This window comes from Streptomyces sp. NPDC014991 (genome assembly GCF_043080665.1).
Lineage (GTDB): Bacteria > Actinomycetota > Actinomycetes > Streptomycetales > Streptomycetaceae > Streptomyces.
Map to the genome: position 1 here is coordinate 1 of NZ_JBIBVY010000033.1, position 57,671 is coordinate 57,671.

A 57,671-nucleotide genomic window follows, 5' to 3' on the forward strand; every position below is an offset into this window, starting at 1 on the left:
TGACGGCCACCACCCGCTCCGGCCCGGCACCCCGCCGGATCAGGGCGTGCGCCAGCCGGTTCGCCCACGCGTCCAGCTCCGCGTACGACAGGGTGACGCCCTCCGCCACCACGGCCACGGCCTGCGGCGTACGGGCCGCCTGCGCCTCGAACAACTCCGGCAGCGTCACCGCGGGCAGGGGCCGCGCCGTGTCGTTCCACCCCCTCAGGACCAGCTCCCGCTCGGCCTCGTCCAGCACGGGGAGGTCTCCGAGCGTGCGTGACGGGTCGGCCGCCACGGCCTCCAGCAGCCGTACGAAGCGGGCGGCGATCCGGTGGGCCGTCTCCTCGTCGAACAGGTCGCTCGCGTAGTCGAGGCAGCCGCCGATCCCGGCCGCCTCGCCGTGCGGGCCGGTCCGCTCGGTCACCGTGAAGGAGAGGTCGAACTTCACGGCAGTGGTCTGCACAGGCAGCGTGTTCACCGCCAGTTCCGGCAGGTCCAGCGGCGCCTCGCCGGTGTTCTGCAGCGCCAGCATCACCTGGAACAGTGGGTGGCGGGCCAGCGACCTGGCCGGTGCGAGCCTGTCCACCAGGTGCTCGAAGGGAACGTCCTGGTGGGCGTAGGCGGCCAGGGAGGTCTCACGGGCGCGGGCCACCAGGTCGGTGAAGGCCGGGTCGCCGGCGGTGGTGGTCCGCAGCACGAGGGTGTTGACGAAGAAGCCGACGGCGTCGTCGAGCGCGTCGTCGGTGCGTCCCGCGACGGGCGTGCCGATGGGGATGTCGTCACCCGCTCCGAGCCGGCTGAGCAGGGCGGCCAGCGCGGCGTGCACGACCATGAACAGGCTCGCGTCGCAGTCGCGGGCGAGTCGTGCGAGTCCCGCGTACGCGGCGGCGTCCAGACTGAACGGCACTCGGCCGCCCCGGTGGCCGGCCACGGCCGGGCGGGGTCGGTCGGCGGGGAGCGCGAGCTCCTCGGGGAGGTCCGTCAACGCCTCGGCCCAGTGGGCCGTCTGCCGGGAGATCAGGCTCTCCGGGTCGGCGGGGTCGCCGAGGAGCCGGCGCTGCCAGAGGGTGTAGTCGGCGTACTGGACCGGCAGCGGTGTCCAGGCCGGGGCCGCACCCGAGCGGCGGGACGTGTAGGCGGCGGCGATGTCCCGGGCGAGCGGCAGGTTGGACCAGCCGTCGCCGGCGATGTGGTGCAGGACGAGCACCAGGACGTGATCCTCGGGGCCGAGGGCGAGCAGTTCCGCGTGCAGCGGTGGCTCGGTGGTGAGGTCGAACGGGTGGCCGGCCGCGGCGGTGACCGCCCCGGCGAGCCCGGCCTCGTCCACCGTGCGGCAGGGCAGAACGGGCGCGGCCCGCTCCGCGGCGAGCACGACCTGCTCGGGGGTGCCGCCGGTCTCCGGGTAGACGGTGCGCAGGATCTCGTGCCGGGTGACGACGTCGGCGAGGGCGGCGGTCAGCGCGGCGCGGTCGAGGCGGCCGTGCAGACGTAGCGCGAGCGGCATGGCGTACGCGGCGCCGGCGCCTTCCAGCCGGTGCAGGAACCAAAGCCGCTGCTGCGCGAACGACAGCGGGAGCGTCCCGGGCCGCGCGGCCGGGCGCAGGGCGGGCCGGGGCTCTCCCCCGGCGTCGAGCCGGGCGGCCAGGCCGGCCACCGTGGACGCCTCGAACACGTCGCGTACCGCGAGTTCCACGCCGAGCACGGCGCGGATCCGGGACACCAGCCGGGTCGCCAGCAGGGAGTGCCCGCCGAGCGCGAAGAACCCCTCGTCGATGGTGGGCCGGGCGCAGCCGAGCACCTCGGCGTACAGCCCGCACAGGATCTCCTCGCGGGCCGTGCGCGGTGCCCGGCCGCCTGCGTGCGCGAGGGGGCCGGGGGCGGGCAGGGCGCGGCGGGCCACCTTGCCGCTCGGGGTGAGCGGCAGCGTGTCCAACGGCACGACCGTTGAGGGGACCATGAACTCGGGCAGTGTCCGGGCGGCGTGGGCGCGCAGTCCTGCCGGGTCCGGTACGGCTCCCCGCGCCGCGACCGTGTAGGCGACCAGCCTGCGGTCGCCGGGGCGGTCCTCGCGCACCACGGCGACGGCGTGGGCCACGTCCGGGTGGCGTGAGAGCACCGCCTCGACCTCGCCGAGTTCGATGCGGAACCCGCGGAGCTTGACCTGGTCGTCGGCCCGGCCGGCGAACTCCAGTTCGCCGTCGGCGGTCCACCGGGCCAGGTCACCGGTCCGGTACATCCGGGCGCCCGGCGCGTCGCCGAAGGGGTTGGCCACGAACCGCTCGGCTGTCAGGCCGGGCCGGTCGAGGTAGCCCCGGGCGAGTTGCGCGCCCGCCAGGTACAGCTCTCCCCGTACACCGGGTGGCACCGGGCACAGCCCGGCGTCGAGCACGTACGCCGCCATGCCGGGGATCGGGCGGCCGATCCGGGGCCGCTCGCTGCCGGAGACGGTGGTGCCGACCGCGTCGACCGTGCTCTCGCTCGGCGCGTAGTAGTTGTGCACCTCGGTGGCGGGCAGTTCCCGCAGCCGCTGCCACAGCGCCGGGCCGGTGGCCTCGGAGCCGAGCACGATCGTGGCGGGCTGGTGCCCCTCGCCGCCGAGCAGGCCGAGCCCGATCAGTTCCTGGGTGAGGGTCGGGCTGATGGCCAGGTAGCCGATCTTGTGGGTCCGCACGTACGCGCCCAGGGCGGCCGCGTCGCGGCGGGTGTCCTCGTCCACGACGTGCAGTTCGTGGCCCGCGAGGAGGGCGAGCAGCTGCCCGACGCAGAGGTCGAACGAGAGTGACGCGGTGTGCGCCGCCCTAAGCCGGCCGCCGGCCGACCGTGCCGCCGGGGCGAGGACGCGCTCCCGGTGGTTGGCGAACAGGTTCGCGATGCCGCCGTGTCGTATGAGCACGCCCTTGGGCACGCCGGTCGACCCCGAGGTGTACACGATGAAGGCGGTGTGGTCGGCGCGCACGGCGGGCGCCGGGAACGGCCCGGCGACCGCGTCCGGCCCGTTGGGCGGCTCCCCGGCGCCGAGGAGGACGGGGTCCGCCGCGTGGCCTTCCAGCAGGTCCGCCAGTGCGGGCTCGGTGACGAGCACGCGCACCGCTGAGTCGGCGAGCATGAAGGCCAGTCGCTCCCGCGGGTAGCCGGGGTCCAGGGGCACGCACGCCCCGCCGGCCTTCCAGATCCCCAGCAGCGCCGGGACCATCTCCGGTGACCGGGTCACGCACAGTCCGACCCGCGTGTCGGGGCCCACACCGTGTTCCGCCAGCCGCCGGGCCAGCCGGTCGGCCCGTGCGCGCAGCTGGGCGAACGTCAGCGTCGTGCCGCCGGCGACGACCGCGGGCGCGTCGGGGGTCAGCGCCGCCTGCCGCTCGAACAGCTCGGTGACGGTGAGGCCGGGCGCGTCCTGCGGGTTGCCGGCCCACGCGCCCAGGATGCGTTCCCGTTCCTGGGGGCGGAGAATCTCCAGCTCACCGATGCGCCGGCCGGGGTCGGCGGCCGCGTCGCCGAGCAGCCGTACGAAGCGGGCCACCAGTTGCTCGGCGGTGTCACGGTCGTACAGGTCGGCGCTGTACTCCAGGACGCCGCCGAGGCCCGCGGGCTCGCCGGCGGGGCCGCGGGCCTCGGTGAGCCCGAAGGACAGGTCGAACTTGGCCGCGCCGGCCTCGGCCATGTCCGGGCTCACCCGCAGCCCGGGCAGTTCCAGCCGGGGCTGGGCGTTGTTGTGCAGGGTCAGCATGGTCTGGAACAGCGGGTGCCGGGCGGCCGAGCGGGCGGGGTTCACCACCTCCACCAGGTACTCGAAGGGCACGTCCTGGTGGGCGTAGGCGGCCAGCGCGGTCTCCCTGACCCGGCCCAGCAGCTCGTCGAAGCCCGGGTCGCCGGAGGTGTCCAGACGCAGCACGAGGGTGTTGAGGAAGAACCCGACGAGGTCGTCGAGCGCGTCGTCGGTGCGGCCGGCGATCGCGCTGCCGAGCGGGATGTCGGTGCCCGCGCCGAGGCGGGTGAACAGGGCCGCGAGGCCGGCCTGCAGCACCATGAACAGGCTCGCGCCCGAAGCGCGGGCCAGTTCCTCCAGGCGGGTGTGCAGCTCGGCGTCGACCGAGACGGGAACGACCCCGCCGGTGTAGCCGGCCACCGCGGGGCGGGGCCGGTCGGTGGGCAGGTCCAGCTCCTCGGGCAGCCCGTCGAGGGCGCGGGTCCAGTAGGCGATCTGCCGGGCGGCCAGGCTGCCGGGGTCGTCCTCTCGGCCCAGCAGCTCCTGCTGCCACAGGGTGTAGTCGGCGTACTGGACCGGCAGCGGCTCCCAGCGCGGCGCCCGCCCGGTCAGGCGGGCCGCGTAGGCCTCGGACAGGTCCCGGGCCAGCGGGCCGTTCGACCAGCCGTCGCCGGCGATGTGGTGGATGACCACGGCCAGCACGTGGACGTCCGGGCCGAGCGCGAACAGCTCGGCGCGCAGCGGCATTTCGTGGGTGAGCTGGAACCGGTGGGCCGCCGCGGCGGCCACGGCCCCGGCGAGCCGGGCCTCGCCCGCCTCACCGGTGCCACCGGCCTCGGCGAGTCGCCGTACCGGCAGGTCGACGGCAGCGGCCGGCCCGGCGTCCAGGACGACCTGGCGCGGCAGCCCGCCGGAGTCCGGGAAGACCGTGCGCAGACTCTCGTGCCGGGCCACGACGTCGCCGAGCGCGGCGGCGAGCGCGGTGTGGTCGAGCCGGCCCTCCAGCCGTACGACGAAGGGCAGGTTGTAGTTCGGGCTCGCCCCCTCCAGCTTGTGCAGGAACCACAGCCGGCGCTGCGCGAACGACAGCGGGACCGTCTCCGGGCGGCGGGAGAAGGGGCGGATCGGGGGGCGTCTGCGGTCGTGCGCGCCCTCCAGGCGTGCCGCGAGCCCCGCCACCGTGGGCGTCTCGAACACGGCCCGGATGGGCAGTTCGGCGCCGAGGACGGTGCGTACGCGGCTGACGAGGCGGGTGGCGAGCAGGGAGTGGCCGCCCAGGGCGAAGAACTCGTCGTCGATGCCGACCCGGGGGACGCCGAGCACCTCGGCGAACAGGCCGCAGAGGATCTCCTCCTCCGGGCTGCGCGGCGGCCGGCCCGCGCTCGCCCGCGCCAGTGCGGGTGCGGGCAGGGCCCGCCGGTCCACCTTGCCGTTGCGGGTCAGCGGCAGCGCGCCGAGGGTGGTGAACAGCGCCGGAACCATGGACTCGGGCAGTCGCCGCGCCAGGTGCGCGCGTAGTTCCGCCGGGTCCGCCGGTTGCGTGCCGGCCGGGACGACGTACGCCGCGAGCCGCTGGTCCCCCGGTCGGTCCTCCCGCACCACGACCGCCGCCCGCGCCACCGAGGGGTGATCGGCCAGCGCGGCCTCGACCTCGCCGAGCTCGACCCGGTGACCGCGGATCTTGACCTGTTCGTCGGCGCGGCCCGCGAAGGCGAGCACCCCGTCCGCCGTCCATCGGGCGAGGTCCCCGGTCCGGTACATCCGGGCGCCCGGCTCGTCGCCGAAGGGGTTCGCGACGAAGCGCCCGGCGGTCAGGCCCGGCCGGCCGAGATAGCCGCGCGCCACCTGCTCACCGGCGATGTACAGCTCCCCGGTCACCCCCGGCGGCACCGGCCGCAGCCACGCGTCGAGCACGTACGCCCGCACGCCCGTCATGGGCCGGCCGATCGGGACGGTGGCGGCGCCCGCCGGCTCGCCGGGCGCGAGGTGGAGGTCCAGGCACCCGACGGTGACCTCGGTCGGGCCGTAGTGGTTGACCACGGTCACGTCGGGATGGCGTGCGCGCCACTCCTCCAGCGGCCCGGCGGGCAGCGCCTCGCCACCGAGCATGAGCTGCCGCACCGGGGCGAACCCGACGGGCAGCGCGGCCAGGATCCCCAGGTGACTCGGGGTCGCCTTCATGAACGTCACCGGGGTGCGGGCCAGCAGCGCCGTCAGCCAGGGGTCGTCGTCCAGGCCGGCCACCACCGCGCACCCGCCCGAGGTGAGGGCACCGTACAGGCCCGTGACGGACAGGTCGAAGGCCAGCGGCGTGGGAACCAGGACCGTCCCGTCCAGGCCGGTGTAGACGCGCCGGGCGCGGGCCACGTATCCCGCGAGACCGCGGTGCGCGACCACCACGCCCTTCGGCCGGCCCGTGGAACCCGAGGTGTAGATCACGTACGCGGGGTGGTCCGGCAGCAGCGGGGCGGCCCGGTCGGTGTCGGTGGGGCTGGTCGCGGGCTGCCGTTCCAGCTCCCGGACGGTGTCCGGGTGGTCGAGCAGCAGGCGTGCGGTGCCGGTGCCCCCGGGGAGTCCCTCGGCCGACCGGCCGTCCGTCACCAGCAGGGCGGGCGCGGCGTCGTCGAGCAGCCCGGAGACGCGCGCGCCGGGCTGCGCGAGGTCGACCGGCAGATAGGCGGCACCGGCCTTGAGCACCGCGAGCAGCGTGACGACCAGCTCGGCGGAGCCGGGCAGCGCGACGGCGACCACCCGCTCCGGGCCGATCCCCCGGGAGATGAGCAGGTGAGCCAGGCGGTTGGCCCGGGCGTCGGTCTCCGCGTAGGACAGCTCGGCGTCGGGCGCGGCGACCGCGCGGGCTCCCGGGGCGGCGGCGGCCTGCCGCTCGAACAGTTGCGGCAGCAGCCCGGCGGGCTGCGTGTCCTTCCCGCCGGTGCCGCTCCACTCCGTCAGGAGGCGGCGGCGTTCGGCTCGGCCGAGGACGTCCAGGGCGTGGAGAGGCGCGTCGGGGTCCTCCGCCGCCGCCTCCAGCAGCCGTACGAAGCGGGCCGTGAGGGCTTGGACGGTGGCCCGGTCGAACAGGTCGGCACTGTATGCGACGTATCCTTCGACACCGCCGGGACCGCCGTCGGCGTCGGAGGACTCGGTCAGGTTGAACGCCAGGTCGAACTTGGCGGTGCCCGCCTCCACCCGCTCGGCCTCGGCGCGCAGGCCGGGCAGTCCGGTCGGCGCCGCCAGCCGGCCGGTGAGCGTCAGCAGCACCTGGAACAGCGGGTGCCGGCTCAGCGACCTGGCGGGGTTGAGCACCTCCACGAGGTGCTCGAAGGGCACGTCCTGGTGGGCGTAGGCCGCCAGGTCCGTCTCCCGTACGCGGGCCAGCAGCTCGCCGAAGCCCGGGTCACCGGAGGTGTCGGTGCGCAGGACCAGGGTGTTGACGAAGAAGCCGACCATGTCGTCGAGGGCGTCGTCGGTGCGCCCCGCGACAGGGGACCCGATCGGGATGTCGGTGCCCGCGCCGTGCCGGGTCAACAGCGCGGCCAGTCCGGCCTGGAGCACCATGAACAGGGTCACTCCGCGGAGCTCGGCCAGTGCCACGAGCCTTCCGTGCAGGCCGGCGTCGAGGCGGACCGCCACGCTGCCGCCGCGGTGGCTCGCCACGGCGGGACGCGGGCGGTCGGCGGGCAGGTCCAGCTCGTCGGGGATCCCGGACAGGGTGCGGGCCCAGTACGCCACCTGGCGCGATACGAGGCTGTCGTCGTCGCTCTCCTCCCCCAGCAGGTCCCGCTGCCACAGCGTGTAGTCGGCATAGGTGACCGGCAGGGGGGTCCAGGGCGGCTCCTCGCCGCGGAGGCGGGCCGCGTAGGCGGTGGACAGGTCGCGGCCCAGGGGCGTCATGGACCAGGCGTCACCCGCGATGTGATGCACCACCAGCGACAGCACGTGCCGGTCGGGGCCGAGCCTGAACAGCTCCGCGCGCAGCGGCGGCTCGGCGGTCAGGTCGAAGGCCGTGGCCGCGCCCGCCGCCAGGGCCTCCGCAAGCCCGGCTTCGTCGACGTGGCGCACCGGCAGGGCGGCGACGGCGGCCGCGGGGCCGAGCACGACCTGGTGCGGTGTGCCGTCAGCCTCGGGGAAGACGGTACGCAGGCTCTCGTGACGCGTCACGACGTCGGTGAGCGCCGCTCGGAGGGCCGCCTGGTCGAGTACGCCCTCCAGTCGCAGGACGAACGGCATGTTGTAGTCGGCCCCGGCCCCGGGCCCCTCCAGCCGGTTGAGGAACCACAGCCGGCGCTGGGCGAACGACAGCGGCAGCATCTCCGGCCGCTGCCTGGGGCGCACCGCCGGCCGGGCCGCTCCGTCCGCCTGCCGCAGCGCCTCGGCGAGACCGGCCACCGTCGGCGCGTCGAACAGGGCGCGGATCGGCAGTTCGGCGCCCGACGCGGCCCGTATCCGGCTCAGCAGCCGGGTCGCCAGCAGGGAGTCCCCGCCGAGGTCGAAGAAGCGCTCGTCGATGCCCACCCGGTCCACGCCGAGGACACCGGCGAACAGTTCGCACAGCATTCGCTCGGTCGCGTCGCGCCCCGGACGCCGCTGCGGACTCCGGGTGACCGCCGGGGCCGGCAGGGCCGCCCGGTCGAGCTTGCCGTTGGCCGTCAGGGGCAGCCGGTCCAGGACGACGACGGCCGCCGGCACCATGTGGCCGGGCAGGTGCCGGCCGGCGAACTCCCGCAGCGCGGCCGCCTCGGGCCGGGCTCCGCCCGCGGGGACGGCGTAGGCCACCAGCCGCCGGTCGCCGGGCCGGTCCTCGCGCACCAGCACGACGGCCTGCTCGACCGCCTCGTGCCGGGCCAGTACGGCCTCGATCTCCCCGGGCTCGATGCGGAACCCGCGCAGCTTGACCTGGTCGTCCGCCCGCCCGGCGTGGTCGAGCCTGCCGTCCCGGCCCCGCCGGACGCGGTCCCCGGTGCGGTACATCCGCTGCCCGGGGCAGCCGAAGGGGTCGGCCACGAAGCGACCGGCGCTCAGGCCCGGATGCCCGAGGTAGCCGCGGGCGAGTCCCGGTCCCGCCACGTACAGCTCGCCGGTGACACCGGGCGGCACCGGCTGCAGGGCGTTGTCGAGCACGTAGGTGCGCAGGTCGGGGATCGGCTCGCCGATCACGCTCCGGGGCGGCTCGGCGGCCGCGTCCCGCTCGTCCAGCCGGGCGTAGGTGACGTGCACGGTGGTCTCGGTGATGCCGTACATGTTCACGAGCCGGGGCGCGTCGGCCGGATGCCGCCGGTACCACTCGCGTAATCTGCCGGGGTCCAGCGCCTCTCCGCCGAGGACGACCGTGCGCAGCGCCAGTCGCGCGGAGAGCCGCGGGTCGTCCTGGTCGGCCCGCATCAGCTGGTAGAACGCCGACGGCGTCTGGTTGAGCACCGTCACGCGGTGGCGTACGAGCAGGTCGAGGAAGCGGGCGGGGGAACGGCTCACGTCCTGCTCCACGACGACCAGCCGGCCGCCGTGCAGGAGCGCTCCCCACAGTTCCCACACGGAGAAGTCGAAGGCGTAGGAGTGGAACAGCGTCCACACGTCGTCCGTGCCGAAGCCGAACCACGCGTCGGTCTCCCGGAACAGCCGCACCACGTTCCGGTGCGGGACCGAAACGCCCTTGGGGGTGCCGGTCGATCCCGAGGTGTAGATGACGTACGCCGGGTGCGCGGGGTCCAGCCGCCCGGCCCGTCCGGCGTCGGTGAGGTCGCCGTCGGGCTCGGCGGCCAGGGCACGGGCGGTGGCGTCGTCGTCCAGCCGCACGGTGTCCGCGTCACAGGGCGTCCCGGAGTCCGGTGAGCCCGTGGTGACCAGGCACACGGGGTCGGCGTCGCCGAGCATGAGCGCGATCCGCTCCGGCGGGTAGCCGGGGTCGACCGGCAGGTACGCGGCGCCCGTCTTCACCACCGCGAGCAGGGCCACCACGAGGCCGGCGGAGCGCGGCAGCGCCACGGCCACCAGCCTCTCCGGTCCCGCTCCCCGCCCGATCAGCAGCCGCGCCAGCCTGTTGGCCCGCTCGTTCAGCTGTGCGTAGGTGAGTTCACCCTCCCCGTCGGCGACGGCGACGGCGTCGGGGGTGCGGGCGGCCTGCTCCTCGAACAGTGCCGGCAGCGTCAGGGCGGGCGCGGCGGCGCGGGAGGCGTCCGCCGCCGGCGGCGGCGGCAGTGCCCGGGCGCGCTCGCCGGGGAGCAGGAGGTCGATGCGGCCGACGGGCTGTTCCGGGTCGGCCGCGGCGAGGCCCTCCAGTACGCGCAGGAAACGCCGTTGGTGCGCGGCGTTCTCCTCCGCCTCGTACAGAGCGGGGTTGGCGTCGAAGTCGACGTGCAGCGAACCGTCGCCGAAGCGGTCGTCGACGCGGACGGAGAGGTCGGCGACGGGCCCGATGGACAGGTTGCGGGTCGTGGCCCGAGCCGTCCCGAAGGCCAGGGCGTAGGGGAAGGACATGATATTGACCGTCGGGCCGAAGAGGCGACGCTCGCCGCCGACCGTCCGCAGCTCACGGCCCAAGTCCTCGTACCGGTACCGCTGGTGCTTCAGCAGCTGCCGGGTCTCGGCGGACACCTGGCGCATCAGGTCCCGGCCGCTCATGTCCGGCCGGACCTCCAGCCAGAGCGGCAGCTCGTTGGACATCGGCCCGCGGACGTTCCGGCCGCCGCCGGTGCGCGCGGCCACCGGGATGCCGAGGGCCACTTCACCGGCGCCGGTCATCCGGCCGAGGTACAGCGCCGTGGCGGCGATCAGGGGGACCGGCAGACCTACCCCCAGCCGACGCGCCAGCGCGCGCAGGCCGTCGGTGGTCGCGTCCGGTATGCGCGCGCTCTGCCGCAGGAAGCTCCGCGAGACGCCGGCCGTCCGGCCCGCGAGGGTGACCGCCTCGGGACGGCCCGCCAGCCGGTCCAGCCAGTGGGCCCGATCGCCCACGAAGCGCTCCGACTCCCGGTACGCGGCGTCGTGGGCCAGGAGCAGGTCCAGCGAGCCGCCGTCGTCCTTCCGCTCCGGCACCCCGGTCACGAGGGCCGTGTAGATCTCGGCCACCCGGTGCGCGAACAGCGCGCACATGTGTCCGTCGGTGACGAGGTGATGGCCGCGCAGGTACAAGAAGCTGCGGTCGGCCCCGGCCCGTAACAACGCCAGGGTGAATGTCCGGCCTGATTCCAGGCTCACCGGCCGGGCCATCTCGGTCCGCATCCAGTCCTCGGCCGCCGCACGCGGATCCGGCTCCGCGCCGACGTCGAGAACGCGGAACGCCCAGTCGTCGGCGGACCGGTACGTCTGGTGTGGTCCCCGGCCGTCGTCGTCGGTGAACCGGACGTTGAGGGTGTCGGTCTCCGCCACCACCCGCCGCACCGCTGTCTCCAGCGTCGGCACGTCGAGGGAACCGTCGATCTCCAGGTACTCGGCGGTGTTGTAGCTCGGGCTGTCCGGGTCGAGCTGCTGCGCGAACCAGATGCCACGCTGCGCCGACGACAGAGGCCAGCTGCGGTGCGGAGTACCGGGCACTACCCATCCCCTCTTTCTTCCTCCTGCTCGCCGGACGGCGTGCTGGAGGAGGCCACACCACTGCGTCCGGCCCGTGAAAAAGCGCGAGGTCCCGCACAGCCGGCCCAGGCCGTGTCATGCGGGGGATTCGTGCCGGAAGGCGCCCGCCTGACGGTGGCGGAACAGGCCGTGAATCCGCGCCTTCGTGGATTCCGTACGCTCGGAGTCGTCCGCCATGAGGCGCCGGTACGGAATCCCGGAAGAATCCGTAGGGCCGATATGACGGACCGCCCCCGGAGCAGCGGCAGCGTGATGTCTGGCCAAGTGATTGGTCGGAGCGTCGAAAAGCATCTGACCCGAAGGACGATACATAGTTTCAACTAGCAAACAACATGTGCCGGACGTCACGTTTACGACGATCGACCTCTGAATCGTGCCTCGCCTTCGCTGGTCAGAGTGACGCGAGTGAGACTCGACCTTCCCGTTACTGAGGGTAGGCGTGAGGCGAACGTGACGAGATCCGGTCCCCCGCTCCGCGTGATCAAGCCATTGCTCTATTCACGCCCGGCGCAGGCCCTTCGAGCAGGCGGCCGACGACGAGGTTCACCCTGCCGACGGGGCTCGGTGGCTCATGCGAGGACACGGTTGAACGCCATCGAAGTGACGATGGTGACGACTCGGATACCGTCACCCGGAACGGTCATGCCCCGGCCCTGACGACCACTCCATTACCGCTCCCCTACGCTCGGAAAGCGTCCGCATTCTTTCCGGAACATGTCCACTCCGAGACCGGGACGGAATCTGAGGGACTCCCGGCCGCGGAGCGATCTCAGGGAACGTTTTGCGCCAGCGTCACACTTCCATGGCGAGCCTTAAGGGCTTCCGACTTCACGGAGATACCCCCCGGCCCGGAAATGCCGTTGTCCGAGGCGGCCTTGCCCAGCGGTTCCGTGGCCTGCCATGCCAGGGGCTCGCGTCCGAACATCTTGGTCGGCAGCGCGTCGGGGGTGCCGGCTCCACCCCGGGCCGGATGGCCACCCCCTATGGCGTCGGAACGTGCCTCATCCGGCCGTAGGAGCGCCTGCGGTGCCGAACCACTTGGCCAGCGCGACCTCGAGCGTCCGCTGATCCTCGCCGACCCACGCGACGTGCCCGTCCGGCCGAAGCAGTACCGCCGGCACGTCCAGCTCTTCGCTGATGTCGGCGACGTGGTCGACCCGGTCGGCCCAGCCGTCCACCGAAAGCCGCCCCGACTGGTCAAGCAGCAGCCCGCTGCCGGTGCGCATCAGCTCGAACAGGCGCCCGTGCTTCAACCGGACGTCGCGCAGCCGCCGCCCGAGCAGGGCATGGCCCTCACCGAAGTCGTACCGGACGCTGACTGCCGTGATCTTCTCGATCAGGAACCGGTGGACGTCGTCGAAGTCCATCAGCTGCGCCAACAACCGCCGAACCGCCTGCGGCCCGGGCTCGTTGGTCGTCAGCTGCATCTGCGCACGAGTGTTGTCCAGCACGTCGGCGGCCACCGGGTGCCGCTCGGACGCGTAGCTGTCCAGCAGACCGTCCGGCGCCCAGCCGTTGATGGCCGCCGCCAGCTTCCAACCCAGGTTGAACGAGTCCTGGATTCCGAGATTCAGCCCCTGCCCACCCATCGGCGGGTGGACGTGCGCGGCGTCCCCGGCCAGAAACACCCGTCCGACCCGGTAGCGCTCGGCCTGGCGGGTCGCGTCGCCGAAGCGCGACAGCCAACGAGGTGAGTGCACACCGAAGTCGGTGCCGGCGTACTTGTGCAGCTGTTGCTTGAACTCCTCGAGCGTCGGCGGCACCGAACGGTCTTCGACCACGCCCTCAGCCGGCACGACCACCCGGAACACCCCCGGCTTGCCCGACGGCCCGATACCGAACCGCTTCTCGGTCTTGCGGACCTCGGTCATCACTTCGATGAGGTCGTCACCTCCATCTCGCCCAGCAGCGTGTCGATTCTCGACGGCTCGCCGGGGAACCCGACCCCGAGCAGTTTCCGAACCGTGCTTCGCCCACCGTCGCAGCCGACAACAAACCGCGCCCGCAACGGCGTTGCGGTGCTGTCGCCAAGATGGACGGTCACGCCGTCGTCGTCCTGCTCCAGCCCGGCCACTGCACAGCCGCGCCGGATCTCGGCTCCCGCTTCGGCCGCGTGCTCGGCGAGCAACCGGTCGGTGAGCGTCTGCGGAATGCCGAGCACGTATCCGTGGGCGGTGTCCAGCCCGGTGGGAGCGGGCTTCTCGATGCCAGCGAAGAACCCCCGGACGCCACCGGGCACGATCGGGTACTGCTTGCCGTTCTCGAGGAACCGCTCCAACAGCCCCCGCTGATCCATCACCTCGATACTGCGCACGTGCAGCCCGAGCGACCGCACGAACGACGGCAGCTCGGCCTCCTTCTCCAGCACGAGCACGCCGACGCCCTGCAGACGCAGTTCGCTCGCCAGCATCATGCCGGTCGGCCCGCCGCCGACAATGATCACATCGAACATTCATTCCCCCATGGTGTGGCGATTCTCGCGCTCGGCCGACGATTGTGCGCCACGACCGGGGTCTTGCCGCAAGCCCGGGTGTGCGGTATATCTTTACAGTGGCAAGGAGTCCCCTCCTTGCCTTTGCTGTTTTTCGGCCAGCGCGCGCAGCCGAGCCCACAGTTCGACGGCCGGCTCGCCGAGCACGACGGCAACGAGCGCCAGTCCGAACAGCACGCAGTCGTGCTCCGGCGAGCGCCTACCGCTGGAGAGCGGTGCGAAAGGCTTCGCGGCCGACATGGCCAGCCGGCCTCGACTTGACCGCCCGTCCGGTGCAGCGCCGGACGCGAGAAGCGGGACCGGACCTACACGGACCTGCGCGCCGTGCGACAGGGCTGTGCTGCCGACTGCCATGCTGTCCCGAGCCGCGGCCACCGGGCACCCGCCGCTGCGGCGGCGCACCCGCATGCGTCCTGCCCGTAGCCGTGATGCGTAGACGGGTGTGGTGAGGACTCCGCGCTGTGAGCCGCAACCCTTGGCGTGGTCAATGCGCTCGGACGGATACGCCATGGTTGTCGGTCCGACGGAGCACCGCGGCCTGCCGGACCGGTGCGGGCCACACCTGGATGAGGTACCACTCGGTGATGCCGTCCGGAGCGAGGTCGACGGCTGCGTCCCGGCCGCGCGCGTGGATTCGCAGACGGTAGGTGTCAGGGCCGTCGAAGGACAGCGCGGGCAACTCCTCGTCCAGGTCGGCCATCAGGCCGCGCACCATCAGTCCTCCCGATACCGAGTGCAGAGAGACTTCGACGATCTCCTCCCAGGCGGCATCCACGGGCCGGGGAGCGTCGGCGTGGAAGGTGACGGTGACGTCGACATCTCCGGTGTGGATGCCGGTGAGCACGGTCGCGATGCCGTCTTGTACCTCGACCAGGCCGTTGTGCTCGCGGGGCACGTCGGGGCCGACGGGCCCGGTCTCGTCGCTGATCCGGAACTGGTGGTGGTGCACGGGTACGAGCTGGTGGTAGCGCGCGGCCTGCTCGTTCATGTCATCTCCGGGCTGCTCGGCGAGGGCAGAGAGACAGCGCGGTCCTGCCTCGCGACGGCGGGTTGCCCGTCATCCCGGCAGCACGCGACGGCGCGCGAGCGAGGGGACCCGGAACATCCGCACCCTCACCGCCTCGTCCTGTCCTGCATGGAACGGGCGGGCAGGTCCGACGCGGGTGCCCAGCGCATCACCTTTGCCAGGTCGCGGTATATGCGGTCGGCTTCGCCGCGCACCTGGGCGGGGATGTCGCCGCGCTCGGTGACGAGGCGGTTGAAGATGGGGGTTTCCTGGAACACGCTGAGGTCTGCTTTCTACCGGTGGACCGGCCACGGGTCGGCGCCGCCGGATGAGGTGAGGGGGATGAAGGTGAGGCCGGGCAGGTACGGCTGGAGGTGGTCGCGAAACCACTGCGCGTACGCTCGGTGTTCAGCTCGTCGGAGTCGATGCCGAGCAGCCGGGTCGTCGGCCGGCTCGTTCCACGGCCGTCCCTCGGGGCCGCGGCAGTTGTTCCTTGCGGTCCAGGTCGTCGGACTCGCGCAGCTTGCCGTCCGCGGGCCTCTTGACCATGTCGAAGGCGAGCGGGGGCGGGGTACCGAGGTACTCGTGCAGTCGCGTCCAGGAACGGGCCATACCCGGCACCCTATGGCGTGGCGCTGACACTACGCACCCGCCCCTTCGCGCACGTGAGTTTCGCCTGGCGGAGCATCCGGTCAGCACTGGTCGAGGTCGGTCAGTGTGGCGGTTGAGGCGAAATGGCGGGACAAACCGGTGGAAATCCGCGCGCCGTCCAGCGGGCTCCTGAGCCCGGCTGCCATGCTCATGGGCTGTGGCGCAGCTCGGTTCTCGTGACGGCCGGCGGCGTGATGACTCGACACGACAGCAACTTCAAGGAAGGTGGCTTCCCATGGCGAAGCGAGGACGTACGTCTCAGCGGCAGCGCACGGCAGGCGAGGCTGCCCGGCGGGCCGCCGCGGCTGTTCGACTCGCCCAACTCCCGCCGCCGCAACGTGTGGCCTCGAGCGCGGTGGTGCAAGTCCCGGTGCACGCCCGGCAGGCCGGGTGGAATGGCACTCACGGCGTCTCTCAGGTGTCGGTGTGCGCGTCCGATTGCCACGACTGCGCCGAAGCCCGGGAGCGTTTCGCCGCCATCCGTGCCGAGTCGGTCGTGCAGCGGAACCGCTTCGACGAGCCCGCCCGTTATCCCTACGCTGCCGGCAAGCACACGCTTCACCGCGTCGGCTGCCGTGAAGTCGAGCAGTCGGTTGGCCAGGTGAAGGGCGACGACTCCACGTGGATGCACGGCGCCTTGACCCGCTTCGCACACGAGGGCACCACCGACTCCGGATGGGCGACGCACATGCGGGTGATGGACAGCCGGCAAGCGGCGGCCTGGGTCACGGAGCGCATCGGTCCACGGGGCGGTGTCCGTTACCGCCTGTGCCGTATCTGCGCGCCTGCACTGCCCACGGCTGAGTGACGGCGGACAGCGTCTGCCGGTCTGGCACCGAGCCTCCGCCAACATCGCCCTCCGTCGGCGGCGATCGCCCCCGGTCCGGTGGGGCGCCGTGCTGCGGGCAGTGAGGAACGCGCCATCGCCCGGTCCAGGGGCCGTCCACCTGGACGAGGAGACGGGAACACATGCTGAGTTCGTGCCTGCTCCAGCATCTTCCCTCGTGCCCTCCGTGCTGGGCCGACCGGGCCGGGCCGCCGCACCGGCCCCGCTGACGGACGCGCTGTGTCTGTCGGAGTGCCTTGGTCCCGGTGCCCGACCCGCGAGTCTCCGCGGACGTCGTTACCTGCTGTCCGCGCTGGTGACCGCGGCCGCGGCGAGTGCCTGGCCGGCGCCCGCTCGCGCACCGCGACACCGCAGCACAACAGTGACGCGCCGGTGCGGGTCTGCCAGGCCCTCGGCTTCCCGTCGCCCAGCTGACCGGCACCGTGTCCGTCCCGCATCCCCATACCCCGCGAGTCTCCAGGGCTCGCAACGCCATGTCGGCCCGCCCTGGGCGGGCCGACTGCTCCAGCGGGACGAACACGCCCGGCTCTGCCGCATCGGACCGCGGGCCCGTCCCGGCCTGTGCGACCGGGCCGGGACACTGCTGCGCACGCGTCAGAGGATGCGCCAGGCGACGGCGTACGGCTGGCTGAACCGGGTGATCCGGTGGGCCCTGACCACGACCTCGGCCTCCCCGGCGGGGATGTCCCGCCACAGCACCTGCTCGACGTTGTTGACACGGTCGAAGCCGGGGTCCGTGCCCATGTTGCCGTGACGCTCCTGGCCTTCCGCCCGGACGATCAGGTTGAGGTCGTTCTGCAGGGCCGCGCCAGGGGGATCCGTATAGACGAGGGTGACCTTGAGGGTGCGGACCGCCCCCTCCGGGATCGCGATGGCGAACGCCCGCTCTTCTCCCTGGTCCAGTTCCTTGGCGTCGGTGAAGCCCGCCCGGCCGGCGTCGGTCGGCAGGACGACGGCACGCTCGAGGTTGACGATGCCGAAACCTGAGCTGTTGTTCGGGGAGGCACCCGCCTCGGTGGGACTGTACTGGCCGGAGAGTTCGTCTGCACCGTTGATCAGCATGGCCTTGACGAGCGCGGCGCTGGGCTTCGGTGTGCCGTTCTTCACCAGCGTCTCGCGCAGCACCGCCACACAGCCGGCGACCAGCGGAGTGGCCATGCTGGTGCCACTGTCGAACATGTATGCGGGGTCAGCGGAGACACCGAAGTGGTGCGGGTCGGGAGCCACGCGCGAGCGGGTGGACAGGATCGACGTGCCGGGGGCGACGATGTCCGGCTTGATCCGGCCCTCCTGGGTCGGGCCGCGACTGCTGAAGGCCGCCAGCCCGGCCGGATTGTCCGCCATCCGGTCGCCGCGGATCGGCGAGGCGGGGAACGAAAGCGGCCTCAGTTCGTCATAGGTGCGGGAGATCTCGGGGCGGTTGCTCTCACTGGCACCGACGGTGATGACGTTCTTGGCTCCGGTCTCCCCGCTGACGGACCTGAGGTTGACGCGGCCGTCACCGTCGCGGTCCGTGCCCTCGTTGCCCGCGGCGAAGCAGATGACGAAGTCCTTGTTGTCCCAGACCATCTGATCGACTTCGGCCGCGCTCCGGTTGTAGGGGAGCCCGGGAGTGGTCGGGCCCCACGAGTTGGTGTGGATCCGCGCCCCGTCCTCCAGGAAGGGCGGCGTGAACAGGTCAAGCAGGTTGTCCGGGAAGCCGGTGAGAAGACCGTCCGCGTCCAACAGGGACTGGAGGACCAGTCTCGCCTCGGGAGCCGTGCCGGTGATGGCGCCGCCCATCGCCGCCGACGTCCCGTCGCCGAGGACCGAGCCCGCCACGTGGGTGCCGTGCCCGTCGGGGTCGTCCGTCCGCGCGGGGCTCCTACGTCCCAGAGCGATCAGTCGCTTGACCCGGCCGTCGAAGGCGGGATGCACGTTGGTGATCGATCCCTTGTCGAAGCCGGTATCGGCGACGCACACGATCTGGCCCTCGCCGCGGAACTTCGTGCCGTTGAGTGACACGTGGGCATGCATCAGCTTCCCCGCGACGGTGTTGTACAGCACCCTCTCTGGGACCTCCTCGATGGTCCGCACCTCGTCGAGTGCGGCCAGTGCGACCAGGTCCTCCTCACGGACCTTCATGCGCAGCTTGCCCTGGTCGGGCCGTAGCTCGCCGGGGCTGACCCCGGCCGCCGCGGCGATCCGGTCCTGTACCCCGTCCGTCCTCGCGTCGACGTCCTCGTGGAGGACGACGTCGACGATACGGCTCCGGGGCCCCGCCGTCTCCAGGGGGTCGGCGAGCACGGCCACGCCCGGGCGGAGCCGGTTCGACCGGAGCGACTGAGCGATCTTGAAGCCCCTGAGATACACATCCGCCCAGGCCACGAAGGACAGTGCGCGCACGGCGGCCAGATCAGTGGGCCGGTAGCCGCACAGGTAGGTGTCGTCCGGAACGTACTCCTGGATCACCACACCGAGTGCCGCGAGCTGCTCCTTCTCCTCGGGCGTGGGCGGGTGCGTGGTCTGGACGAGCAGGTAGTTGGACTCGGAGGCGTCCTCGGACGTCAGCGAGTGGGTGGCCATCTCATCGGCCTGGGCCAGCGGGTCCACCGTGACGCCGTTGATGGTGATACGGGACATGCCGAACTCCCGGAGGGTGCGTGGGGGGGGCGAAGGGGCGCACTGGGCAACCGCGGTTCTCTCCGCCAGGGCCCGGGCCGGCGCCCGTTCGACCGGAACCCGTCCGGGACGGTGGCACGCCTGGCTGCGCGGTCTCTTCCGTTCAGCCAACACGCTAGGCGGGCAGGTCCCCGCCGGCACGTGGAGCCCCGAGGGAGGCCTCCATCCGGGCCTGATGTTGCTCCGAAGGGGGCGTTCCCGCCGGCAGGTGGCGCTCGGGCGCGCGCACCGGGAGCAGCGCCGAGTCGGGGCCTTCACCCGAATGCCCCTCGGAGCAGGCCGGCAGCATGCGACCGGGCAGAGGCTTCGGCACCGTCACGAAAGCCTGACGGCGGTCCTCGGTGCACGGAGCCGACGGCGCCTGACCCCGTGGCTGATCGCCGTCTGCCTCCGCCCGCTCGTGGCGGCTGGATCACCGAGACGGCTTCCGTGCCGGAGTGGGGGCATGTGCTGCTGCTCGCAGCGGTCGCGGGGATGCTGCTACGCGGTGCGAGCACGACCCTGCCGCTGGCCCTACGCCGGCAGTTGACCGGGGAGCGGGCGGGTCCACCCGTGCTGCCGGCGCTGGGGTCGGCTGCCCTCGTCACCATGACGGCCGTACGGTCCTGCGCCGGGAGCGGGCGGAGCCGAACGGCCTCCCGGGGCCGGGCGGCGGAACCGCCCACCGGCACCGGCCGCGCTTCCCGGCTTTTGAGCGTCACGGCCGGCACCACCCGGGACGCGGAACCTCAGGGCAAGGTCTTGCAGGCGTCTCAGCACACTCGACCGGGTCGGCTCAGTGGGGTCCGGGCTGTCAGATTCCAGCTCTCCTGGTCGTCTCACGGGTGGGTCGGTGCGGATTTCCCGGGGCCGTGGACCCGCCGACCGGCCCTGCGGCGGCGACCGAGGACGACCTCGTCGCCCACCGCGACGACCGCTCCCCGCAGCAGGATGTGCCGGTCCCGGCGGGCACGTGGCAGCGGCGCCCGGCGGCTCGTCACCCCTCCGGCGCCCGCAGTCGCCGCACCCGCGCGGGGGCCGGGCCGGTCGACTCGCGCGGGACGTAGGTGGTGCGCAGGGTGTGGCGGCGGGGCCGGGCCGTGGAGCCGTTGATACGGCGGACCAGGATGTCCGCCGCGAGCCCGCCCAGTTCCTGGACCGGCTGGCTGACCACGCTCAGTCGTGGCCGGACGAGCGTGGCCCACTCGGCGTCGTCGAAGCCCGTGACGGAGACGTCGTCGGGGATGCGGGCGTCGAGGTCGAGCAGGGCGTCGAGGGTTCCGAGCGTGGCCACGTTGTCGGTGGTGAACAGCGCGGTGGGCCGGTCGGGTGAGCTCATCAGTTCCAGTACGGCGGAGCGCGCCCAGGTCCGGTCGTACCCGGTGTGCCGGATCAGTTCCGCCTCGCGCGGGATGCCGGCGGCGCGCAGGGCCTGCCGGTAGCCGGTGAGTCGCTCGGTCGTGGTCCAGATGTCCGCGCCCGGTGCCAGCCGCGTGGAGTTCTCCTCGGGGGACGCCGAGGTGACCACCGCGATGCGGGTGTGGCCCGCCCCGGTGAACCTGGCCACGGCTGCCTTGGCGGCGCCGCGGTTGTCCACCACGACCGTGTCCAGGGCGGCGCCGCTCACCACACGGTCCAGGAGGACCACGGGGATGCCCGAGGCGACGGCCTTGTCCAGGTGTTCGTGGTCGGCCGCGGCGGGCGCCACGACCAAGCCGTCCACGCGCCGCTCGATGAACAGCTGTACCGCGGCCTTCTCCGTCTCGCCGTTCTCGTCGCTGTTGGCGAGGACGACCTGGAGGCCGGCCTTGGCGGCGACGTCGGTGACGCCGCGCACCGCACGGGCGAAGTAGGCGTTCTCCACGTCGGCGACGACCACGCCCAGCGTGTGGGTGCGTCCGCTGATCATGCTGCGGGCCACCGCGTTGGTGCTGTAGCCCAGTTCGGCGGCGGCGGCCAGCACCCGCTCGCGGGTGGCCGCGCTCGACGACCCGTACCCGCCCAGGACCCGGGCGGCGGTGGCCTGTCCCACGCCGGCGTGCCGGGCGACGTCGGGGATGGTGACGCGACGCGGCGGCCGTGGGGTGTTCGGCATGGGCGGTCTCTTCACGGGTGACGGCTCGGCGGACGCCGAGGGACGGGTCGATGAAATCCGGCGCCATTCAACCATTGACGGGCGGCGCATGCGGGTGGGTAAGGTACGAGCCCGTTGGTAACGTTATCAAAGTCTGCCACCGGCACCCCGCCCGCCCGCCTTCCCGGGCCGATCAGGGCATGCCCCTGCCCACCGTCGGTCCGGTCCCACGCCCCTGAACACCGGAGGTATCACGGATGGCAACCGACACCCTCTCGCCGCCACCGACCGCGAGTCCGGCCATCGCCCTCGTCGACGTGGTCAAGGACTTCGGCGGTGCCGAAGCCGGTGCCCGGGACGCGGCGGCCGTCCGCGGCGTCGACCTCTCCATCGGCGAGGGCGAGTTCTTCTCACTCCTCGGGCCCTCCGGCTGCGGCAAGACCACCACCCTGCGGATGATCGCGGGCTTCGAGGAACCGACCGGCGGCCAGATCCTGCTGCACGGCCGCGACATGGTCGGCGTGCCGGCCAACAAGCGCGACATCAACATGGTCTTCCAGTCCTACGCCCTCTTCCCGCACCTCAGCGTCGCCGACAACGTGGCGTTCGGGCTGCGCCGCAAGCGCGTACCCAAGGAAGAGATCCGTGACCGGGTCGAGAAGATCCTGGGCACCGTCGAACTCACCGACAAGGCCGACCGCCGCCCCCGCCAGCTCTCCGGCGGCCAGCAGCAGCGCGTCGCGCTGGCCCGCGCCCTGGTCAACCGCCCTCGCGCGCTTCTCCTCGACGAACCCCTCGGCGCCCTCGACCTGAAACTGCGGCAGTCCATGCAGCTGGAGCTCAAGCGGATCCAGCGCGAGGTCGGCATCACTTTCGTCTACGTCACCCACGACCAGGCCGAGGCCCTGACCATGTCCGACCGGATCGCGGTGATGAACCACGGCCGGGTCGAGCAGGTCGCCCCGCCCCAGGAGGTCTACGAACGACCCGCCACCGCGTTCGTCGCCGGCTTCATCGGCACCTCCAACCTGATCGGCGGGCGTCTGACCTCCGTGGAAGCGGGGACCGGGGTGCTCGATCTCGGCGACGGCCAGCGCGTCACGGTCCCGTTGCGCGGGTCCCACACCGCCGGAGCGGTCGTCGAACTCACCGTGCGGCCCGAGAAGATCACGCTGACCAGCGGTTCCGCCGACACCGCCAGCCGTATCCGCGGCACGGTCCGAGAGGTGGTCTACCTCGGTACCTCCACCAGCTACACGGTGGTCACCGGCGCGGGAGCGGAGATGACGGTCTTCCAGCCCAACGACGGCACCGCCTCCGTCACCCCGGCCCGTGGCGACGCCGTCTGGCTGTCCTGGGCCACCGACCACTCCTACCTGCTCACCACCGCGCCCGCACCCGCGGCGACCGCCGCGGGTGCGGCCTCCCCCACCTTGCGCTGACGACAGGCAGGCCACCATGCCCGAGCACTCCACCCCCTTCGCGCCCCGGCCCCGCGGACTGACCGGGCGCGGCCTCTCCCGGCGCGGTCTGCTGCGCGCCGCGCTCGGCGCCGCCGCGCTGGCCCCGCTCGCCGCGTGCAGCGTCCCCGGCGCCCGTAAGCACGTCCCCACCGGCAAGGCCGAGATCGCGGCGGCCGTCAGCGACTTCTGGACCGGGAAGAAGAAGTCCGGGCAGCTGGACTTCGTCAACTACACGCAGTACATCGACGTCGACCCCGTCGACCAGAGCAGGCACCCCACCCTGGACGCCTTCACGCGCCGGAGCGGCATCGAGGTCACCTACAACGAGCTGATCGACGACAGCGCCTCCTGGTTCGGCAAGATCCAGCCCGAGTTCGCCTCCGGTCAGGGCATCGGCTACGACCTGATGGTCGTCGGCGGCGACAGCTACCTCACCAAGTACATCGAACTGGGCTACCTCGCCCCGCTCGACCACAGCCGGCTGCCCCACTTCGCGAAGTACGGCGGAGCCGCGTTCAAGAACTCCTCCTTCGACCGCGGCAACGTCTACACCGTCCCCTGGCAGTCCGGCATGACCGGTATCGGCTACGACCCGGCCCAGGTCGGCCGGAAGATCACCAGCTGGCAGGACCTGCTCGACCCCAGGCTGCGCGGCAAGGTCGGCATGTGGAACGACGCGGTGCAGATGGGCAACATCGCGCTGCTGGCCGTCGGCGTGGACCCGGAGACCTCCACCCACGCCGACTGGCGCAAGGCGGCGGCCTGGCTGCGCAAACAGCGTGACGCCGGCATGGTCCGCTCCTACTCCACCGCGACCTACCAGTCCTCTCTCCAGCGCGGCGACCTGGCGGCCTCGCTCGTGTACTCGGGCGACGTCTTCCAGGCCAACCGGAGCGGCTCGGAGCTGGAGTTCGTCATCCCCGAGGAGGGCGGTCTGCTGTGGACCGACAACCTCTGCATCCCGTCGACGGCCGCCCACCCCGTCGACGCACTGACCTACATGGACTACGCCTACCGGCCCGAGGTCGCCGCCGAGATCAGCGAGACCGTGCAGTTCGTCTGCCCCGTCCCCGCCGCACAGCGGGTCGTCGCCCGCGACGCGGCCGCCGCCACCGGCAAGCGGCACACCGTGCTCGACGCCCTGAGCACCAGCCCCCTGGTCTTCCCGACCGAGGCCGACAAAGCGAAGCTGCGCCACCTGCGGGTGCTCGACCAAGAGGAGGAGAAGCAGTGGAACGCGCTGTTCGAACCGATCTACCAGGCCTGACCAGGCGGTGCCGACGTCGTCCGGGAGCCGCGCTGGCCCCCTACCTGATGATCCTGCCGGGCTGGCTCTGGCTGGCCGCCTTCTTCGTCACCCCCGTCATCGTGATGGTGTCACTGTCGCTGCAGACAGGCGACTTCATCGACGGATTCCGCCAGACCCTCCACTTCCAAACGTACGCCGACGTGGTGCGCACCTACCATGTGCAGCTGGTCCGGTCCCTGGCATACGGCGCTGCGGCCACCGTCGCCTGTGCTCTCGTCGGTTATCCGGTGGCCTACTGGATCGCTTTCCGGGCCGGCCGGCACAAGTCGGTGTTCCTCTTCCTGCTCCTGCTGCCGTTCTTCGTCTCCTTCGTCATCCGCACCCAGTCCTGGAACGTGGTCCTCGCCGACCACGGTGTCCTGCTCGGACCGCTGAAGGACATGGGCCTGCTCTCCGACGGCTTCCACCTGCTGGCCACGCCCTACGCGGTGATCGGCGGGCTGACCTACAACTTCCTGCCGTTCATGGTGCTGCCCGTCTACGTCGCCCTGGAACGGGTGGACCCGAAGGTGATCGAGGCCTCCACCGACCTGTACGCCTCCAAGGCCGGGACCTTCCTGCGCGTGGTGCTGCCGCTGTCGCTGCCCGGCGTCTTCGCCGGGGTGCTGCTCACCTTCGTGCCCGCCTCCGCCGACTACGTCAACGCCGGCATCCTCGGCGGCCCCTCCACGACGATGATCGGCAACATCATCCAGACCGAGTACTTCACCAACCTCGACTATCCCGGCGCCGCCGCCCTGTCCTTCGTCCTCATGGGCGCGCTGCTGCTGGCCGTCTTCACCTACGCCCGGACCCTGGGCACCGACGACGTGCTCGAGGCGGCCGCGCGATGACCGTACGAACCCTCGCTCCCGCGACCGACGCGCTCGCCACGCCGCGTCCGCGCCCCGCCCGGCGCGTGCGCCGCCGCCCCGCCCTGACCCTGTACACCGTGCTGGTACTGGCCTGGCTGCTGCTGCCGATCGCCGTCATGGTCCTGTTCGGTTTCAACGACACCCAGGGCAAGGTGAACTTCACCTGGCAGGGCTTCACCCTGGGCTGGTACCGGCACCTGTTCGCCATCCCCAACCTGACCGCCGCCCTGGTCAACAGCCTCACCGTCGCCCTGGTCGTCGCCGTGGTCGCCACCCTCCTCGGCACCCCGATCGGGCTGGCGCTCGGCCGCTACCGCTTCCGTGGCCGGAGCTCCGTCGACCTGCTGATGTTCGCCGCCATCGCGGCGCCCGAGATCGCCCTCGGCGCCGCTCTGCTGTCACTGTTCATCGTCATGGGCGTGCCCCGCGGCTACTGGACGGTCGTGATCGCGCACGTGGCGTTCTGCGTTCCCTACGTCGCCATCACCGTACGGGCACGCATGGCGGGACACGACCCGACCCTCGAGGAGGCCGCCCGCGACCTGGGAGCGGGCCCCTGGACGGCGTTCCGCCTCGTCACCCTGCCCATGCTGCTGCCCGGCGTGGCCTCCGGCGCCCTGCTGTGCTTCGCCCTGTCCATCGACGACTACGTCATCACCAGCTTCAACGCCGGCCGTACGGTCACCTTCCCGCTGTGGGTCTACAGCGCCAGCCGTACCGGCGTACCTCCGCAGGTCAACGTCATGGGAACGCTGATCTTCGTCGGCGGGCTGGTCATCGCCGGGGCGAACGTCCTGTTCTCCCGGCGCCGCGCCGCCTGACCCGCTCCACTCCCCCGAGCCCCATTCCCCCGCGCTCCCTTGCACACCGGCTCACCGGCATCCGCCGGCCGGTGCGGAACAACCCTCGAAGGAAAGATCACCGTGCTCAAGTTCGACGAAACCGAGTTCGTCTCCCAGACGGAGAGCCTCGTGGCGCTGCGCCCCCAGATCGAGAAGGCCGTCGACCGTCTGATCGACGACGGCTACGACAACGTCCTCCTGGTGGGCGCGGGCGGGACGTACGCGCAGATGTGGCCGTACGAACACCTCGCCCGGCGTTCCTCGCTGCTGCCGGTGCGCGCCGCCGTCGCCGCCGAACTGGTCGTCTCCGGCGACGCCCGTCTGGGCGAACGCACCATCGCCGTCTTCACCTCCGTCTCGGGCACCACCGAGGACAGCCTCAAGGCCATCGACCACTGCAAGTCCCGCGGCGCCCACACGATCGGGTTCACCGGCCTGCCCGACTCCCCCGTCGCCCGGAACGTCGACACCGCGCTGATCTCCGAGCCCAAGGCCTGGCCGTTCGATGTCCAGTTGCTGCTGTTCATGGGCCGACTGCTGTCCCTGCGGGGCGAGTTCGAGGGTTACGAGCGCCTCGCCGACGAACTCGCCTGCCTGCCCCGCGTCCTGGTGGACGTCGCCCGGCAGGCCGAGCCGGTGGCGGCGGCCTTCGCGGAGGCCCACAAGGACGACGACTACCACTTCCTCATCGGCGGCGGAAACCTGTGGGGATTCACCTACCTGTACTCCATGTGCATCCTCGAGGAGATGCAGTGGCTGCGCACCACCCGGGTGCACAGCGCGGAGTTCTTCCACGGCTCCCTGGAGCTCTTGGAGGAGGACACCAGCGTGATCGTCTTTCAGGGCGAGGACGAGACGCGGGCGCTGACCGACCGGGCCGAGGCCTTCGCCAAGCGCGTCTCCAAGGACGTCACCGTCTTCGACACCCGTGACTATCCCCTGGAGGGCATCAGCCCGCAGTTCCGCGGACTGCTCGCGCCGCTGGTGCTCGACACCGTGATGGACCGGGTCAGCAAGCACCTGGAGCGGGTGCGCGACCACTCGCTCGACCAGCGGCGCTACTACCGCGTCATGGACTACTGACCCGCCGGACCGGTTCCCCTCGTCCGTCCACCCCGTGCCCCGGTGCCCCGGCACCGGGGCGCCCACGACGGGCGCCGCGTCCCCGTGACGTGGCGCCGCCTCGGGAGACCTGATGAACGTCCTGAACGGCCCGACCGTTCTCGGATTCGGCGACAACACCATCGACCGCTTCGTGGACCGCGGCACCGACTACCCCGGCGGCAACTGCGTCAACGTCGCCGTCTACGCCCGCCGGCTCGGTCTGGACGCCGCCTACCTGGGGGTGTTCGGCGACGACGACCTCGGCGCCTTCCTGCGTACGGCCGTGGCGGCACAGGGCGTCACCGTGGAACGCGGCATCGTGCGCCACGGCGGGACCTCGGTCTCCACCCTGCACGTGCGGGACGGCGACCGGGTGTTCCTCGGCTACGACCCCGGCGGCGACGCCGTCCGCGAACCGATCCCGCTGGACCCCGCCCTGCTGGCCTACGCGGCGTCGTTCTCGCTCGTGCACTCCAGCGTCTACTCCGGCACCGAGGCCAGCCTCCCTCGGCTCGCCGCGGCCGGCCCGCTGATCAGCTTCGACCTCTCCGACGAGGAGGAGTTCCGCACGCCCGCCTACCTCGACCGCGTCTGTCCCCACGTGGACCTGGCGCTGCTGTCGTGCTCGCACCTGGACGAGGCCGCCACGCGTGCGCTGCTCGCCGAGGCGGTGCGGCGGGGGGCGGGCGCGGCGCTGGCCACCCGTGGCCTCGACGGGGCGATCGCGTACGACGGCCGGGTCACGGTCACCGCACCGGCCCGTGCCGCGGATCCGGCGTCCATGTCCGACACGATGGGCTGCGGGGACGCCTTCCTCGCGGGGTTCGTCGTGTCACTCCTCCGCGACGGATGGTCACGGCAGGACCCGCCGTCCGGCGAAGCGCTGGAACGCGCCCTGCGTCAGGGTTCGCAGGCGGCGTACCACCAGTGCTTCGTGGAGGCCGCCTTCGGCTGCGGCCGTCCGACGCCGGCGGAGGCCGGCGCGTGGGGAAGAAGCGAGCACATGCCCCGTTGACAGGCCGGCACCGGCGCAGGAACCGTCCCGGCTTCCGCCGGGGCGCCGGGGCCGGCAACCGGACGGCCACCCACACCACCCGCAGTCGGCCCCTGGCAGACGGGTGCTGCATCCGCGCCCAGGTCCTGCACCGACGACCGCGAGCGCTGCCGCGCCGCGCGGATCCTCGCGACGGGCGTCGCGGACCTGTGTCCAGCAGGAACTGAACCGAAGCGGCAGACGTCTCCCGCACCATGACCTCTGACGAGCAGCAGGAGCACGCGGACTCCACAGGCCTCATCTCGCCGTCCGCTGTGCCTGTGGAGCCGCCGAAGGTCAACGACTACAACGGCTTCGCCGAGGCGTACACGGCCGAAAGCGAAACCAACCTCATCAATGCTTACTACGAGCGGCCGGCGATGCCGGCCCTCGCCGGAGACGTGGCCGGCCGGCGGATCCTCGACGCCGGCTGCGGCTCCGGAGCCCTGTTCGCGGCGCTGCGCGACCGTGGCGCCATCGTGAGCGGCTTCGACGGGAGTGCCGGGATGCTGGAGCCGGCCCGGCGGCGGCTCGGCGACAGTGCGGACCTGCAGGTGGCTGACCTGGGCAGCCCGCTTCCCATACGTCCCGCAGGCGCCACCGGGCCGCTTCCGGTCGCCAGGCCGGCCGGAGGCGTCATTCATGCCCGCCGGGATCAGGCACCTGGTGACGTCCCAGCGTGACGTTCGCTGTCGTACGCACCGCCTGGGCATCCGCGAACTGTCCGCCGACCACTTCGCCGTCGCTGCGCTGGGGCGTGTACGTCAGCCCCGGCTCCGGAGCAGGAGAGGAGAAAGGTGACTGGGATGTCCTCCGTTGTGGCTGACCGGGAAACGGCCCGGGGCGTGCGCTCGGTCGAATCGAGACGGTTGCCCGGGCAGGTGGTCGGCTCGACGCCGTGAGTCCGCGCCGGACGCAACCGCCCGTATGCGGTCAGGTCGCGTCAGGCAGCCAGGGTCTGGGTCGCCCTGGCGGCCGCGCTGCGGTTCGCCCGGAGCTGTTCCAGGAGCGTGTCGGCCGCGGCGAGGGCTTCGTTCACCGTCTGCGTGCCGGTCATCACACACAGCGTGTAAGAGGTGTCCGCCAGCTCCCTGCTCGAGTGACCGGTGGGGTGCAGGTCATGGCGGAAGCGAGCTTCGGCGAAGCGGGCCAGTACCGTACGCAGTTCCTTCTCCGCAGGCAGCAACACAGCTACATCCTCCTGAAATAGCGGCCATCGGACCGGCCCGCGACACCCTTGCAGCGCGCACCCCGGCAGTTGGCACCGCCGTCGACACGGAGAGGCGATCACCCCCCTCCACCATGTGGTGTGCCCCCGCCGGATCACTGCATGCACCGCTTCTGCCGCTGTGGGCACGACGTGCGTCACACGGTCCGGCGGCGGTGTCACTCGTCCGGGTCGAGCTCCCTGTGCACCATGTCGACCAGCTCCTCGGCCTGGTGGGAACATCCGGGGTGGTCCAGTCCACCGCCGGGTGCCCTGTGCAGGCACCGGGCGCACAGGCTCGGGAAATTGGTCTAGTCCCTTTTTGGTCCAGACCATTGACCCACCCGTCTGGCGGACGTTATTCCAGTAGTCGGCAACACCCGCTCCGCGCACGGACATTGGCCTCCCCACCACACACCGGGACTGACATGAGACTCGTGCTTCCCTTCCGCGCGGCCCTCACCGCAGCCGCCACCATGGCGGCCGCGATGGGCCTCGCCCTCACGGGAACCGGCACCGCCCAGGCCGCAACACCACTGCCGAACCACGTCTTCGCCCCCTACTTCGAGGCCTGGACCGGTGAAAGCCCCGCCGCCCTGTCCGCCCAGTCGGGCGCCAAGCACCTGACGATGGCCTTCTTGCAGACCGCCTCCAAGGGCTCCTGCACGCCGTACTGGAACGGCGACACGAGCATGCCGATCGCCACGTCGACCTTCGGCGCCGACATCAGGACGATCCAGGGCAACGGCGGCGACGTCATCCCCTCGTTCGGGGGCTACACCGCCGATACCACCGGCACCGAGATCGCCGACAGCTGCACCGACGTCCAGCAGATCGCCGCAGCGTACGAGAAGGTCATCACCACCTACGACATCTCGCGACTCGACATGGACGTCGAGGTCGACTCGCTCGACAACTCCGCCGGCATCGACCGCCGCAACAAGGCCATCAAACTGGTCCAGGACTGGGCGGCGGCCAACGGGCGCAAGGTGGAGATCTCCTACACCCTGCCGACCACCACCCATGGCGTCGCGGACAACGGTGAGGCACTGCTGCGCAACGCGGTGAGCAACGGCACCCGGGTCGACGTCGTGAACCTCATGACGTTCGACTACTACGACAACCAGTCCCACGACATGGCGAAGGACACCCAGACCGCCGCCCAGGGCCTGTACGACCTGCTCGCCGAGCTGTACCCGGGCAAGACCCCGGCCCAGCTGTGGAACATGGTCGGCGTCACCGAGATGCCGGGCGTCGACGACTTCGGCAAGGCGGAGACCTTCACCCTCGCCAACGCCCGGACCGTGTACGACTGGGCGGTCGCCAAGGGCATCAACACCTTGTCCTTCTGGGCGCTGCAGCGGGACAACGGCAGCTGCGCGGGCGGGGCCGCCGCGGACAACTGCTCGGGCATCGAGCAGAACACGTGGGACTTCACGCGCGTCTTCGCGCCGTTCACCGGCGGCACCACCACCCCGTCCGACGACTTCTCCGTCACGCTCAGCCCCGCCTCCGGGTCCGTGACGGCCGGCCAGTCCGCCACGGCCACCGTGAAGACGGCCGTGACCAAGGGTGACGCCCAGAGCGTGAAGCTCAGCGTGAGCGGCGCCCCGGCGGGCGTCACCGCATCCCTCAACCCGACGTCGGTGACCGCGGGCGGCTCCTCCACGCTCACCCTGGCCACCACCGCGGCCTCGCCCTCGGGCACCTACACCGTCACCGTGACCGGCACGGGCGCCACGGGAAGCCACTCGGCGACCTACTCCCTGTCCGTCACCGGCGGCTCCGGCAACCAGTGCACGGCCGCTCCGTGGGCCAAGGACGCGGTCTACACCGGCGGCCAGCAGGTCTCTCACAAGGGCCACACCTGGAAGGCCAAGTGGTGGACGACGGGTGAGGAGCCCGGCACCACCGGCCAGTGGGGCGTCTGGCAGGACCTCGGCGCCTGCTGAACCGCCTCGTCACCGCCCGGCGACCACGACGTCGCAGGTGCCCGTCGTGGTCGCCGGCATCAAGCAGCTCCAGAGGCACGGCCCTGCCCAGGTGATCTCCCGACGCATCACCACCGTGACTCGGGCCGGGTCGCACAGGCCCCGCGGAAGGAGAGCCGGGCCAGGGTGGTCCGGCTCCCCCTCGGCTTCCGGCTGCGGTCAGCCGGTCGTCAGAGTGGCGTCGTCGACGACGAAGCTGGTCTGGAGGCCGGAGTCCTCCGTGGCCGTGAAGGTCAGGGTGATCTGCCGGCCGACGTACTGGCTCAGGTCCAGGGTGCGCTCCTTGTATCCGGTGGCCGCGTCGGCGTTGGAGTAGGTCTGCTTCGCGGTTCCGTCGACCTTGACCTGGAAGGTGTCGTACACCGTCGTGCCCGACTCGGCGGTGTCGATGTGCAGCCAGTACCTCAGGGTCGCCTTCGCGCAGCCCGCCGGGACGGTCACCGTCTGGCCGACGCTGTCCGTGGCCGAGTAGCCGTACCCCGCCAGCCAGGCGTACCGGGACCCGGAGTGCGCGGACTGGCCGCTGAACGTGCCGATTGCACCGGTGTCACCCGTCCACGGCGCCGTACCGCTCTCGAAGCCGCCGTTGGTGATCACCTGGGACGTCGTGCAGCCACCGGTGCCCTTGACGGTCAGCGTGTACGACGCGCTGTGCGCGCCGGTGCCGGTGCCGGTGACGGTGAGCGGGTACGTGCCCGGCGGCACGGAGGAGCCGACGGAGATCGTCATCGTGGACGAGGCGCCGGAGGTCACCGAGGCCGGGCTGAAGGAGACCGTGACGCCCGCCGGGGCACCCGAGGCGGACAGGTTCACCGTCTGCGCCGAGCCACTGGTGGTGGCCGTGGACACGGTGGCGGTCAGCGCGGTGCCCGGGTCGGTGCTGCCGGTGGCGGGACTCACCGAGACCGAGAAGTCGTTGGCCGGGACGGTGTCCGAGACCGCCTGCTTCCACAGCGTGTAGGCGACGCCGTCCGCGCTGCGGTTGAGCCCGACGGTGTTGATGTTGCTGGTGGTGTCGCAGGAGGAGTGGTAGCAGCCGTCGTACGCGGCGCCCGCCGTACCGCCCCATTTGGCCGCCTGCGCCGAGGTCTTGCGGGCGCTCGCGCCCATGGCGTAGCCGGAGGTCGGGATGCCGTAGTTCTCGAAGGAGTAGTCGTCGGAGCGGCCCGCGCCCTCGGTGTTCTCCTCGGGCTGGAGGTTCAGCGAGTCCCAGTACGCCTTCATCGGCGCGGCGGCGGAGGAAGTGATGTGGTTGATGAAGTAGCCGCCGTTGGGCGAGGCGACCATGTCGAAGTTGTAGTACGCCTTGATCGCCGAGCGCTGGGCGGAGGTCAGCGAACGGGCGTAGAAGTCCGATCCGTTCAGGCCCTGTTCCTCGTCCGTCCACCAGCCGAAGCGGACGCGCGCCGCCATCGACGGATCGGTCTGGGCCAGTCTCAGCGCGACTTCCAGGAGGGTGGCGCTGCCGGAGCCGTTGTCGTTGATGCCGGGGCCGGCGGAGACACTGTCCAGGTGTGAGCCGAACATGTACACCTTCGACGCGTCGCCGCGGGGCCACTCGGCGATCAGGTTGGGTCCGGCGCCACTGGTGCAGCCGGAGGTGCAGGCCTGCTCGGTGACCGTGTAACCGGCCGCCTGGAGCTTGCCCTTCACGTAGGCGACCGAGTCGCGGTAACCCTGCCCGGTCGACCTGCGGTTGCCGCCGTTGCGGTTGGCTATGGCGTTCAGCTCGGTGAGGTGCGCCTGCACCTTGGTGACGTCGATGTCGGGCGCGGCCGCGGCCAGGGCGGGAGCGGGGGCGGTCGTGGCGAGGTGGCCCGCAGGGGCCGCCTCGGCGCTCGCGGGGAGCAGCGTGAGGCCCGCGGCGGCCGTGGCCAGCGCCAGGCTCGCCAGGGACAGTCTTCGTGGTCGTAACACCATGTCTCCTTGTGGGGTGGAGGAAACGGCCGGGGTGCGGCGGACTCGGGGTGGAGTCGCACCACGACACCCTATTAAGCATGCGCATGCCAAGCCCTGGTCAAGCATGGGCGCGTGGGACCGGCCGGACAGCGGCACCCACCCGCCCTCGACGGGGCGTCACGGGCGGCGGCGCGCCGAGAGACGCCGAGCGTCGTGACCGGCCGACGGTGGGAGGGAAAGGGGCGCAGGCCGGGGACGGCCGGGCGGGTTCGTGGGCGCGGGGCGGCGCGAGCAGACGGGCACGGCCCGGACGGATGCCCGGCGGAACGGGCGGCGGGGGGACGCAGCGCGGACGGCCGGACCCGGCGCAGCAGGGTGCTGCCGCCGGGCGGCGGGGCGGCAGCGGGGCGACGCGCGGCGGGGGTGGGAGGGAGGCCGGGCGGACGGGCGACGGACGGCAGGAGCGGGACGGGGGCCCGACGGTCGGCGGCGGCAGACGCCGGGCGGCCCGGCCGGGGGCGGCACGGCCGGGCGGCACGGACGGGCGGCACGGCCGGGCGGCACGGACGGGTGCGGCACGGCCGGGCGGCACGGACGGGTGCGGCACGGCCGGGCGGCACGGACGGGTGCGGCACGGCCGGGCGGCACGGGCGACCTGTGACCGTCAGGCGACCGCCGGCCGTCCGCCCTCCCCGTTCTCGTGATGGATCGGCGTCTTCGCCCCAGTCAGCGGGACCCCCGTCCCGCCCCGTCGCGCGGCGACGATCTCCGCCGTGATGGACAGGGCGGTCTCCTCCGGTGTGCGGGCGCCGAGGTCGAGGCCGATCGGTGAGTGGAGCCGGGACAGCTCCGGTTCGGTGACGCCTTCCGATCGCAGACGCCGGTTGCGGTCCTCGTGGGTGCGACGCGAGCCCATCGCCCCGACGAACGCGACCGGCAACCGCAGGGCCACCTTCAGCAGGGGTACGTCGAACTTCGCGTCGTGGGTGAGCACGCACAGGACCGTACGGGCGTCGGTCGCGGTGCGCCGCAGGTAGCGGTGCGGCCAGTCGACGACGACCTCGTCGGCGTACGGGAACCGGTCCGGCGTGGCGAAGACGGGCCGCGCGTCGCAGACGGTGACGTGGTAGCCGAGGAACTTGCCGGCCCGGGCCAGCGCCGACGCGAAGTCCACCGCACCGAAGACGATCATGCGCGGGGGCGGCACGTTCGACTCGACCAGCAGTGTCAGACCGCCGGGGCAGTGCGAGCCGTCCGCCGACAGGTCCACCGTGCCGGTGCGGCCAGCCTCCAGCAGGGCGCGGGCTTCGGCCGCCGCCACCCGGTCCAGCTCCGGGTGGCCGCCGAGAGCCCCCTCGGACGTGCCGTCGGAGCGGACCAGCAGGGCCCGGCCGAGGAGTTCGGCGGGGCCCCGGGCGACCCGGGCGAGGGCCGCCGGTTCGCCCTGCGCGGCGGCCGACAGCGCCTGCCCGAGGACGGTGCGCACGGGGGCTTCGCCGGCCACCGGCGTGACCAGCACGTCGATCGTCCCGCCGCAGGTCAGGCCTACGGCGAAGGCGTCCTCGTCGCTGTAGCCGAATTGTTCGAGGACGCTCTCCCCGGTCCGCAGCGCCTCGCGGCACAGGTCGTACACCGCGCCCTCCACGCAGCCGCCGGAGACCGAGCCGATGGCCGTGCCCGCGCTGTCGACGGCGAGGGCCGCACCGGGACCGCGCGGCCCGCTGCCGGCGACCGCCACCACGGTGGCGATGGCGAACTCCCGTCCCTCCTCGGTCCAGTGGCGCAGTTCCTCGGCCAGATCAAGCATCCGGGGCTCCCGTGGCGGCCGACAGGACCCGGTCGGGCCGGATGGGCAGGTCGCGGTGGCGTACGCCGGTCGCGTGCCAGACCGCGTTGGCGATCGCCGCCGCGGCGCCGACGATGCCGACCTCTCCGATGCCCTTGATGCCGACCGGGTCGTCCGGGTCCGTGTCGTCGAGCCAGTCCGCCTCGATACGGGGCACGTCGGCGTGGGTGGCCACGTGGTAGCCCGCGAGGTCGGCGCCGACGTGGCCGCCCGAGGCGCGGTCCCGGACGGCCTCCTCGTGCAGGGCCATGGAGATGCCCCAGATCATGCCGCCCAGCAGCTGGTTGCGGGCGGTGAGCGGGTTGACGATCCGGCCCGCCGTGAAGATGCCGAGCATGCGCCGCACCCGCACCTCGCCGGTGCCGACGTCCACGGCGACCTCCGCGAACTGCGCGCCGAAGGAGTGGCGTTCGGCGGGCGGCAGCGCCGCGACGGCCGCGGTGGTGTCGGAGCGTACGGTGATCCCCTCCGGCGGGATGTCGACGCCGAACGCCAGCCGTTCGCGCAGTTCACCGGCCGCGGCCTGGACGGCCCAGGACCAGGAGCGGGTGCCCATGGAACCACCGGCGATCATCGCGGGGCCGAAGGCGCTGTCCCCGATGCGCACCTGGATGCGCTCCGGCGGTACCTGGAGCGCGTCCGCGGCGACCAGGGTGAGCGCGGTACGGGCGCCGGTGCCGATGTCGGCCGCGGAGATCCGCACGGTGAAGGTGCCGTCCGGGTTCGCGGTCGCGGCGGCGGTGGACGGCGCGGCGCCCGCCGGGAACGAGGCCGCGGCCGTACCGGTACCGAGCAGCCAGCGGCCGTCCCGGCGCACCCCGGGACGCGGGTCCCGGTCCGCCCAGCCGAACCGGCGGGCTCCCTCCCGGAAGCAGGCGGCAAGATGGCGGCCGGCGAACGGCAGGCCCGACACCGGACCCTTGTCCGGTTCGTTGCGCAGACGCAGCTCGACCGGGTCGAGCCCGCACTTCTCGGCGAGTTCGTCGAGCGCCGCCTCCAGCGCGAACGACCCGGGTGCCTCGCCGGGGGCACGCATGAACGTCGGGGTGGGCACGTCGAGCCGTACGAGACGGTTGGCGGTGTAGTGGGCGTCGGCGTCGTACATCACTCGCGCCACCCCGGCGCTCGGTTCGATGAACTCGTACACCGTGGAGGTGGCGCTGACGGCTCGGTGCTCCAGCGCGCGCAGGCGTCCGTCGGTGTCGGCGCCGAGCCGGACGCGCTGGGTGGTGGGGCTGCGGTAGCCGGCCAGCGAGAACATCTGGCGTCGGGTCAGGACGACGCGTACGGGCCGGTGCAGGACGGTCGCGGCCATCACGGCGGCGACCTGGTGGGCGCGGACCCCCTTGCTGCCGAAGCCGCCGCCGACGTGCTCGGAGCGCACGCGCACGGAGGCCGGGTCGAGGGAGAAGAGGTTCGCGAGTTCACCGGCGACCCAGGTGACGCCCTGGTTGGAGTCGATCACCTCGAGCTGTCCACCGTCCCAGCGGACGGTCACCGCGTGGGGCTCCATCGGGTTGTGGTGCTCTTCGGGGGTGGTGTACTCGGCGTCCACGACGACGGGCGAGGAGGCGAGCGCGGCGTCCAGGTCCCCCTTCTGCGTCACCGCCGGCATATGGCTGTCCAGCGGGTACGCGTCCGGCCGCTCGCCGGTGAACTCGACGTCGTGCGGTTCCTGTTCGTAGTGCACGACGAGCGCCTCGGCGGCCTCCCGCGCCTGCTCGGACGTCTCCGCGACGACCAGCGCCACCGGCCAGCCCCGGTGCGGCACCCGGTCGTGCTGGAAGACCGCGCAGGTCGGGTCGGGGCGCATGCCCATCAGACCGGTGTAGTCGGTCTCCAGGCGCAGGGCGTTGCGGTGGTCCAGCACGGCGAGGACGCCCGGCATGGCCAGGACGGGCTCGGTGTCGAGGGCGCGGATGCGGCCACGGGCGACCGTGGACAGCACCAGCCAGCCGTGGGCGAGGTCGGCGAAGGGCACCTCGCCCGCGTAGCGGGCCGCTCCGGTCACCTTGGCCCTGCCCTCGACACGGGTGTGGCCGGTGCCGACGGAGGGCGCCTGCGCGGGTGTTCCGGTGGTGACGGCGCTCATCGTGCGGACTCCTCGGCGAGTTCGGTCAGGACGGCCACCACCAGATTGCGGACGAGGTCCACCTTGTAGCCGTTGTGCGGCAGCGGCCGTGCCGCCGCCAGCGCGGCGTCCCCCGCGGCGGCGTAGGTGGCGGCGGTGGCCGGTGCGCCGGTCAGGACCCGCTCGGCCGCGACGGCCCGCCACGGACGGGAGGCCACGGCGCCGAGGGCCAGGCGCGCGTCCTGGACGACGCCGTCACGGACGTCGAGCGCGGCGGCGAGGGAGCCGATGGCGAAGGCGTAGGAAGCACGCTCGCGGACCTTGCGGTAGCGGGACCTGGCGGCGACCGGGGCGGGCGGCAGCGTCACACCGGTGATCAGCGCGCCCGGCGGCAGGGCGGTCTCCCGGTGCGGGGTGTCTCCGACGGGCAGGTAGAAGTCGGCGAGCGGCACCTCCCCGGGCCCGTCCGCCGTCTCGAACCGGACGACGGCGTCGAAGGCGGTCAGGGCCACGGCCATGTCCGAGGGGTGCACGGCCACACAGTGGTCGGAGGCGCCCAGGATCGCGTGATTGCGGTGCTCGCCCTCGATGGCGGGGCAGCCGCTGCCGGGGACCCGCTTGTTGCAGGGTTGGGTGACGTCGGTGAAGTAGCCGCAGCGGGTGCGCTGAAGGAGGTTTCCGCCGACCGTGGCCATGTTGCGCAGCTGGCCGGACGCACCGGCCAGCACCGCCTGGGCGAGCGCCGGGTAACGGCGCCTGACCTCGGGGTGGGCGGCCAGGTCGCCGTTGGTGACGGTGGCGCCGATGCACAGACCGCCCTGTGGCGTGGTCTCGATCTCGTCCAGCGGGAGTTCGCGGATGTCGACGAGCCGCGCGGGCCGCTCGACACCGGTCTTCATCAGGTCGACCAGGTTGGTGCCGCCACCGAGACAGCGGGTGTCCGGATCGGCGCCGAGCAGGGCGACTGCCCCGGCGACGTCGTGCGCTCGCTGGTAGTCGAACTCCCTCATGCCACAGCCTCCTCGGCACCCGTCACGGGGTGCACGCGTTCCTCGTCCGGCCGGGCCTCGGCCGCGCGGGCCACCGCCTCGACGATCGAGACGTACGCGGCGCAACGGCACAGGTTTCCGCTCATCCGCTCGCGGATCTCCTGGGGGGTCAGGGGTGGGGGCCCCGCCTCGGGACGGACGTCCTCGGTGACGGCGCTCGGCCAGCCCGCCGCGTGCTCCTCGATCATGCCGATCGCCGAACAGATCTGGCCCGGTGTGCAGTAGCCGCACTGGAAACCGTCCAGATCGAGGAAGGCCTGTTGCACGGGATGCAGCCGCTCACCGTCGGCCACGCCTTCGATGGTGGTGATCTCCCGGCCCTCGGCCGCAACGGCCAGTTGCAGGCAGGCGACGGACCGGCGTCCGTCCAGCAGGACCGTACAGGCCCCGCACTGCCCCTGGTCGCACCCCTTCTTGGTGCCGGTGAGATCGAGGCGCTCGCGCAGGGCGTCGAGCAGGGTGGTGCGGTGGTCGACGGGCAGTGTGTACTTCTCGCCGTTGATCCTCAAAGTGATGACACTGGACGTCGATGAGGCCATGAGCTGCTTCTTTCGCATTTCCAGGACAGACGGGGGGCCGGCGGCCGCGGGTGGGCGGCGCGGGGAGTACGTCGTGCGGTAGGGCCGCGAGGGGGGGGCGAAACGAAGGTGCGGGGCGCGGGGACCGATGGGGGGGGCGACCGGCGACTCCCGTAGGGCCGCCTCCGCCGCTATGGTGAACGTAACCGGATAGCTGTCCGGTCATGGAAAACGTAACGGACAGCTGTCCGCTTAGCAAGGGCGAGGTTCGGCCACGCCGTTCGGCCACGCCTTGAGGAGGACGAGTGCCGCAGCACAAGGACTCGACCCGGCGCTCGGACGCACAGCGCAACCGCGAGCGCATCCTGGAAGTGGCACTCACCGAACTGTCGCGCTGCGCCGACACCCCGCTGAGCCAGATCGCCAAGAAGGCCGGTGTCGGACAGGGCACCTTCTACCGCAACTTCCCCAACCGTGAATCACTCGTCCTGGAGATCTACCGCCACGAGATGGGGCAGGTCGCGGACAGCGCGGAACACCTGCTCGCCAGCCGGGCGCCCGACGAGGCCCTGCGCGCCTGGATGGACCGGCTCGCCGAGTTCGCCATGACCAAGGCCGGACTGGCCGACGTCATACGGCAGGTCACCGGCGCACCCGGCGGCCCCGCCAAACCGTCCCCCACACCGGTGGCCCACGCGGCGGAACTCCTGCTCCGCGCCAACGAGGAAGCCGGCACCATCCGCCCCGGAGTCACCGCCGACGACTTCCTCCTCGCCATAGCGGGCCTGTGGCAGCTCAACCCCCACGACGACTGGCTCCCCCGCGCCGCCAGACTCCTCGACCTGGTCATGGCCGGCTTGCGCAGCGGGGCGCCTCGGGGGTGAGGTGCGGGCGGGGCGGTCTGTGGGCGGGGCGGTCTGTGGGCGGGGCGGTCTGTGGGCGGGGCGGTCTGTGGGCGGGGCGCCGCCGTGGTGCCGGGGGGGGTGCCTCCCGGGTGAGGCGCCGCCCACGGCCCCAAAAAAGCGATGCCGCGTCGCCGACGACCCGTCGGCAGGGCGGCACGCGCCGACGGCCCCTGGCAGGCAGGCTGGAGGAGCCGGCCCCGCCGACCGCTTCTTGTGCACGTCGTGGCGCGGCAGCGCAGGATCGGCGGAGGCTCATCGAGTACTGGAACGTCCGCCGTGGGAAGAAGACCCGTGAGGTGCCCACCGTCGGCGGCGAGGCCCTGTTGTTCAGACCCGGCGGAGGCATCCTCGCCACCGACCACGGCCAGTTCCTGGACCTGCGCAAGAGCCGCGTCACGCGACGCGCCCTCACCACCGGCGACACGACCGATCTGGCATACAGTGCGGACGGCAGGTATCTGGCGGCGGGCGACGAGTCCGGCGGAGTCACCCTGTGGGACGGCGACGCCCGACTCCCCCTCGCCGTTCTCCCCCCGCCCCCGGCCCGTGATGCCCAGCCCAGATACACATCGGCGCTCGCCTTCTCCCCGGACGGACGCACTCTGGCCACCGCCGGCGTGGACGGCACACTGCGCCTGTGGGACGTGAACTCCGACAGGCGTATCGGCTCCGCCCTCCCGACAGCGGGTACCGCCGTCCTCGCCGTGGCCTTCGGCTCCGACAGCACGACGCTCTACATCTCGGGCGCACACGTGCCGCTGCGGTCGTACGACATCTCTGCGGACCATACGGCCGCCCAGGCGTGCGCACGGGCCGGAACGGGCCTGACCCGCAACGAGTGGCGCACCTACATCCGCGGCGCCCCCTACCGGCAGACCTGCTGAACGACGGTCGTCGGGGCTGCCTCCAGGTCCCGCCGCGACATATGGGCTCTGCCATGAGACAGACATGGCGGGTCTCGATGCCGCCGCCGGTTCAGGAACCGGCCTCCGTCGCCGGGTCGTCGTCGGTCAGTACCGGGGAGCTGCGCACGAGGCGCAGTGCCGTGGTCAGGAGAAGGCCGCCGACGACGTTGCCCAGGACCGCCCAGGCCAGCCACCCCAGCCAGTCGGCGTAGCCGTAGGACGTCCCGCCCGTGTGCAGGCCGGCGAACGCGATCAGGGAGTCGAGGACCGAATGCCACAGGCCCAGCCCGGCCAGGACGAACGCGGCGGCGACCGAGGCGGTGATCTTCCCGGTCATCTCCTCGGTGCCGTGGTGCATGCGGGTCATGAGCGTGATGACGCCGCCGGCCAGCACGGTGAGGCAGAAGGTGTGCAGCGAGTAGCCGCCCTCGACGAAGTGCGCGCCCAGCGTGGCGGCGGTCCGGTGCAGTTCCGGAAAGGCCTGCATGACCAGCCAGGTGAACACCCACCCTCCGGCCAGGTTCATCACCAGGACCGTCGCCCACATCCGCACCAGGTCGAGCCAGCTCGCCTCGCCGGCGACCACGGTGGCGACGGGCACGAGGAAACCCTCCGTGAACAGCTCGCTGTGGCCGAGCAGCAGGGCGATGAGGCCCACCGAGAACGCCAGTCCGGCCAGCAGCTCGCTGCCCGTCGCTTGGCGCACGAACAGCAGCGTCATGATGCCGACGCCGACGTCGATGCCGCCGAGCAGCGAGGTGGCCACCAGCGACGTCCAAGTGCGGTGCAGCCGGGGTCGGCCCTCGGCGACGATCCGTTCCGCGGCCTCGGCGACGCGCCGCTCGCCCGGTCCCCGCATGATCTGTCCGTGCCGCTGCATGTCGTTCCTTCCGTCCCGCGTCACCGCGGAAGTGGTGCCCCGGGCCGCGGCGCGAGGGCGTTTTCGGCCAGGTCCGCGGCGAAGCCGTCCCAGGACTCGGCCACCCACGCCGCGCCGGCGTGGCGCAGCTCGCGGGCGCGCTCGTCCCGCTCGCCGGCGGGGACGAACTGCACGATGCCGGCGGTGGTGATGCCGGCGGCGACCGCGGACCGCGTGCCGCTCACGGAGTCCTCCAGGGCGAGGGCCCGTTCGGCGGGAACGCCCAGCCGGTCCAGGGCCGACCGGTAGACGGCCGGGTCGGGTTTGCTGGTGGGCACCTGCAGGCTGTCCTCCGCGCTGAAGCGGACGGCCGGCGGCAGCAGGGCATCAGCCCGGTGGCGGTGCAGCAGGCCGCGAGACGGGCCAGAGCACTGGAGCTGACCACGGCGAGCCGGTAGCGGCGGCTCAGTGCGGACAGGGCCGCCGGCACGTCCGGGCGGGGCCGCAGCACCCGGGCGAGGTGGGCGCTGACCGCGTCCTTCTCCCGTTCGACCCACTCCTCCAGCTCGTCGGCTCCGACCGTGACGCCCTGCTGGTCGAGCAGGTCCTGGGCGGTGGAGCGGAAGTTCTTTCCCGTCGTGTTGCGGCGCAGGTGCTCGGGCGAGAAGTCTCCCGTCAGCCCGAAGTGGCGTGCGAACTCCTCGGTGACGACTGCCGAGGCGACGAACGCGGGTTCCTCCGAGGGGAAGAGGGTTCCGTCGGCGTCGAGCAGCAGCGTGATGATCCGGTCGAGATCCGGCGTGTCCATGCGTCTCCTGGGTCTCGTGAGCGGGTCACGCGGCGCGCGGCGCGGTCGGCGGCACCGCCGCGTGGAGGTCCGATCCGTCCCGCGCGCTCAGGAAGCGGCGTATGTCGGCGACGGTGTCGCGGTCCACGGCGAGGTCGCCGACGATGTCGTCGAACGCCAGCAGGGGGCCGGGATCGTCGCCGCCCCGCAGGGCCGCCTCGCGCAGTTCGTCCGCGCGGGCGTCCTGTACGTCGATCGGCCGGCCGCCGAGATCATCTCCGCGCAGGTAACGCATCCACGCGGCGACGGAGAAGGCGAGCCCGGTGCGGGGACGGCCCTGGGCGCGTGCCTCGTGCAGTGAGGGCAGCAAGTCAGTTGCACTTTCAACGGAATCCGGCATGGCCTCGGTGTGAGTCAGGCAGTCCTTCGGGGAGTGCCGGTCGGATCGCAAGGGACGGCGAGGCTCAGGGAACCTCGGCCGCGCCGCTGCGAGGTACGTTCATGGCGTGCCTCTGCCGGGTCGTCGCGAGAAGACCCGACGTCGGCGGTCGCCGACCGGGACGGCGGCTCCGTCGGACGGCCGCGGCGTCCGCCTCGCCGACCGACCGGGCCCACGCACTTCGGTGCCATTGCCGACGTGCGCAAATGCCGCCGTCACGTTCCACCGGGGTACCGCTCCCGGCGGCGTCGAAACACGGCCGGTCGGCCTTCCGTGGTGACCGCCCCTGCCTTTCCTCGCGTCTCCTCACTTACGGCCTGGGGGCGCACGAGCCCACGTACCCCGGCGGCCGGACTCGAGGCGATGGCCGGCTGCCGGAACAGACAGGGGCCGAGGCCCGCAGGAGCGGCGGCCTGCGGCGGTCGTCGTCCGTGGCCGGCGGTACGGACGACGCTGGACTCAGGGCCGGGGGTTGGTGCGGTGCCACCGTGGGCGCGCGTCACTGCCACGGCGTCCGGCGACGGAGGCACAACGGGGGCAGACACGCTTCACCCGGTCCGCCGCCCCACCGGACTCCGGGAAGATGTCGATCCAGGTGACGTGCGGGAAACGGGTCAGCTGGGAGCGGCTGAGGGACAGACCGCAGACCGTCTGGTTCAGACCCGGCTGCCAGGCGTGGACCTCGCCGGCGGGCAGCCGACGGCGTCCCTCCTCCTCGTCGGTCCACTGTCCCGAGGCGGCGACGGCGTACTGCTTCGTGCGAGCCATGGCGTGCGGGGGCCGGCGGTCAGGCGACCGGCTGGTCAGCGCCGGCCCGGAGCCGCCTCGCCGGCTCCGGAGGGGAGACGGCCAAGAAGGCTGTGGCGCCGGGTGCGGTCCGCACCATGATCCGGCATGCGCGTTCGAAGTGGGTCATCACGGCACCGTCCTCGCTCGGGTCCACCGGGGTCCGTTCAGCGTCCCGCGTGCCCGGATCGCCGGAATCCAAGCCCTCGGGCACCTGTGTCGAGGCAGCGCCCACTCGCCTCGCGAAGAGGGGCGATATTCTGCCTCCCGGTCTGGAAAAACACCATCGAAATGGAATATTTTGGGCAGCACTCTGCCGGGTCTGCGACGTGTTGCACGCGCCGCGTGGTTCGGGCTGCCCACCGGGTCCGGACCGCACGACCCGTGCGTCCGACCAGGTGGAGGGCACTGTGAACTGGCGTACATGGGCGGCCTGTCGCGGCGAGGATCCCGAGCTGTTCTTTCCGATCAGTGAGGATGGCGCGTCGCGCGCGCAGATCGAGCAGGCCAGGCGGATCTGTTTCAGCTGTGCCGTGGTGCACGAGTGCCGCGCCTGGGCACTGCGGAACAGGGAGTACGACGGCGTCTGGGGCGGCCTCACGGCACGGCAGCGGCGTGCGCTGCGGCCACGGCGGAGCGAGGCCGACGGCTGAGCGCCGGCCGGCACGCCGGCGCCGTAGCGCCCGGTGCACCGCCGGCCGCCCGTCGGGCAGGCGCGCCCGCTCCGACGGCGGGGACTCCCGCAAGCCGCCGTCGCGGCACCCGGGCAGCCGGGCGGCTGACCGACGATCGAATGCGGGGCGCCCTTCCGCCGCAAGCTGTCCGTGCACGCGGATGCGAAGTGTGCCGTCACCTCCACCGGCACGCCGCTGGAGGTGGCTGCCTGCTCGCGCGCCTGCGCTGCACCGGCTCCTCGTACAGGTCGATCTCGCAGGGCCTGCGATCGAGGAGGAGTTCGAGACGCCTCTCCATCGCGGCGAACCACCGGTCGAGGTCGGCATCGGTGTCATGAAAGAACCAGGAGTCGAAGCTTCCCATGGCATCCAGGGCGGGTCCGGCTCGTAGCGGAGTTCGCAGTGGACCTGCTCGTCATGGTCGTGCTCGCCGTCGTCATCGTTGATGTCGAACAGTCGGGTGAGGTTCGGCGTGGACATCGGTCGCCCGCTGAAGGCTCGTGTCCAGCTCTGCTCACGGATGCCGCTCGTCGGCATCAGGACGCGCGAGGTCGCTGGAGTCCCTGGAGAAGAAGAGCGATCAGGCGTCGGGGGTCGTAGCGGGGGTCGCTGTCACGTCCGATGCAGAGGTTGCCGATGCCGCGCATCAGCTCATATGGCTGCATGCCGGGACTGATGTCGCCGGACTCGACCGCCGCGTCGAGCAGTCGGGCGCAGACGGGCAGCAGGCGGTCGAGGAAGTAGGCGTGCAGCGCGGCGAAGCGATCGCTGTCGGACTGCAGGGCGTCGGCGAGTCCGTGCTTGGTGACCAGGAAGTCGACGAAGAGGTCGATCCACTGGCGCAGTGCGTCGAGCGGGGAGTCGGCACTGGCCAGCAGGTGCGGGCCGGCCTCGGCGCATTCCTCGATCTGGTGGCGGTAGACGGCGGTGACGAGATCCGCCCGGGTCGGGAAGTGACGGTAGATGGTGGCCATCCCCACGCCCGCCCGGGCCGCGATCTGGCGGATCGGCGCGTCGACGCCGGAGGTGACGAACACCTCGGCCGCGGCGGTGAGCACCGTCTGCCGGTTGCGCTGCGCGTCGGCGCGCTTGCCTCGGGACGGCGACTGACCTGCAGCGCTGTCGGTGGCCATCACGTCTTCCTCTCACACCGTTGACAAAGCGGAGCGTTGCTCCGGATACTAAGTGGAGCGTCGCTCCGCTTCAGGTTAGTCGAAGCCGGATGCCTCTACCACCTTGTCCGTTGCCGCTCTCAGGAGACCGGCGGGCAGCAGGTGCCACCGAAAGGGAACCCACATCGTGAGCACGTCCACTGTCACCGGCGCCGACGTCTTCGGCACGCCCGTCCCGGTCCTGTCCTACAGCCCCGTAGTCCTCTCCGTGCCCGGACGTCCCGTGGACCTCCAGGTGCGCGTCTCCGCACCCGCGACCGGAACCGGTCTTGCCGTCATCCTCCTCTCCCACGGTCACGGCCCGTCGAACAACCTCTCCTCTCTCAACGGCTACGCACCGCTCGTCGACCTCTGGGCCGCCCACGGATTCGTGGTCATCCAGCCGACCCACCTGTCCTCCAGGACGCTGAGCCACCTGGTCGCCGACGCCCCCGGGGCGCCCTTCTTCTGGCGCTCGCGCTCCGAGGACATGTCGCACATCCTCGACCGACTCGACATGATCGAGAAGGCCGTGCCGCTGCTCTCCGGGCGGATCGACCACACCAAGGTCGCCGTTGCCGGGCACTCGTTCGGCGGCTTCACCTCCAGCCTCCTGCTCGGCGCCCGGGTCACCGACCCCGAAGAGGGGGGAGAAGTGAGCCTTCTCGAACCCCGGATCAAGGCGGGCGTGCTGCTCGCCGCGCCCGGCAGGGGTGACGTCCTCGACGGACCCATGGCTGACGCGCTGCCGGTCTTCCGGACCATCGACTTCTCCACGATGACCACACCCGCGCTGGTCGTCGCCGGCGACGAGGACGACTCCCGCCACTTCACGGACATGGGCCCCGACTGGCACGCCGACCCCTACACCCTCGCCCCCGGACCCAAGACCCTGCTCACCCTGTTCGGCGCGGAGCACGGACTCGGCGGGATCGCCGGATACGACGCCGCCGAGACCACCGACGAGAACCCCGAGCGAGTCGCCGTCCTGGCCCGGCTCACCGCGGCCTACCTCCGCACCCAGCTGCACTCCGGCGCTCCCACGTGGCAGGCCGCGTGCGAGGCACTGACGACCGACCCCGATCCGGCGGGGCGAGTCGAATCCAAGTAAGCCCCCCACACGCCCGCGTCCGCTGACGTACTGGCTGACAGGCGGGCAAGGCGCGGAGCTGACCCTGGTCGCGCTGCTGCGGGAGGCGGCCGACGTGCCGGCGCTGCGATCGGTGGTGGACGCGAGCGACGCGGCGTTCCTCCGCCGGGCCGATGCCGGGGCGGATCGCCGAGGCGTGCCGCGCAGCCGGGCAGCCGGTACCGGTCACACCCGCCGGGATCACCCGCTGCCCAGTGGACTCGCTCGCCCTGGCGCACCGCGGGGCCGTGGCGGATGCGCAGCGGCCGGCCGGGCATCCGGCCGACGTCGTGCACATGGTGGGCGGCGGCGTGCGCAACGCGCTGCTGTGCCGGCTGACCGCCGATGCCTGCGGGCTGCCGGTGGTGGCCGGACCGGTGGAGGCCGCCGCGCTGGGCAACGTCCTGGTGCGGGCCCGCGCCGACGGCCAGGTGGGGGACCCTCGCGGTAATGCGCCGACTGCTCAGCCGTACGCAGCCGCTCACGCGGTACGAACCGCAGGGCGACTCCGCGTGCCGGCGGGCGGCTCGGGACCGGCTCGTCATGCGGTGAGCGGGGCCTGTGCCGGCCCTCGCCCCCGCGCTACTCTCCCCCTCGTCCGACGATCGACTGCAAGGGGCCGCGATGCGTGTCGCTCTGTTCCTGACCTGTGTCAACGACACGCTCTATCCGGACACCGGCCGCGCCGTGGTGAGGCTGCTCAGCCGGCTGGGCGTCGAGGTCGACTTCCCCACCGCCCAGACCTGCTGCGGCCAGGCGCACTACAACACCGGCTACCGGCACGAGGCGGAGCCGCTGGCCCGGCACTTCGCCGACGTGTTCGGTGACTACGACGCGATCGTGACGCCTTCGGGGTCGTGCGGGGCGATGGTGCGGGAGCTGTATCCGCGCATGGGTGAGCGGGCCCGGGCCGAGGGACGCGGGGACTCGCTCGCGGCCACCCTGGCACCGGTGGTGCCGAAGACGTACGAGCTGACGGAGTTCCTGGTGGACGTGCTGGGGGTGACGGACGTCGGCGCGTACTACCCGCATACCGTGACCTACCACCCGACCTGCCACGGGCTGCGCGGTCTGGGGCTGGGTGAGCGGCCCCGGAGGCTGCTCCGGGCCGTGAAGGATCTGGAGCTGGTCGAGCTGCCGGGTGCCGAGGAGTGCTGCGGGTTCGGCGGCACCTTCGCCGTGAAGAACGCCGACGTCTCCGCGGCGATGGGCGCGGACAAGGTGCGCAACGCCGAGTCGACCGGAGCCGACGTGCTGTGCGCGGCCGACAACTCCTGTCTGATGCACATCGGCGGGACGATGACCCGGCTGCGTACCGGTATGAGGCCGGTGCACATCGCGGAGATCCTGGCGAGCACGGAGGAGGAACCGGCCGCATGAGTGGCACGTTCGTAGGGATGCCGGCCTTCCCCAGGGCCGCGCACGATGCGGTGCGGGACAAGACCCTGCGGGGCAATCTGCGGCACGCCACGCACACCATCCGGGCCAAGCGGGCGAACGCCGTCGCCGAGCTCTGCGACTGGGCGGCACTGCGCGAGGCCGGCAAACGGATCAAGGACCACACCCTCCGTCACCTCGACCGGTACCTGGAGCAGGTGGAGGAGTCGGTCACGGCCGCGGGCGGCGTCGTGCACTGGGCCGCCGACGCCGACGAGGCCAACCGGATCATCACCGGCCTGGTCAAGGCCACCGGCGAGACGGAGGTCGTCAAGGTCAAGTCGATGGCGACGCAGGAGATCGGGCTCAACGAGGCGCTCGAGGCGGAGGGAATCGCCGCCTACGAGACCGATCTCGCCGAGCTGATCGTGCAGTTGGGCAAGGACCGGCCCTCGCACATCCTGGTACCGGCGATCCACCGCAACCGCGGGGAGATCCGGGAGGTCTTCGCCCGCGAGATGGGCGAATGGGGCCGCCCGGCCCCCGAGGGCCTGACGGACACTCCCGCCGATCTGGCGGAGGCGGCCCGGCTGCACCTGCGGGAGAAGTTCCTGCGTGCCAAGGTGGGCATCTCCGGTGCCAACTTCGTGGTCGCCGAGACCGGCACACTGGTCGTCGTGGAGTCCGAGGGGAACGGCCGGATGTGCCTGACCCTGCCCGAGACGCTGATCTCGGTCGTCGGCATCGAGAAGGTCGTGCCGACCTGGCAGGACCTGGAGGTGTTCCTCCAGACCCTCCCCCGCTCCTCGACGGCCGAGCGCATGAACCCGTACACCTCGACCTGGACCGGTACCACCGACGGGGACGGGCCGAGCACCTTCCACCTCGTGCTGCTGGACAACGGCCGCACCGACACCCTCGCCGACAGGATCGGCCGGCAGGCGCTGCGCTGCATCCGCTGCTCGGCCTGCCTGAACGTCTGCCCGGTGTACGAGCGGGCCGGCGGCCACGCATACGGCTCGGTCTACCCGGGGCCGATCGGCGCCATCCTCAGCCCCCAGCTCCGGGGCACCGGCAGTGAGATCGACGCCTCCCTGCCGTACGCGTCCTCACTGTGCGGCGCCTGCTACGAGGTGTGCCCGGTCGCCATCGACATCCCCGAGGTGCTGGTGCACCTGCGGGAGCGGGTGGTCCAGGGCGGGCCGGCCGTCCGGCACGGCAACAAGGTCGTGCTGAGACCGGCGAAGGGGCACGCCGCCGAGCGTGCGGCGATGCGGGCGGCGCGGTGGGCGCTCACCCACCCAGGCGCCCTGCGCGCCGGGCAGCGGCTGGCATCGCGCACGCGCCGCCTCCATCCGCGAGCCCTGCCCGGACCCGGCCGGGCGTGGACCGACACCCGGACGCTTCCACAACTGCCCGCGGAGCCGTTCCGGGACTGGTGGCAGCGGACCGGTGGCGGAAAGGACAGGGGCAAGTGAGCAGCAGGGAAAGGGTCCTGGGCCGGGTGCGGCGCGCCCTGGCGGACGCGGAACGCGACGACAGGACCTACGAGCAGGCCGTGCCGAGGGAGTACCTGCGCGAGCACGGGGCGGGCGATGTCGGGCGGACGGTGGAACTGCTCGCCGAGAACCTGGCGGACTACCGGGCGCTCGTGCACCGCACAACACCGGAGGAACTGCCTTATCTCATCATGCGGTTGCTCGCCGAACGTGGCTCGCGTTCCGTGGTCGTGCCGCCCGGCCTGCCGCCGGAGTGGCTGTCGGCCGCCGATGCCACCCGTGTCCACGATCGGGCCGCGAGCACACCCCACGAACTCGACCGGGTCGACAGCGTGGTCACCGGTTGCGCCGTCGCGATCGCCGAGACGGGCACGATCGTGCTGGACGGCTCGCCCGACCAGGGCCGCCGCCGCATCACGCTGGTGCCCGACCACCACATCTGTGTCGTCCGCGTCCCGGAGCAGGTGGTCTCCTCAGTCCCGCAGGGCCTCGAACGCCTCGACCCGACCCGTCCGCTGACGTGGATCTCCGGTCCGTCGGCGACCAGTGACATCGAGCTGAACCGGGTCGAGGGGGTGCACGGTCCGCGCACCCTGGAGGTGGTGCTGGTGGGCGGTCAGCCCAGCGGCGAGTCACCCGTAGCGGTGTGAGGGAAGCCGGTGGCTCGCGGTGCCGGTCGTGAAGCCGAGGGGCTTCACCTGGGCCTGCCGGCCGACGCGGACGGCGTTCGCACCGATACGGTTGGCGAAGGGGCGCATTGCCGTTGCGGTGACCATGTCCGGGTTGCGACGCGCAGTGCGAGGAGGTCGGGGTGGGGCGGAAAGGTCGTCACCCCACCAACCGACGACGCCCGCTCGCGCAGGTCGACCTGACCTCGTGTGCGCAGACCGCACCCGCCTACGTCTCGGCTCGAGACCGCATCCCCGCGGTCTGCCGCCTCGGCCGGCCGGACACATCACGCTCGGGCGGATGTCCTGCCGGAGCATCTACGCATCTGCCAGTGCCGCCAGCACGGCGGGCAGGACGCCGTGACCTCTGACAGCCGCCGGATGCGCACCTCATAGCCGCGAAATGCCTCCGCCCGTATCATCGCTGCTCCATACGTCCGGGCAGGCAGATACTTCTTGAGTGTGGGGACTACCGCCGGGACCTCCATACCGTCAGCGAGGAAAAGCACGATGTCCGAAAGCTCCGTCACCGCCACCGAGCTGACGTCGCAGTACATCCGTCAGGTAGCCGACGACCTCGAGCGCAACGCCGAGGAGCAGGAACGCGTATCGACGCAAATCACCTCTCTGCAGCAGCAGTTGGCCGCCTTGCAACATGACCACAAGGTGCTGACCAGCATGCGGCAGGCGCTCGGGGCACCGGCCGAAGGCACCGGCGCGGTGCCCGCACCCAGTGCCCCCGTCCTACCTTCCCCCCGGGAGAGGGCGACTGCCGCAGCCGGCACGCCTCGGCAGGGCAAGGGGGGCGTGACGGCACCGTCCGACACCGCGAAGCGGTCACCCAAGAAGGCTGCAGCCGGTAAGCCGGCCGCCAAGGCGGCGCGGCCCACCCTGATCACCCTCGTCGGCCGGCACCTGGCCGACCAGACCGAGCCACGCTCGGCGGCCGAGATCGCTGCCGCCCTCGGCCAGGGGCACCCCGACCGGGACATCCGGACGACAGTTGTGCGCACCACTCTGGAGAACCTTGTGGCGCGAAGCCAGGCCCAGCGCACCAAGCAGGGCAACTCCGTCTTCTACACGGCGGGCCCCAGCACAGCGGAGCCGGTGGCGGACCGCAAGACCCAGGCACAGCCCGGAGCTGTCGACTGACACGCGGCGGGCGCAACGCTCCTGCGGGCGGCTTCGCCCGCTGATGACGCACGCGCTGACCGGACCTGCTCGGCTCTCGCCGAGGTGCGCATCGGTGGCTTCCCGGTCCGAACCCCGTGCAGCCGGCGCTGCGGCACGGTCAGCGGAAGGGGGCTCCAGGGGATCGGAGCGCGACTATGCACGGTGTAGTTACTCTGCCACGCTGAGCGCATCCACTGCGCTGCGCGCCATCCCTCGGCGCGCGGGCGGACCTGGAAGGAGCGGCCAGTGAGTGGCGCATCGCCGACGGGAGACGGAGCCCCTCCACCGAGACCCCCTCATCCCCCGACACCGTTACCGGCCCCCCTTCCGCCTCCGGATCCCGACGGCACGCCAGACCCCGGTGCCGGGGGCCGGCGGTTGGGCGAGGTGGCGGCCCTGGTCTCCGCGATCACGGCTGTCCTGGGTCTCCTGCTGGGTTTCTTAGGGCTGCCTACCGTGGTCAACTCGCCCACGGCCAGGACCGTGACAGCGACCGAAACCGTCCGCGCGACGGCCACGGTAACGATCACCTCTTCCCCGGTGGGTACCGCGGGCGTCGAGCCGGGAGACGAGAAGACCCGACCGCGACCGTCAGGCGGAGTGGCCCTCACCGACCTGACTCGGCTGGGGCCCGACCCAGCAAGGCTCGGCCCCGCGACCATGGCCACGAAGCAGTACGAAGACGCGATACTTATCGATCACCCTTGCGTTTCGTCGTTGGACTACAGCCTCAACGAGCGATACAAGACCCTGACCCTGACCATCGGTCTGGACGATGCCTCCACCGCACCGTCGGCGAAAGTGACCATCTACGGTGACGGGGGGTCGCGGAAGTCCTTCGCAGTGGAGATCAACCGGCCCAGGCAGCTCACAGTGGACGTCTCCGGTGTGGTCCGACTCGGTATTCAGCCCGAGCTGTCGGCGGACGGCTTCTGCGACGACGAAGGAGTCCACCTCGTGGTGGCAGACGCGGTACTCCACACCTGATGCAGGCCCGGTCCGATGATCGCGGACCGGAGGCGTTCACTGCGGGATCACCCAGCCCGGCCTCCATGTCCCGGCCACGTCGTGGCCGGCCGTTGTGGCGGCGAGGTGGGCGCGGAGGGTGGCCAGCGCCGGGTGGGGGTTGTCGCGGTGCCAGAGGAGCGAGTGCGGGTAGACGGGCGTCGGGTCGGTCACCGGGATGCGGCGCAGCCCGTGGCCGGCGGGCCAGACGAGGCGGGTCTGCTCGCTCATGAAGGTGGCCAGGGCCGGGGTGTCGGCGACGGTGTCGAGGAGCGCGTCGGAGCCGAAGTTGGGGCCGGTCGCCTCGATGGCGAGGCCGAACTCGGCGACGAGGTCGTCGTAGTAAGCGGCCCACTCGGTGCCGGGGACGATGCCGGGCATCCAGATCCGGTGCCCGGCGAGCTGGGCGAGGGGCACCTCCCGGGCGCCCGCCAGCGCGTGGTCGGGGCCGGTGAGGAGCTGGAGCGGCTCGTCGAGAACCCGGACGGACTCGATGTCCTCGGGAAGGGGCCGGCCGGGCATGGCGACGGCGCGGAAGGAGGCGTCGATCGCACCGGACCGGATGGCGGCGACGGCCGTCTCGACGTCGTACAGCCACACCACATCGAGCTCGATCTCGGAGTACGCCCGGTGGAAATCGCGCATCAGGCCCGACGGCGCGCTCCGCGAGGCGATCACGTCGACGCGCAGCGGACGGCGGCCGGTACGCACGGATGTGACCGCGCGCTCGGCGACGCGCAGCAGCTCGCGCGCGTGGGGCAGGAACGCCTGCCCGTCGATCGTGAGCTCGGCGCCGCGCGGGGTGCGGGTGAACAACCGCACGCCGAGGTTGCGCTCCAGCACGGCGATGCGCCTGGAGACAGCCTGCTGGGTGATCGACAGGTCGGCGGCGGCTTTCTGGAACTGTCCCGCTTCCGCGACGGCGACGAAGGTACGTACGGCTTCGAGATCCACGCCGATCCACCTTAGTGAACAACGGATGGTTGTGGATCGCCGGCGGCGCAGTTGTTTGACCTGATGCTGAGCTGCTCGCTTAGCTCTCACCGGACAAGGACGGTTTGTTCGGGTGGGACATCGAGGGGCGCGGCTTGAGCATGGTGGGCAGGAGACGGTTGGGCCGCCGGTTCGGCTGGCTGTGGGCGGCATACGCGGTGAGCGCCTATGGGTCCGGGCTGGGGTTCGGCGCGCTCCCGCTGATCGCCGTGCTGGTGTTGCGTGCCGGCCCCGCTGATGTGTCCTCGCTGTCCGCAGTGGGGCCTGCGGTGGGCGCGCTGATCGCGGTGCCGCTCGCGCCGTGGGTGGAGTTTCGGCGCAAGCGCCGGGTCATGATCACGGCGGACCTGACCCGGTTCGCGGTCATGGCGACGATCCCGGTCGCCTACGCTTTCGGTCGGCTCAGCCTCCTCCAGCTGTTCGTGGTCTCGGCCGTGATGGCCGCAGCCAAGATCGCCTTCAACGCGGCCAGCGGTGCCTGCCTCAAGGGCTTGGTCCGGCCGGATGACCTGCTCGTGGCCAACGCCCGGCTGGAGTCCACCAACTGGAGCTCCATCGCGGTCGGGCCACCGCTGGGCGGCGCGGCGATCGGCCTGTTCGGGCCGGTCACCACCGTGGTGGCAGACGCGCTCAGCTACCTGTTGTCCGCGCTGGGCATCACCGCGATTCGCGGGCAGGAGGAAGCGCCGCGGACAACCGGCAGAAGTCCGGTCCGGGCGGGAGCGTTGCTCGACGGCTGGCGACACATCATGGGCGCTCCCGGTTTGCGGGCGCTCTACCTCAACAACATGCTCGTCGCCGGTCTGATCATGGCCACCGAGCCATTGCTGGCCGTGCTCCTGCTTCGTCGGCTCGGGTTCCCACCCTGGCAGTACGGCCTCGCCTTCGCAGCCCCCTGTGTCGGCGGACTCATCGGCTCCCGGCTGGCCCGCCGTGTCGTGGCCCGCTACGGCCGGCACAAGGTCTTCCGCACCGTCGGCACCCTGCGCGCCATCTGGCTGATCGGCCTGGCCTTCGTCCGTCCCGGCGTCGTCGGCCTCGTCACCGTGATCGCCGTCGAGCTGGCGATCATCATCAACATGAGCCTGTACACCCCGGTGCTCGCCACCTACCGGCTCGAACACACCCCCGAGCATCTCGTCGCCCGCACCCTGTCGGCCTGGTCGATCGGCCAGCAGGCGTCCATCGCCGTCTTCACCGCGCTCGGCGGGCTGCTCGCCGATGTCACCAGCCCACGCACCGCTCTCACGGTCGCGGGACTGCTCATCCTGGCCACGCCGCTTCTTCTCCCCCGACGCGACCAGACGTCGCTGCACGAGCCGGAACTGTCCCGCAGCCACGCATGACGCACCGCAACTCGCCGCTGTAGCCGGCAGGCCTGCCGGGCGGTCGGCCGGCCCGGCGAGCACAGGCGCGCACCAGGCCCAGCGTGACCAGGTCACTTCCATGGCAGGCCGGGCGCAGTACCGCGTCCCGCGCCGGCCGGTCGCGCCCACGACGGTCTCGGTGTGCCGCGCCGGCCGCGCCGGCCATCCCCATCAGCCGCACTGCGGTCCCGACGGCACGGCTTCGGCGGTAGCCGTCCGGCCTGCGTGGACGGCGGAGGTGTTGCGGTGCCGCATGAGCCACCGGCCGACCTGCACGCCCAGCTGTCGCAGTGCCGTGAGCGGGCGGGAGCGCTCTTTTACCGGAGCCGTCGGGATCTGTCGAGCCCCGAAATGGAGGGACGTGACCCGCCTCGGGCGGCAGGGCCTACTTGAGATGTGAGTTCACGCAGTACAGGTGACTCCCCCGAAATGCCGGGACCGTCCGGCACTCCCTGTTCCTCTTGTCTCGCAGAAGGAGATCCCCATGAATCGCACCTCTTGCAAGCAGCGTCTCGTGATGCTTGGCGTCACGACCGCCCTGGGCGTAGGCGGCGCGCTGCTGCCTACCGGGGCGTTCGCCGCCCCTGCGACGCACCACACCGAGGTCGTAAGCGCGACGACAGCTGCCCACAGCGACCACCACAAGGGTGATCACGACAAGGGTGGATTCGACGGTAAGAACAAAAAGAACAAGAAGAACAAGAAGAACAAGAAGAGCAAGAAGGGTGGCAGGGCTCATGACATAGAGAACATGCCCGGCTGCAAGTACGTCAGCAAGAAGGTGTACTGCGAGTTCAAGCCGGGCGAGCCCAAGCCCGGTGAGCCCAAGCCCGGTGAGCCCAAGCCCGGTGAGCCCAAGCCCGGTGAGCCCAAGCCCGGTGAGCCCAAGCCCGGTGAGCCCAAGCCGGGTGGCGAGTTCAAGGACCCGCAAAGCGGCGCGGACACCCGCGGCATGACGCCCTCCAACGGCTGAGTGTCGCAAGCAGCTTCGCTGCCTGGCGTCCGCGGACGGGCGCCGATGGAGACCGGAGCCCGTCCGAGGCCCCTGGCACGCTGCCCGGACGGGCCACCGCCTCCAGGCGACGGCCGGCGGACCACCTCTGCGCCGTGTGGAGCGACCGGGCCGCCAACGCCCAGGACTCCGAGTCCGCACAGCCGGGATGTGTCTCCTGTCGGATAGACGGGTATGGCACAGCGGCACGGTGGCCGACGTCGGGCCTCGGCCGGAGGTGCTGTGCGGCCCGCCGGTCGAGACCCCCGTTCGAGGCGGCGGCCGGCGCGGCCCGGCAGCCGGCGGCGGCATGCGGAAGGACCTGGCCGGCGGCTGCCCGAGGCGGGGCACGGGCCGGGCGGGGCCGGCGCGTGTGCGAAGCGGACCGGAACGGCGGGGATCACGGTGCGCGACACCGGCCCGTCGGGTTCCAGAGGACGCAGAGTCCGCGTGGGCCTCTTCTGGCTCACGCTCGCCAGCCGGCGTTGCGGTTCGGTGGACCGCTGTGGCCCGTCGGCGAGCACGTTGACGGCGAGGCTGACCCACTTGTCGGAGATGCGGTCCAGCAGTTGGCGGGCAGGGCCTTCGGCGAGGTAGGTGTCGTAGGTGATGCTCGCCTCGGCCGAGCGCGGCCGGAGGTGCGCCGGAGGTGGCCTGACGCCTTGTCACACTTGAGGTGTGACTCGCTCAATCGCCTGATCGCCACGGCCGTTTGACGCGGGTGGTGCGAGACTCGGCTCTCATGAAGCCCAGTGATCCCAAGGACGACCTGCACCGCTACCTCAAAGCAGCCCGGGAAGCCATCATGTGGAAGTTGGACGGACTGTCCGAGTACGACGTCCGCCGCCCCCTGACGCCGACCGGCACCAACCTCCTCGGCCTCGTCAAGCACCTGGCCTGTGTCGAGTTCGGGTACTTCGGCCCGACCTTCGGCCGCCCACACAACGAGTCCCTCCCCTGGCACGAGGACGACTCCGAGCCCAACGCGGACATGTGGGCACCCGCCGACGAGTCGCGCGAGGACATTCTCAGCCTCTATCACCGCGCCTGGGCGCACGCGGATGGGACGATCGAGGCGCTGCCGCTCGACGCGTCGGGCCACGTCGCGTGGTGGGGCGACAAGGGTGACGTGACGCTTCAGCGGGTCATGCTGCACATGACCGCCGAGACGAACCGTCACGCCGGCCACGCCGACATCGTCCGCGAGCTGATCGACGGCAGGGTCGGGATGCGGGAGACCAACAGCAACATGGACGGCGGTGACGAGGCCTGGTACCAGGAGTACTGGAACAGGCTGGAGGTGTCCGCCAAGGAGGCCCAGGCCAAGGCGGGCTGAACGGAGTCGGTCCGGGAGGCGGGGGCTTGCCCTGGTGGCTCGCCCTGGTGCCTGCCTCCCCACGCCGTCGCAGGAGGGTGTCGCCCGTACTTCACGCCGCACGAACCGGCCTGGCCCGCTGCACGAGGGACGTGGCGGCCCTCCCCCACTCGGGATACGCGAAGGCGAACCCGGCCGCGCGCAACCGTCCTGGCACCACCCGACGGCTCTTGAGCAGCAGCTCCGTGTCCGAGCGGAGCGCGAACGCCCCCAGCTCGGCCATCCAGCGCGTTGCCGGCAGCCCCACCGGGACGCACCAGGCCGTGCGCAGCGCCCGCATGAAGTCACGGTGCGGAAGGGGGCCGGGCGAGGCGAGGTTGACCGGCCCGGTGAGATCGTCCCGGGCGATCAGGAACTCCACCGCTCGCACGAAGTCCTCGTCATGGATCCAGGAGACGTACTGCGCGCCGCCGGCCACCGGACCGCCCAGCCCCAGTCGCGCCAGCCGCGACAGTACGTCGAACACCCCGCCCCGATCCGGGCTCATGACCATCGCGGAGCGCAGCGCCACCTTACGGGTCGCGGGAGTCGGCGCCTCGGCCTGCGCCCGCTCCCAGTTCTCCGCGATCTGGACGCTGTACGCCCAGTAGTCCGGCACCCCGGCCTCCGTGCCGCCGATCACCCCGGTCGCCTCGTCGTTCGCCGCGTCGAAGCGGTGGGCGTAGACCGTCGCCGTACTCATCTGCAGCCAGACGCGCGGCGGCGGCGATCGCCTCGCCGACCACCCGTGCGGAATCCACCCGGGAGTCCATCATGGCCCGCAGGTTCTCGGTGGTGTAACGGCAGGAGACGCTGCGCCCGGCCAGGTTGATCACGACATCGCTGCCGTCGAACGCCGCGGCCCAGCGGCCGGGCGTGGCCCCGTCCCAGCCTATGTCGTGCGCTCGCGCGGGACGCCGGGTCACCACCGTGACCTCGTGGCCGGCCGCCGTCAGCGCACGGTCGAGAATCGTGCCCACCTGTCCGGTTCCCCCGGGCAGCACTACCTTCATCGAACCCCCCTCGGCTTCGCTGGGCAGCAGCGTAACCCTTCTTTTTGAACGTGTTCAACTCAGGATTCCGGTGCGCGTCAGGGAAAGGCGGCCGACACAGCGGGGCGGACGGGCGTCCGCGTCGTCCACCGCGACCAGAACGGCACCGGGAGTCGACTCGTGGTCGTCCACCGCGGCTATGACCCCATCCGCCGCTGCCGCCGACGCCTCCGAGACGCAAGGCCCGGGCCGCACAAGAGCAGACCCGAACCCGATCCTGTGGGCCGTCCCCGCCACCGGCGAGATGCGGGCACAGCGACTGCCCGCACCGATGGAAGCAGCACACCCACGAGCAGGCTCTGAGAAGGCGCCGTCTGCGGTGCACCGGACCCCGAACGGGGCGCATGCGAGTGACTGGAGAATCCGCCTGGGATTCGAAGGTGTGTGGGCGGGCGGGTACGCCTT

40 protein-coding genes and 5 pseudogenes are annotated in these 57,671 nt (G+C 72.0%); 22 read left to right on the forward strand and 23 right to left on the reverse strand.

Annotated features, from left to right (window positions below):
- The 5 genes and pseudogenes from ACF1BE_RS32915 to ACF1BE_RS32935 all read right to left on the reverse strand — a co-directional run.
- Positions 1–11,218, reverse strand: an 11,218-nt coding sequence (locus ACF1BE_RS32915; protein ID WP_392202659.1) for an amino acid adenylation domain-containing protein, incomplete at its 3' end; no start/stop codon positions are given.
- 1,040 nt (positions 11,219–12,258) lie between these two features.
- Positions 12,259–13,709 (reverse strand): annotated as a pseudogene (gene rox, locus ACF1BE_RS32920) (rifampin monooxygenase).
- Between the two features lie 523 nt (positions 13,710–14,232).
- Positions 14,233–14,736: a hypothetical protein gene (locus ACF1BE_RS32925; protein WP_392202660.1), complete on the reverse strand. Its 504-nt coding sequence runs from the start codon at positions 14,734–14,736 to the stop codon at positions 14,233–14,235.
- Between the two features lie 125 nt (positions 14,737–14,861).
- Positions 14,862–15,032, reverse strand: coding sequence for a hypothetical protein (locus tag ACF1BE_RS32930; RefSeq protein ID WP_392202661.1), 171 nt, complete (start codon positions 15,030–15,032; stop codon positions 14,862–14,864).
- 130 nt (positions 15,033–15,162) lie between these two features.
- Positions 15,163–15,366, reverse strand: coding sequence for a hypothetical protein (locus ACF1BE_RS32935; RefSeq protein WP_392202662.1), 204 nt, complete (start codon positions 15,364–15,366; stop codon positions 15,163–15,165).
- Positions 15,367–15,640: 274 nt separating this feature from the next.
- Between ACF1BE_RS32935 and ACF1BE_RS32940 the strand changes: the two genes are divergently transcribed.
- Positions 15,641–16,213 (forward strand): hypothetical protein, encoded by a 573-nt coding sequence (locus ACF1BE_RS32940; protein WP_392202663.1) that lies wholly within the window; start codon positions 15,641–15,643, stop codon positions 16,211–16,213.
- Between the two features lie 633 nt (positions 16,214–16,846).
- Here the strand turns inward: ACF1BE_RS32940 and ACF1BE_RS32945 are convergent.
- Together ACF1BE_RS32945 and ACF1BE_RS32950 are read right to left on the reverse strand one after the other, a co-directional pair.
- Positions 16,847–18,874, reverse strand: a complete 2,028-nt coding sequence (locus ACF1BE_RS32945; protein ID WP_392202664.1) for a S8 family serine peptidase — start codon at positions 18,872–18,874, stop codon at positions 16,847–16,849.
- 1,015 nt (positions 18,875–19,889) lie between these two features.
- The gene (locus ACF1BE_RS32950) at positions 19,890–20,987 is read right to left on the reverse strand and encodes a LacI family DNA-binding transcriptional regulator (RefSeq protein ID WP_392202665.1); all 1,098 of its coding nucleotides are present in this window, start codon (positions 20,985–20,987) and stop codon (positions 19,890–19,892) included.
- Positions 20,988–21,223: 236 nt separating this feature from the next.
- Here ACF1BE_RS32950 and ACF1BE_RS32955 point away from each other — a divergent pair, with 236 nt between their 5' ends.
- The 7 genes and pseudogenes from ACF1BE_RS32955 to ACF1BE_RS32985 form a co-directional block, all read left to right on the forward strand.
- Positions 21,224–22,408 (forward strand): ABC transporter ATP-binding protein, encoded by a 1,185-nt coding sequence (locus ACF1BE_RS32955; RefSeq protein ID WP_392202666.1) that lies wholly within the window; start codon positions 21,224–21,226, stop codon positions 22,406–22,408.
- Positions 22,409–22,424: 16 nt separating this feature from the next.
- Positions 22,425–23,696, forward strand: coding sequence for a spermidine/putrescine ABC transporter substrate-binding protein (locus tag ACF1BE_RS32960; protein ID WP_392202667.1), 1,272 nt, complete (start codon positions 22,425–22,427; stop codon positions 23,694–23,696).
- Positions 23,660–24,571, forward strand: coding sequence for an ABC transporter permease (locus tag ACF1BE_RS32965; protein ID WP_392202668.1), 912 nt, complete (start codon positions 23,660–23,662; stop codon positions 24,569–24,571). The genes ACF1BE_RS32960 and ACF1BE_RS32965 overlap by 37 nt, the downstream gene beginning before the upstream one ends.
- Complete coding sequence (locus tag ACF1BE_RS32970) at positions 24,568–25,413, forward strand: ABC transporter permease (RefSeq protein ID WP_392202669.1); 846 nt, start codon at positions 24,568–24,570, stop codon at positions 25,411–25,413. Before ACF1BE_RS32965 ends, ACF1BE_RS32970 begins: the two co-directional genes overlap by 4 nt.
- Positions 25,414–25,515: 102 nt before the next feature.
- Positions 25,516–26,517, forward strand: a complete 1,002-nt coding sequence (locus tag ACF1BE_RS32975; RefSeq protein WP_392202670.1) for an SIS domain-containing protein — start codon at positions 25,516–25,518, stop codon at positions 26,515–26,517.
- 112 nt (positions 26,518–26,629) lie between these two features.
- Positions 26,630–27,553: a PfkB family carbohydrate kinase gene (locus tag ACF1BE_RS32980; protein ID WP_392202671.1), complete on the forward strand. Its 924-nt coding sequence runs from the start codon at positions 26,630–26,632 to the stop codon at positions 27,551–27,553.
- 233 nt (positions 27,554–27,786) lie between these two features.
- Positions 27,787–28,152: pseudogene (locus tag ACF1BE_RS32985) on the forward strand (methyltransferase domain-containing protein); the annotation flags it as partial.
- Positions 28,153–28,514: 362 nt separating this feature from the next.
- On the opposite strand, the gene ACF1BE_RS32990 reads toward ACF1BE_RS32985, so the two are convergent.
- On the reverse strand, positions 28,515–28,760 hold the full coding sequence (locus ACF1BE_RS32990; protein ID WP_392202672.1) for a DUF5133 domain-containing protein: 246 nt from the start codon (positions 28,758–28,760) through the stop codon (positions 28,515–28,517).
- Positions 28,761–29,206: 446 nt separating this feature from the next.
- Here ACF1BE_RS32990 and ACF1BE_RS32995 point away from each other — a divergent pair, with 446 nt between their 5' ends.
- Positions 29,207–30,730, forward strand: coding sequence for a chitinase (locus ACF1BE_RS32995; protein ID WP_392202673.1), 1,524 nt, complete (start codon positions 29,207–29,209; stop codon positions 30,728–30,730).
- 198 nt (positions 30,731–30,928) lie between these two features.
- On the opposite strand, the gene ACF1BE_RS33000 is transcribed toward ACF1BE_RS32995, so the two are convergent.
- From ACF1BE_RS33000 to ACF1BE_RS33020, 5 genes are all read right to left on the reverse strand, one after another.
- Complete coding sequence (locus ACF1BE_RS33000; RefSeq protein ID WP_392202712.1) at positions 30,929–32,686, reverse strand: M28 family peptidase; 1,758 nt, start codon at positions 32,684–32,686, stop codon at positions 30,929–30,931.
- A 646-nt stretch (positions 32,687–33,332) separates the two neighbouring features.
- Entirely contained in the window at positions 33,333–34,475 is a 1,143-nt protein-coding gene (locus tag ACF1BE_RS33005) for an XdhC family protein (protein WP_392202674.1), read from the reverse strand.
- Positions 34,468–36,606 carry a xanthine dehydrogenase family protein molybdopterin-binding subunit gene (locus ACF1BE_RS33010; RefSeq protein WP_392202675.1) on the reverse strand — a complete coding sequence of 713 codons (2,139 nt, stop codon included), beginning with the start codon at positions 36,604–36,606 and terminating at the stop codon, positions 34,468–34,470. Before ACF1BE_RS33010 ends, ACF1BE_RS33005 begins: the two co-directional genes overlap by 8 nt.
- Complete coding sequence (locus ACF1BE_RS33015) at positions 36,603–37,595, reverse strand: FAD binding domain-containing protein (protein WP_392202676.1); 993 nt, start codon at positions 37,593–37,595, stop codon at positions 36,603–36,605. Before ACF1BE_RS33015 ends, ACF1BE_RS33010 begins: the two co-directional genes overlap by 4 nt.
- Entirely contained in the window at positions 37,592–38,173 is a 582-nt protein-coding gene (locus tag ACF1BE_RS33020) for a (2Fe-2S)-binding protein (protein ID WP_392202677.1), read from the reverse strand. Before ACF1BE_RS33020 ends, ACF1BE_RS33015 begins: the two co-directional genes overlap by 4 nt.
- 284 nt (positions 38,174–38,457) lie before the next feature.
- Between ACF1BE_RS33020 and ACF1BE_RS33025 the strand changes: the two genes are divergently transcribed.
- Entirely contained in the window at positions 38,458–39,036 is a 579-nt protein-coding gene (locus ACF1BE_RS33025) for a TetR/AcrR family transcriptional regulator (protein WP_392202678.1), read from the forward strand.
- 317 nt (positions 39,037–39,353) lie between these two features.
- Positions 39,354–39,941, forward strand: coding sequence for a WD40 repeat domain-containing protein (locus tag ACF1BE_RS33030; protein WP_392202679.1), 588 nt, complete (start codon positions 39,354–39,356; stop codon positions 39,939–39,941).
- Between the two features lie 91 nt (positions 39,942–40,032).
- Here the strand turns inward: ACF1BE_RS33030 and ACF1BE_RS33035 are convergent, their stop codons facing one another.
- The 5 genes from ACF1BE_RS33035 to ACF1BE_RS33055 form a co-directional block, all read right to left on the reverse strand.
- Positions 40,033–40,842 carry a formate/nitrite transporter family protein gene (locus ACF1BE_RS33035; RefSeq protein ID WP_392202680.1) on the reverse strand — a complete coding sequence of 270 codons (810 nt, stop codon included), beginning with the start codon at positions 40,840–40,842 and terminating at the stop codon, positions 40,033–40,035.
- 20 nt (positions 40,843–40,862) lie between these two features.
- Positions 40,863–41,159, reverse strand: a complete 297-nt coding sequence (locus tag ACF1BE_RS33040) for an HAD-IA family hydrolase (RefSeq protein ID WP_392202681.1) — start codon at positions 41,157–41,159, stop codon at positions 40,863–40,865.
- Positions 41,063–41,629 carry a hypothetical protein gene (locus ACF1BE_RS33045; RefSeq protein ID WP_392202682.1) on the reverse strand — a complete coding sequence of 189 codons (567 nt, stop codon included), beginning with the start codon at positions 41,627–41,629 and terminating at the stop codon, positions 41,063–41,065. Before ACF1BE_RS33045 ends, ACF1BE_RS33040 begins: the two co-directional genes overlap by 97 nt.
- Before the next feature lie 25 nt (positions 41,630–41,654).
- Complete coding sequence (locus tag ACF1BE_RS33050; RefSeq protein ID WP_392202683.1) at positions 41,655–41,978, reverse strand: hypothetical protein; 324 nt, start codon at positions 41,976–41,978, stop codon at positions 41,655–41,657.
- A gap of 528 nt (positions 41,979–42,506) precedes the next feature.
- Positions 42,507–42,815, reverse strand: a complete 309-nt coding sequence (locus ACF1BE_RS33055; protein ID WP_392202684.1) for a hypothetical protein — start codon at positions 42,813–42,815, stop codon at positions 42,507–42,509.
- Between the two features lie 428 nt (positions 42,816–43,243).
- Between ACF1BE_RS33055 and ACF1BE_RS33060 the strand changes: the two genes are divergently transcribed.
- Complete coding sequence (locus ACF1BE_RS33060) at positions 43,244–43,486, forward strand: WhiB family transcriptional regulator (RefSeq protein ID WP_392202685.1); 243 nt, start codon at positions 43,244–43,246, stop codon at positions 43,484–43,486.
- 196 nt (positions 43,487–43,682) lie between these two features.
- On the opposite strand, the gene ACF1BE_RS33065 is transcribed toward ACF1BE_RS33060, so the two are convergent.
- On the reverse strand, positions 43,683–43,871 hold the full coding sequence (locus ACF1BE_RS33065) for a hypothetical protein (RefSeq protein WP_392202686.1): 189 nt from the start codon (positions 43,869–43,871) through the stop codon (positions 43,683–43,685).
- A gap of 172 nt (positions 43,872–44,043) precedes the next feature.
- Positions 44,044–44,640: a TetR/AcrR family transcriptional regulator gene (locus ACF1BE_RS33070; RefSeq protein WP_392202687.1), complete on the reverse strand. Its 597-nt coding sequence runs from the start codon at positions 44,638–44,640 to the stop codon at positions 44,044–44,046.
- A 166-nt stretch (positions 44,641–44,806) separates the two neighbouring features.
- Between ACF1BE_RS33070 and ACF1BE_RS33075 the strand changes: the two genes are divergently transcribed.
- From ACF1BE_RS33075 to ACF1BE_RS33105, 7 genes and pseudogenes are all read left to right on the forward strand, one after another.
- Positions 44,807–45,769, forward strand: a complete 963-nt coding sequence (locus ACF1BE_RS33075; protein WP_392202688.1) for an alpha/beta hydrolase family protein — start codon at positions 44,807–44,809, stop codon at positions 45,767–45,769.
- A 64-nt stretch (positions 45,770–45,833) separates the two neighbouring features.
- Positions 45,834–46,339: pseudogene (locus ACF1BE_RS33080) on the forward strand (FGGY-family carbohydrate kinase); the annotation flags it as partial.
- A 72-nt stretch (positions 46,340–46,411) separates the two neighbouring features.
- Positions 46,412–47,167 carry a (Fe-S)-binding protein gene (locus tag ACF1BE_RS33085; RefSeq protein WP_392202689.1) on the forward strand — a complete coding sequence of 252 codons (756 nt, stop codon included), beginning with the start codon at positions 46,412–46,414 and terminating at the stop codon, positions 47,165–47,167.
- Complete coding sequence (locus ACF1BE_RS33090) at positions 47,164–48,642, forward strand: LutB/LldF family L-lactate oxidation iron-sulfur protein (RefSeq protein ID WP_392202690.1); 1,479 nt, start codon at positions 47,164–47,166, stop codon at positions 48,640–48,642. The genes ACF1BE_RS33085 and ACF1BE_RS33090 overlap by 4 nt, the downstream gene beginning before the upstream one ends.
- A complete protein-coding gene (locus ACF1BE_RS33095; protein WP_392202691.1) occupies positions 48,639–49,313 on the forward strand; it encodes a lactate utilization protein C in 675 nt (224 codons plus the stop codon). Before ACF1BE_RS33090 ends, ACF1BE_RS33095 begins: the two co-directional genes overlap by 4 nt.
- Positions 49,314–49,841: 528 nt before the next feature.
- On the forward strand, positions 49,842–50,483 hold the full coding sequence (locus tag ACF1BE_RS33100; protein ID WP_392202692.1) for a hypothetical protein: 642 nt from the start codon (positions 49,842–49,844) through the stop codon (positions 50,481–50,483).
- A 504-nt stretch (positions 50,484–50,987) separates the two neighbouring features.
- Entirely contained in the window at positions 50,988–51,491 is a 504-nt protein-coding gene (locus tag ACF1BE_RS33105) for an NPCBM/NEW2 domain-containing protein (RefSeq protein WP_392202693.1), read from the forward strand.
- 36 nt (positions 51,492–51,527) lie between these two features.
- On the opposite strand, the gene ACF1BE_RS33110 is transcribed toward ACF1BE_RS33105, so the two are convergent.
- Complete coding sequence (locus tag ACF1BE_RS33110) at positions 51,528–52,463, reverse strand: LysR family transcriptional regulator (protein WP_392202694.1); 936 nt, start codon at positions 52,461–52,463, stop codon at positions 51,528–51,530.
- A 140-nt stretch (positions 52,464–52,603) separates the two neighbouring features.
- On the opposite strand from ACF1BE_RS33110, the gene ACF1BE_RS33115 reads away from it, so the two are divergent.
- Together ACF1BE_RS33115 and ACF1BE_RS33120 are read left to right on the forward strand one after the other, a co-directional pair.
- Positions 52,604–53,848 (forward strand): MFS transporter, encoded by a 1,245-nt coding sequence (locus ACF1BE_RS33115; RefSeq protein ID WP_392202695.1) that lies wholly within the window; start codon positions 52,604–52,606, stop codon positions 53,846–53,848.
- Between the two features lie 505 nt (positions 53,849–54,353).
- Entirely contained in the window at positions 54,354–54,842 is a 489-nt protein-coding gene (locus tag ACF1BE_RS33120) for a hypothetical protein (RefSeq protein WP_392202696.1), read from the forward strand.
- 407 nt (positions 54,843–55,249) lie between these two features.
- Here the strand turns inward: ACF1BE_RS33120 and ACF1BE_RS33125 are convergent.
- Positions 55,250–55,471: pseudogene (locus tag ACF1BE_RS33125) on the reverse strand (winged helix-turn-helix transcriptional regulator); the annotation flags it as partial.
- 131 nt (positions 55,472–55,602) lie between these two features.
- On the opposite strand from ACF1BE_RS33125, the gene ACF1BE_RS33130 reads away from it, so the two are divergent.
- Entirely contained in the window at positions 55,603–56,196 is a 594-nt protein-coding gene (locus tag ACF1BE_RS33130) for a DinB family protein (RefSeq protein ID WP_392202697.1), read from the forward strand.
- Between the two features lie 91 nt (positions 56,197–56,287).
- Here the strand turns inward: ACF1BE_RS33130 and ACF1BE_RS33135 are convergent.
- A pseudogene (locus ACF1BE_RS33135) lies at positions 56,288–57,227 on the reverse strand (epimerase).
- Positions 57,228–57,671 lie beyond the last annotated feature (444 nt).

What these genes read in the sequence shown, in the direction of transcription:
- ACF1BE_RS32925 (WP_392202660.1), bottom strand. Translation starts at nt 14,736, where the DNA reads ATGAACGAGCAGGCCGCGCGCTACCACCAGCTCGTACCCGTGCACCAC.
- ACF1BE_RS32935 (WP_392202662.1), bottom strand. Translation starts at nt 15,366, where the DNA reads ATGGCCCGTTCCTGGACGCGACTGCACGAGTACCTCGGTACCCCGCCC.
- ACF1BE_RS32940 (WP_392202663.1), top strand. Translation starts at nt 15,641, where the DNA reads ATGGCGAAGCGAGGACGTACGTCTCAGCGGCAGCGCACGGCAGGCGAG.
- ACF1BE_RS32945 (WP_392202664.1), bottom strand. Translation starts at nt 18,874, where the DNA reads ATGTCCCGTATCACCATCAACGGCGTCACGGTGGACCCGCTGGCCCAG.
- ACF1BE_RS32950 (WP_392202665.1), bottom strand. Translation starts at nt 20,987, where the DNA reads ATGCCGAACACCCCACGGCCGCCGCGTCGCGTCACCATCCCCGACGTC.
- ACF1BE_RS32955 (WP_392202666.1), top strand. Translation starts at nt 21,224, where the DNA reads ATGGCAACCGACACCCTCTCGCCGCCACCGACCGCGAGTCCGGCCATC.
- ACF1BE_RS32960 (WP_392202667.1), top strand. Translation starts at nt 22,425, where the DNA reads ATGCCCGAGCACTCCACCCCCTTCGCGCCCCGGCCCCGCGGACTGACC.
- ACF1BE_RS32970 (WP_392202669.1), top strand. Translation starts at nt 24,568, where the DNA reads ATGACCGTACGAACCCTCGCTCCCGCGACCGACGCGCTCGCCACGCCG.
- ACF1BE_RS32980 (WP_392202671.1), top strand. Translation starts at nt 26,630, where the DNA reads ATGAACGTCCTGAACGGCCCGACCGTTCTCGGATTCGGCGACAACACC.
- ACF1BE_RS32995 (WP_392202673.1), top strand. Translation starts at nt 29,207, where the DNA reads ATGAGACTCGTGCTTCCCTTCCGCGCGGCCCTCACCGCAGCCGCCACC.
- ACF1BE_RS33005 (WP_392202674.1), bottom strand. Translation starts at nt 34,475, where the DNA reads ATGCTTGATCTGGCCGAGGAACTGCGCCACTGGACCGAGGAGGGACGG.
- ACF1BE_RS33010 (WP_392202675.1), bottom strand. Translation starts at nt 36,606, where the DNA reads ATGAGCGCCGTCACCACCGGAACACCCGCGCAGGCGCCCTCCGTCGGC.
- ACF1BE_RS33015 (WP_392202676.1), bottom strand. Translation starts at nt 37,595, where the DNA reads ATGAGGGAGTTCGACTACCAGCGAGCGCACGACGTCGCCGGGGCAGTC.
- ACF1BE_RS33020 (WP_392202677.1), bottom strand. Translation starts at nt 38,173, where the DNA reads ATGGCCTCATCGACGTCCAGTGTCATCACTTTGAGGATCAACGGCGAG.
- ACF1BE_RS33035 (WP_392202680.1), bottom strand. Translation starts at nt 40,842, where the DNA reads ATGCAGCGGCACGGACAGATCATGCGGGGACCGGGCGAGCGGCGCGTC.
- ACF1BE_RS33045 (WP_392202682.1), bottom strand. Translation starts at nt 41,629, where the DNA reads ATGGACACGCCGGATCTCGACCGGATCATCACGCTGCTGCTCGACGCC.
- ACF1BE_RS33055 (WP_392202684.1), bottom strand. Translation starts at nt 42,815, where the DNA reads ATGGCTCGCACGAAGCAGTACGCCGTCGCCGCCTCGGGACAGTGGACC.
- ACF1BE_RS33065 (WP_392202686.1), bottom strand. Translation starts at nt 43,871, where the DNA reads ATGGGAAGCTTCGACTCCTGGTTCTTTCATGACACCGATGCCGACCTC.
- ACF1BE_RS33070 (WP_392202687.1), bottom strand. Translation starts at nt 44,640, where the DNA reads ATGGCCACCGACAGCGCTGCAGGTCAGTCGCCGTCCCGAGGCAAGCGC.
- ACF1BE_RS33085 (WP_392202689.1), top strand. Translation starts at nt 46,412, where the DNA reads ATGCGTGTCGCTCTGTTCCTGACCTGTGTCAACGACACGCTCTATCCG.
- ACF1BE_RS33090 (WP_392202690.1), top strand. Translation starts at nt 47,164, where the DNA reads ATGAGTGGCACGTTCGTAGGGATGCCGGCCTTCCCCAGGGCCGCGCAC.
- ACF1BE_RS33100 (WP_392202692.1), top strand. Translation starts at nt 49,842, where the DNA reads ATGTCCGAAAGCTCCGTCACCGCCACCGAGCTGACGTCGCAGTACATC.
- ACF1BE_RS33115 (WP_392202695.1), top strand. Translation starts at nt 52,604, where the DNA reads ATGGTGGGCAGGAGACGGTTGGGCCGCCGGTTCGGCTGGCTGTGGGCG.
- ACF1BE_RS33120 (WP_392202696.1), top strand. Translation starts at nt 54,354, where the DNA reads ATGAATCGCACCTCTTGCAAGCAGCGTCTCGTGATGCTTGGCGTCACG.
- ACF1BE_RS33130 (WP_392202697.1), top strand. Translation starts at nt 55,603, where the DNA reads ATGAAGCCCAGTGATCCCAAGGACGACCTGCACCGCTACCTCAAAGCA.